At 44.1% G+C, this 46,140-nt stretch carries 44 protein-coding genes and 1 pseudogene (1 of these 45 running past the window's edge); 32 read left to right on the top strand and 13 right to left on the bottom strand.

Going from position 1 to position 46,140, the window contains the following annotated elements:
- Positions 1 to 243 (top strand): annotated as a pseudogene (locus CLV98_RS23790) (hypothetical protein); the annotation flags it as partial.
- A gap of 155 nt (positions 244 to 398) precedes the next feature.
- Here the strand turns inward: CLV98_RS23790 and CLV98_RS19000 are convergent.
- The 7 genes from CLV98_RS19000 to mnmE form a co-directional block, all read right to left on the bottom strand.
- Positions 399 to 1,013, bottom strand: coding sequence for a hypothetical protein (locus tag CLV98_RS19000; RefSeq protein ID WP_109676909.1), 615 nt, complete (start codon positions 1,011 to 1,013; stop codon positions 399 to 401).
- Between the two features lie 83 nt (positions 1,014 to 1,096).
- Positions 1,097 to 1,273, bottom strand: coding sequence for a hypothetical protein (locus CLV98_RS23485; protein ID WP_158281291.1), 177 nt, complete (start codon positions 1,271 to 1,273; stop codon positions 1,097 to 1,099).
- 128 nt (positions 1,274 to 1,401) lie between these two features.
- On the bottom strand, positions 1,402 to 3,132 hold the full coding sequence (locus CLV98_RS18990; protein WP_109676905.1) for a hypothetical protein: 1,731 nt from the start codon (positions 3,130 to 3,132) through the stop codon (positions 1,402 to 1,404).
- A 10-nt stretch (positions 3,133 to 3,142) separates the two neighbouring features.
- A complete protein-coding gene (locus CLV98_RS18985; protein ID WP_229203462.1) occupies positions 3,143 to 3,973 on the bottom strand; it encodes a tyrosine-type recombinase/integrase in 831 nt (276 codons plus the stop codon).
- Between the two features lie 122 nt (positions 3,974 to 4,095).
- Positions 4,096 to 4,236, bottom strand: coding sequence for an Arm DNA-binding domain-containing protein (locus CLV98_RS23960; RefSeq protein WP_229203461.1), 141 nt, complete (start codon positions 4,234 to 4,236; stop codon positions 4,096 to 4,098).
- Positions 4,233 to 4,619: a helix-turn-helix domain-containing protein gene (locus tag CLV98_RS18980; RefSeq protein ID WP_229203460.1), complete on the bottom strand. Its 387-nt coding sequence runs from the start codon at positions 4,617 to 4,619 to the stop codon at positions 4,233 to 4,235. Before CLV98_RS18980 ends, CLV98_RS23960 begins: the two co-directional genes overlap by 4 nt.
- Before the next feature lie 209 nt (positions 4,620 to 4,828).
- Positions 4,829 to 6,346 (bottom strand): tRNA uridine-5-carboxymethylaminomethyl(34) synthesis GTPase MnmE, encoded by a 1,518-nt coding sequence (mnmE, locus tag CLV98_RS18975; protein WP_109676901.1) that lies wholly within the window; start codon positions 6,344 to 6,346, stop codon positions 4,829 to 4,831.
- Between the two features lie 175 nt (positions 6,347 to 6,521).
- Between mnmE and CLV98_RS18970 the strand changes: the two genes are divergently transcribed.
- The 9 genes from CLV98_RS18970 (at position 6,522) to msrB (ending at position 14,889) form a co-directional block, all read left to right on the top strand.
- Positions 6,522 to 6,977, top strand: a complete 456-nt coding sequence (locus tag CLV98_RS18970; RefSeq protein ID WP_109676899.1) for an acyltransferase family protein — start codon at positions 6,522 to 6,524, stop codon at positions 6,975 to 6,977.
- Between the two features lie 24 nt (positions 6,978 to 7,001).
- A complete protein-coding gene (locus CLV98_RS18965) occupies positions 7,002 to 7,634 on the top strand; it encodes an acyltransferase (RefSeq protein ID WP_158281290.1) in 633 nt (210 codons plus the stop codon).
- A gap of 9 nt (positions 7,635 to 7,643) precedes the next feature.
- Positions 7,644 to 8,630 (top strand): SGNH/GDSL hydrolase family protein, encoded by a 987-nt coding sequence (locus tag CLV98_RS18960; protein WP_109676895.1) that lies wholly within the window; start codon positions 7,644 to 7,646, stop codon positions 8,628 to 8,630.
- A 122-nt stretch (positions 8,631 to 8,752) separates the two neighbouring features.
- A complete protein-coding gene (locus tag CLV98_RS18955) occupies positions 8,753 to 9,334 on the top strand; it encodes a 7-carboxy-7-deazaguanine synthase QueE (RefSeq protein ID WP_109676893.1) in 582 nt (193 codons plus the stop codon).
- Positions 9,334 to 11,229: an OmpA family protein gene (locus CLV98_RS18950; RefSeq protein WP_109676891.1), complete on the top strand. Its 1,896-nt coding sequence runs from the start codon at positions 9,334 to 9,336 to the stop codon at positions 11,227 to 11,229. The genes CLV98_RS18955 and CLV98_RS18950 overlap by 1 nt, the downstream gene beginning before the upstream one ends.
- 154 nt (positions 11,230 to 11,383) lie before the next feature.
- Entirely contained in the window at positions 11,384 to 12,343 is a 960-nt protein-coding gene (gene trxB, locus CLV98_RS18945) for a thioredoxin-disulfide reductase (RefSeq protein WP_109676888.1), read from the top strand.
- Positions 12,344 to 12,416: 73 nt separating this feature from the next.
- Entirely contained in the window at positions 12,417 to 13,490 is a 1,074-nt protein-coding gene (locus CLV98_RS18940) for a M23 family metallopeptidase (protein ID WP_109676886.1), read from the top strand.
- A 27-nt stretch (positions 13,491 to 13,517) separates the two neighbouring features.
- A complete protein-coding gene (bshB1, locus tag CLV98_RS18935) occupies positions 13,518 to 14,249 on the top strand; it encodes a bacillithiol biosynthesis deacetylase BshB1 (protein ID WP_109676885.1) in 732 nt (243 codons plus the stop codon).
- 115 nt (positions 14,250 to 14,364) lie between these two features.
- Positions 14,365 to 14,889, top strand: a complete 525-nt coding sequence (gene msrB / locus CLV98_RS18930) for a peptide-methionine (R)-S-oxide reductase MsrB (RefSeq protein ID WP_109676883.1) — start codon at positions 14,365 to 14,367, stop codon at positions 14,887 to 14,889.
- 52 nt (positions 14,890 to 14,941) lie between these two features.
- On the opposite strand, the gene CLV98_RS18925 is transcribed toward msrB, so the two are convergent.
- The gene (locus CLV98_RS18925) at positions 14,942 to 15,640 is read right to left on the bottom strand and encodes a DUF3575 domain-containing protein (protein ID WP_109676881.1); all 699 of its coding nucleotides are present in this window, start codon (positions 15,638 to 15,640) and stop codon (positions 14,942 to 14,944) included.
- Between the two features lie 164 nt (positions 15,641 to 15,804).
- Between CLV98_RS18925 and CLV98_RS18920 the strand changes: the two genes are divergently transcribed.
- A complete protein-coding gene (locus CLV98_RS18920; RefSeq protein ID WP_109676879.1) occupies positions 15,805 to 16,779 on the top strand; it encodes a c-type cytochrome in 975 nt (324 codons plus the stop codon).
- On the opposite strand, the gene CLV98_RS18915 is transcribed toward CLV98_RS18920, so the two are convergent.
- From CLV98_RS18915 to CLV98_RS18900, 4 genes are all read right to left on the bottom strand, one after another.
- Positions 16,774 to 17,481 (bottom strand): pseudouridine synthase, encoded by a 708-nt coding sequence (locus tag CLV98_RS18915; protein WP_109676877.1) that lies wholly within the window; start codon positions 17,479 to 17,481, stop codon positions 16,774 to 16,776. The genes CLV98_RS18920 and CLV98_RS18915 overlap by 6 nt on opposite strands.
- A 20-nt stretch (positions 17,482 to 17,501) precedes the next feature.
- On the bottom strand, positions 17,502 to 18,236 hold the full coding sequence (locus CLV98_RS18910; RefSeq protein WP_109676875.1) for a DUF1361 domain-containing protein: 735 nt from the start codon (positions 18,234 to 18,236) through the stop codon (positions 17,502 to 17,504).
- A 116-nt stretch (positions 18,237 to 18,352) separates the two neighbouring features.
- Positions 18,353 to 19,618 (bottom strand): DEAD/DEAH box helicase, encoded by a 1,266-nt coding sequence (locus CLV98_RS18905; RefSeq protein WP_170120689.1) that lies wholly within the window; start codon positions 19,616 to 19,618, stop codon positions 18,353 to 18,355.
- Between the two features lie 235 nt (positions 19,619 to 19,853).
- Positions 19,854 to 20,489 carry a 3-keto-disaccharide hydrolase gene (locus CLV98_RS18900; RefSeq protein ID WP_109676871.1) on the bottom strand — a complete coding sequence of 212 codons (636 nt, stop codon included), beginning with the start codon at positions 20,487 to 20,489 and terminating at the stop codon, positions 19,854 to 19,856.
- Positions 20,490 to 21,060: 571 nt separating this feature from the next.
- On the opposite strand from CLV98_RS18900, the gene CLV98_RS18895 reads away from it, so the two are divergent.
- From CLV98_RS18895 to CLV98_RS18875, 5 genes are all read left to right on the top strand, one after another.
- Positions 21,061 to 21,798, top strand: coding sequence for a tyrosine-protein phosphatase (locus CLV98_RS18895; RefSeq protein WP_109676869.1), 738 nt, complete (start codon positions 21,061 to 21,063; stop codon positions 21,796 to 21,798).
- A gap of 197 nt (positions 21,799 to 21,995) precedes the next feature.
- Positions 21,996 to 22,823, top strand: coding sequence for a polysaccharide biosynthesis/export family protein (locus CLV98_RS18890; protein ID WP_109676926.1), 828 nt, complete (start codon positions 21,996 to 21,998; stop codon positions 22,821 to 22,823).
- A gap of 32 nt (positions 22,824 to 22,855) precedes the next feature.
- Entirely contained in the window at positions 22,856 to 25,246 is a 2,391-nt protein-coding gene (locus CLV98_RS18885; protein WP_109676867.1) for a GumC family protein, read from the top strand.
- A 477-nt stretch (positions 25,247 to 25,723) separates the two neighbouring features.
- Positions 25,724 to 27,034 (top strand): UDP-glucose dehydrogenase family protein, encoded by a 1,311-nt coding sequence (locus CLV98_RS18880; protein WP_109676865.1) that lies wholly within the window; start codon positions 25,724 to 25,726, stop codon positions 27,032 to 27,034.
- Between the two features lie 567 nt (positions 27,035 to 27,601).
- Complete coding sequence (locus CLV98_RS18875) at positions 27,602 to 28,606, top strand: mannose-1-phosphate guanylyltransferase (protein WP_109676863.1); 1,005 nt, start codon at positions 27,602 to 27,604, stop codon at positions 28,604 to 28,606.
- 95 nt (positions 28,607 to 28,701) lie between these two features.
- On the opposite strand, the gene CLV98_RS18870 is transcribed toward CLV98_RS18875, so the two are convergent.
- Positions 28,702 to 29,148 (bottom strand): hypothetical protein, encoded by a 447-nt coding sequence (locus tag CLV98_RS18870; protein ID WP_146202308.1) that lies wholly within the window; start codon positions 29,146 to 29,148, stop codon positions 28,702 to 28,704.
- 127 nt (positions 29,149 to 29,275) lie between these two features.
- On the opposite strand from CLV98_RS18870, the gene fcl reads away from it, so the two are divergent.
- The 16 genes from fcl to CLV98_RS18790 form a co-directional block, all read left to right on the top strand.
- Positions 29,276 to 30,217, top strand: a complete 942-nt coding sequence (gene fcl / locus CLV98_RS18865; protein WP_109676859.1) for a GDP-L-fucose synthase — start codon at positions 29,276 to 29,278, stop codon at positions 30,215 to 30,217.
- 46 nt (positions 30,218 to 30,263) lie between these two features.
- Positions 30,264 to 31,409 carry a GDP-mannose 4,6-dehydratase gene (gene gmd / locus CLV98_RS18860; protein WP_109676857.1) on the top strand — a complete coding sequence of 382 codons (1,146 nt, stop codon included), beginning with the start codon at positions 30,264 to 30,266 and terminating at the stop codon, positions 31,407 to 31,409.
- 77 nt (positions 31,410 to 31,486) lie between these two features.
- Positions 31,487 to 32,875 carry a lipopolysaccharide biosynthesis protein gene (locus CLV98_RS18855; RefSeq protein ID WP_109676855.1) on the top strand — a complete coding sequence of 463 codons (1,389 nt, stop codon included), beginning with the start codon at positions 31,487 to 31,489 and terminating at the stop codon, positions 32,873 to 32,875.
- Positions 32,865 to 33,773 carry a polysaccharide pyruvyl transferase family protein gene (locus tag CLV98_RS18850; protein ID WP_109676853.1) on the top strand — a complete coding sequence of 303 codons (909 nt, stop codon included), beginning with the start codon at positions 32,865 to 32,867 and terminating at the stop codon, positions 33,771 to 33,773. The genes CLV98_RS18855 and CLV98_RS18850 overlap by 11 nt, the downstream gene beginning before the upstream one ends.
- A 50-nt stretch (positions 33,774 to 33,823) precedes the next feature.
- On the top strand, positions 33,824 to 34,867 hold the full coding sequence (locus CLV98_RS18845; RefSeq protein WP_109676851.1) for a CgeB family protein: 1,044 nt from the start codon (positions 33,824 to 33,826) through the stop codon (positions 34,865 to 34,867).
- Complete coding sequence (locus tag CLV98_RS18840) at positions 34,857 to 36,434, top strand: hypothetical protein (RefSeq protein WP_109676849.1); 1,578 nt, start codon at positions 34,857 to 34,859, stop codon at positions 36,432 to 36,434. The genes CLV98_RS18845 and CLV98_RS18840 overlap by 11 nt, the downstream gene beginning before the upstream one ends.
- 199 nt (positions 36,435 to 36,633) lie before the next feature.
- Positions 36,634 to 37,803: a glycosyltransferase gene (locus tag CLV98_RS18835; RefSeq protein WP_109676847.1), complete on the top strand. Its 1,170-nt coding sequence runs from the start codon at positions 36,634 to 36,636 to the stop codon at positions 37,801 to 37,803.
- Positions 37,803 to 38,972: a glycosyltransferase gene (locus CLV98_RS18830; RefSeq protein ID WP_109676845.1), complete on the top strand. Its 1,170-nt coding sequence runs from the start codon at positions 37,803 to 37,805 to the stop codon at positions 38,970 to 38,972. The genes CLV98_RS18835 and CLV98_RS18830 overlap by 1 nt, the downstream gene beginning before the upstream one ends.
- Positions 38,972 to 39,520: a WcaF family extracellular polysaccharide biosynthesis acetyltransferase gene (locus CLV98_RS18825; protein ID WP_109676843.1), complete on the top strand. Its 549-nt coding sequence runs from the start codon at positions 38,972 to 38,974 to the stop codon at positions 39,518 to 39,520. Before CLV98_RS18830 ends, CLV98_RS18825 begins: the two co-directional genes overlap by 1 nt.
- On the top strand, positions 39,517 to 40,479 hold the full coding sequence (locus tag CLV98_RS18820) for an NAD-dependent epimerase/dehydratase family protein (protein ID WP_109676841.1): 963 nt from the start codon (positions 39,517 to 39,519) through the stop codon (positions 40,477 to 40,479). Before CLV98_RS18825 ends, CLV98_RS18820 begins: the two co-directional genes overlap by 4 nt.
- Positions 40,480 to 40,526: 47 nt before the next feature.
- Entirely contained in the window at positions 40,527 to 40,898 is a 372-nt protein-coding gene (locus CLV98_RS18815) for a hypothetical protein (RefSeq protein ID WP_109676924.1), read from the top strand.
- Between the two features lie 21 nt (positions 40,899 to 40,919).
- Positions 40,920 to 42,158 carry a WcaI family glycosyltransferase gene (locus tag CLV98_RS18810; RefSeq protein WP_109676839.1) on the top strand — a complete coding sequence of 413 codons (1,239 nt, stop codon included), beginning with the start codon at positions 40,920 to 40,922 and terminating at the stop codon, positions 42,156 to 42,158.
- Positions 42,159 to 42,458: 300 nt separating this feature from the next.
- Positions 42,459 to 43,826, top strand: a complete 1,368-nt coding sequence (locus CLV98_RS18805) for an exopolysaccharide biosynthesis polyprenyl glycosylphosphotransferase (RefSeq protein ID WP_109676837.1) — start codon at positions 42,459 to 42,461, stop codon at positions 43,824 to 43,826.
- A 132-nt stretch (positions 43,827 to 43,958) separates the two neighbouring features.
- Positions 43,959 to 44,990 carry a hypothetical protein gene (locus CLV98_RS18800; protein WP_109676835.1) on the top strand — a complete coding sequence of 344 codons (1,032 nt, stop codon included), beginning with the start codon at positions 43,959 to 43,961 and terminating at the stop codon, positions 44,988 to 44,990.
- The gene (locus CLV98_RS18795; protein WP_109676833.1) at positions 44,956 to 45,828 is read left to right on the top strand and encodes a YjbH domain-containing protein; all 873 of its coding nucleotides are present in this window, start codon (positions 44,956 to 44,958) and stop codon (positions 45,826 to 45,828) included. Before CLV98_RS18800 ends, CLV98_RS18795 begins: the two co-directional genes overlap by 35 nt.
- Positions 45,815 to 46,140, top strand: the start of a protein-coding gene (locus CLV98_RS18790) for a YjbH domain-containing protein (protein WP_109676831.1). Its footprint extends 805 nt past the window's final position; 326 of the gene's 1,131 nt are visible here — the first part of the coding sequence; it begins with the start codon at positions 45,815 to 45,817; the stop codon falls past the right edge of the window. The genes CLV98_RS18795 and CLV98_RS18790 overlap by 14 nt, the downstream gene beginning before the upstream one ends.

The raw sequence follows: 46,140 nt of genomic DNA, 5'->3' as shown, positions 1-46,140 counted from the left end.
TGTACTTTTGCCCATGTCTTTAATTTTTTGTCTTGCAACTCAAAATTAGACTGGGGCGGGTGGTTATCAAAAATAATCACTCGCTTTATTTTTTTACCGGACACTAGTGGAAATTATTCTAAATCTTTAGATGGGCTACTGTTAAGAGTGGTTGCCAAAGTTAATGCCGTAGCAGTACTTCAATTCCTAAATTTTAAAAATAATAGGCCCATTAATTTGTTGAAAACTGCCTTGTTCATTTAAACCGCACAACGGGTAGCCTTTCTTTATCAGTTGATGGTAAATGGCTGCCAACTCGTTTTTCATTCCATGCTTATCAACAAACTTGTATTCTTCATCTATGTACCCATTTTGGAAAAGGGATTCTTCGAAGCTGGCAAACAGTGAAGGGCTTTTGACTATGGTATTATAAGTAAGAATGCCTTTTGGAGCATCCTTGTAGTCACCAGTAAGTGCTTTAAGGACTTTATGGATTGGGGAGTGATTCTTGGATTTGATGGGCTTGCAATTTTGATTTGAACTGCTTCTGAAATGTGCGATGGGTTGGGTGCAATGTGATTGAAGTAAGTAAGGTAAATATCATCTTCAGTGAGTGGTTCTTCCTTTAGCTGCTCGGGGTATGAGTCCTGGATTTCCAAATACAGTCTTACAAGCTGATGTTTCAAATAGAAAAGAATGTAAGCACCATCCGCTGTGGAGGTATTGGTTGGTAGAACTCCAAACTTGGGGTCGTATTGATCTGGTGAATATTCCTGCTCCTGATTTGCCTGTGCTGTTTCACGTAGCTTTTCATTTAGAGGCCGGGTTAATGCCATGTGAACATGGTATTTCTTGGCGTTTGCATTGATGCTTTCATTCACTTGCCTATGGACGTAATTGAGGTACTCAATGGCTTCCGCATCTATCAGCGATAGGAAGTATTTCCGTTTGTTGGTTAGTGCTTTGGGGAACAATACTTCATACAGCGGTTGCACCTGATAGAATGCCTTTTTAAGGTCTTGCAAATCTTGCATGAACTTCAATTCTGAAAAACCCGACAACAACCACGGGCGGAGGTCGAGGAACAGAATCCGGTTGTATGTTTAGAAAAGTGTACTCATAGTTCTAAATCCGAAAATAATTGCCTAATCAGTTTCCATAATTTTTCTAAAATGAGCATAAATGAAAGAACTGATTTCGCTTCGATCATCTTGCCTTTTTTTTCTTTGGTCAGGGCATTGACTTTGTTTTCAAGTTCAATAATCCTGCATTCTAAGCTACTGTTTGCCTTCATAATTCCTATTGTTTTGAATTTCTTTAGGCAAATTTGACTCATCAACAGGAGGTCAAAAGGAACATGAATGGGTCATTTTACCACATCTTTGTTCCTGTTGATAGCCAGTCACTTGCAAATAGAATGAGTTAAGTTTCTGGCGAAAGATTATGCCACTCTTTAACCTGTTCAACCACAGCTCTATCATCCAAATATTTCTGATAGAATACCCAGGTTTCTTTGAAGAGCAAGCCAATAATTTCATAGTATTGTTGCCCTGGCAGTATTTCACCTTCTTCAATACCCGAATGGTCCTTCAGAAAGTTATAAAGCGAATGCACCAAACGGACCAAGTGTCTTTCGTGTGGTAGATTGATTCGTGGCTCTTTATCAATCCTGATACTGCCGTCTTTATTTTTCTTGTAAGTAGTTGGAACTATATCACAATCAAACTCCACACGGTAACCTTCATAGTATTCCTTCAGTGCTTTCTCAATCAGAAATAGTGGTAAGCGTGAAGAAATTTCATGTTCTGTTTCATCACCTTCTAACTTAAATTTCAAGGACGTGACCTTACTTTTATCCTTGATTCCATTCATGAGCTTGCGAAATGCTTCTATTTCAGGAATATGGGGTTCATTCATCCTACTATTTGAAGTCATCTGGTGTCCAACAAGCCAATTAGTCTCTATAATACAAGTAGCAACGTGGATGAGGTCTGGTAATAAATCAGGAATGTCAAAGCGCTGGCAAACGAAAAAAGCTGTTGAAATAGCATCAGCTCGTTTAGTGGCATTTGCCATTTCAAGGAAGTTGAGTTCAAAGTACTGCCCGAGCTTTTCAATATCCGCAGGAACATCAGCAAAAGTGAGTTTTGGCTCAAGGTCATTCCTTTTCAACCAATTTCGAATGTGCCTTATTTTGACATCATCTGTTTCATTCCAATCACCTACAGGAATAAGAGAAAATTCAATGAGTTTGGCAATGCAAAGCATTAGCCGATTTGGGTAGGGGGTCTTTTTGGTAACTTCAAAAAATTTAGCATTTGAAAATAGGTTATAGTACGACTTGGCTAAACGGTATTTGAATTTTGATTTGTGTGCGTTCTCTTCAAATCGGTTGGGATAACGTGCAAGGTCTTTCTTCCAATCCTTATAATGCATGTCTTCATAAGCACGTTTCATATTTTCGATAAACTCTCTGGCTAACCATTCATGCTCCAACTTGATGGTACCAGTATTGAATACAAAATTGATATGGTCTAAATGCGGCCTGATTTTGCCTTCGAACTGCCGCCAAGACTTCATGTCAACGCCAGACTGCTCAATGACTTGAATCGCTTTTTTGGTTTCTTTTTCCGCAGTAGTTATCAACTTTTGATTTTCCGGTTTTTCCCAGAAAGCCACTTCTCGGATATAGGTGTCCTGTGCTGTTGCTATTACTTCCAAAAGCAGATCCCGAATGCGAAGAAGTTCAAAATCGTTAATTACGTTGAGAATCTCATGATGGATTTTTTGTGGAATTACCAGCCTAACGTATTTGTGTTGGGGTTGATATCCTTCAACAAAAGCCCGTTCATCAAATACTTCTTTAAAAAAATCTACCCTTAATCCAAGTTGCCAATTGCTGTAGTGAATATAAAAGTCATACGGGGGCTTTTCTGGTGATTTATATAATTCTACTTCAACACAATCAATCTTTTCTTCCCCATGTAAAATAGCGCCATCTTGGTACAGCATGTCTTCACTATATTCAAAATAGTGTTGGTGCTTCTCAGAATAGAATTGCCAATCATATGTAAATCTGTCTCTCTGGAATTTGGCCCAATCGAATTTGGGCAAACCATCCTTTGATTTTTCATTTTCTTTGACTTCACTCATAAAATAGGTATTAAAAATCCAACTTGATTTTTGTCGCAGCTTCCTTCTTCTTGTCATCAATTATTTTGGCATATACCTGAGTAGTTTTAAGCTCCCTGTGGCCTAATAGTTTTGATACGGTGTAAATATCTGTACCCATAGTAAGCTGCAATGTTGCATAGGTATGACGGGCACAATGGAAGGTGATGGTTTTAGTTACACCGGCACGCCTTACCCATTGCTGCAATTTCAGGTTGTGCCAGGCAGAATACTTCAATCCTACAAATACTCTTGCGTCTTTGTCCCGGCGTTCCCCCAATAGATTAATTGCTTGCTCGGAGATAGGGAGTGTTTCTGCTCCTTTGGTTTTCTTCTGTCTGAATTGAATGTAGTAGGCCATTTCATTGGAGTGCTGCACTTCGGACCATAACAGCTTTTGAATATCTGACCACCGTAATCCGGTAAGGCATGAAAATATGAATGCCGTTTTGAGTTGTGGAATATCGCATTCTGCTTTTACGCAAGCTTGCAATTCATCCAAAGTAAGAAACTCTCTTTCCGGCTCTCCTTGTTTGAAAGCTTCAACACCTTCCGCAGGATTGTGCGGAATGATACCGTCTTTCACTGCTTGCTTTAAAGCTGCTCTCAGCTTGTTAAAGTAGGAGTATTTGGAGTTTTGTGATAGTCGTTGGCTGCCATGTGCAATGGCTTTCTTGTCCAGGTATTCTTTGAAGTCCTGCACAAACTGGCAGTTCACAAACTCAAAGGAAATATCCTGCGGAATAAAAGCCTTCAGGTGCTTGATCATGCTGTCCCAATTTCCATAATTGCCGGCACTATCTTGCCGCTTGCTGGCAAGCAATTGCAGGTAAGAAGTAAAGCTGCCTTTTAGCTTTTCATTGTCACGGAAACCGAAGGTTCCGTTTTGAATTTTTATCTGCCTTTGGGCACGGATAGTTTCAGCAAGCTGTTGAGTTTTCTTGTTTACGTCCTTTTCTCTTTGGTTTTAGGATTGGGCTCCAGGTAGAGGTTGAGGTACTCGGTTTTCCTTTTCCCTTTGTGGTAGTAATCGAGATACAAGCTCGTTTTACCACCCTGATTTCTTTGTCTGAGTGTTACTTTCATGCCTGAAACAGTTTATCGATTTCGGTTCTCTTGATGATGGTGCGTCTGCCTATTTTTCCCGCTCGGATAGTGCCTTTCTTGATTTGGCGGTAAAGGGTCATACGGCTTGCACCTAAAAGCTTGCAGGTTTCTTCGATACTTAGAAAATCCTTCTCAGCAACTTGTTGCTGATTGAAGTTGTGCTTTTGGATTACTACCGGGGCAATCTCCTGAACCTTGGCATCCCTGTTGCGCTTTTTGTAGGCTCGTTTAGCACAGCCATCACCACAGAATTGTGTGACCGTAGTTTTAGCGATAAACTCGGTCCCGCAGTGCTGACAGATTTTAGGTACTCGAATATTGCTGCTCATTGTGCTTCCTTTTTGGGCTTGATTCTGTATCAAAGAGTAACTGGATGTATCAGTTTGTAACTCTATGTAACATCATCTCACCGTTGCCCTAAAAATCTGTTGCTACCAACAAGCTTGTTTCTGATAGCAACTTATTAGCAACAAATATAAGAAAAAAAAGGGAAGAATAACAACAAGAAAAGGAAGCAAAAACAGCCTAAGTTATAGAATAAGAATGAGTTAGAGTATCAAAGTAAGTGTAATTACTTTCCAATACAAAACTTCGAAAAGATATTATCGAGCAGGTCGTCGGTGACGATGGTGCCGGTGATCTCCCCTAAGTGGTGTAGCGACAGGCGTATGTCTTGAGCGAGGAAGTCGCCGGTGATGCCCGTGTCCAGACCCATAATGACCTCCTCTAGTGCCGCTTTGGTCTTGAGAAGGTGTTCGTAGTGACGGGAGTTGCTCACAACGGTATCGCTGGCAGCCTGGCTTTTTACCATCCCGATCAGCGTAAATTTGAGGTTTTCAAGTCCAAGTTGCGTTTTGGCAGAGATGCTTAGCTGAACCGCACCATGCATTACTTCACCGCGTATCACCTCACCCCTACCCCCTGTCCTTGGAGGATAGGGGGACTCCTCCTGCTGATTGCCTTCCGTAAAGGTAGTTGGATCAACCTCCCCCTCTCCTGTCAGGAGAGGGGGCTGGGGGGTGAGGTGATTTTCTCGGGGCTCAGAGGCGGTCTGTCGCACGGTGAGGTTATCCACCTTATTCTTAACCCAAATCCTCTTTTTACCCGGTTCCAAGGCGTCAGAAAGGGGCTGAAGGTCCTGATAGGTTTCGGGACTGTCGTATAAGAAAATAACGATATCCGCCTTTTCCATGGCCTGTTTGGACCGACCGATGCCGATGGTCTCCACCTCGTCGGTGGTGTCGCGTATGCCGGCCGTATCTATAAATCGGAACTTTAGCCCTCCCAATACCATGGTATCTTCGATGACGTCGCGGGTGGTACCGGCAATGCTGGTCACGATGGCTTTCTCCTCATTGAGCAGGGCATTGAGCAGGGTCGACTTGCCAACGTTGGGCGAGCCTATGATGGCCACCGGAAAGCCTTCCTTGATGGCATTGCCAAAGTCGAAGGAGTCGATCAAGGGGTTTATAGTCCCTAGGAGGGAGTTGATCAGCCGACGGAGGTCGTCGCGTTCGGCAAATTCTACGTCTTCCTCTCCAAAGTCGAGCTCCAGCTCTATCATAGAGGCAAAATGGATCAGTTCGGTACGGAGCCCTCCGAGTTTCTTAGAGAACCCACCCCGAAGCTGGTTGAGGGCCGTCTTATGGCTGGCTTCTGAGTCGGCGGCGATCAGGTCGGCTACGGCCTCGGCCTGCACCAAGTCAAACTGCCCATTCAAAAAGGCCCGCTGGGTAAACTCCCCCGGCCGGGCGATCCGTGCGCCCTGTTGAATCAGTAATTTCAAAATCTGCCTGACGATATAATCGGAACCATGGCAGCCTATTTCGATGGCATCCTCCTTGGTAAAAGACCGGGGAGTCCTAAAGACGCTCACCAGCACCTCATCGATCAGGCTATCCCCGTTGCGCAGGGTCCCAAAATGAACGGTATGCGAAGCGGCTTGCTCGAGGTCCGCCCCTTTAAAAACACTGTTAACCAAGGCAATAGACCCTTTTCCAGAGAGCCTGATCACGGCTATAGCTCCTACCCCTGACGCCGTTGCCAGGGCACATATCATATCTTGTTGTTGTATCTGTCCTTCTTTCATTTTGCAAAGATGCGACAGATTAAATAAAAAATCTAAAAGAGACAGGGCCATAGCGCGGATCCGTCAACCTATTTCACCAATTTATTTAACGGTATATAACCCGTAATACATTTACCATATATTAGCAATAACTATCTGTTTAAGAGTCAATATTCTCAGAAAAATTAATCATACTATGCACCATAACAACTTTCACCTGATCCGATTCATAGCCGCCGTCTTAGTGATTTATGGACATACCTATCCACTTATGGGACTGGGAAACCTAGATCATATTCAACTTTGGAGTGGAGGCCTCTTCCCTACGGCCCATATGGGCGTCTGCATCTTTTTTTCTATTAGTGGATACCTCATCGCCCAGTCGCTTCTAGGTTCCAGTACCCTGGTCCAATACAGTTGGAAACGATTCCTGCGCATCATGCCAGGCCTGATTGTGCTCGCCTTGTTTACAATCCTGCTAATAGGCCCCCTGGTTACTACCTTGTCGACCTCTGGCTATTTCCATAATCCAGACACCTACGCCTATATCCGCATCATCAAGTTATTCCCTGCCTATCCCGATCAGCTACCTGGTGTTTTCAAGGAGCTACCGCTTTCCTTAGTCAATGGCTCTTTATGGACCCTTGCCTAAGAAGTAACCTGTTATATACTGATTATGATTCTAATGGCGCTATTTAGGAAGTATATCGCCTATGCCGTTCTGGCTATATTTTTAGCCGCATGGGGAAGTTATTTACTATGGCACGAGTACCTCCTCAACAATCCTTCCCCTCTACGTTTCATACATTTGAATACTTTCGATATACTTAATTTCGGCCTTTATTTTTTGGTGGGGTCTTTACTTTACTTTTTCCGTAAACACCTGCCTCTAAAGGGCTCCATTGCCTTGCTATTATTCGGCGCCTTTATGATAAGCTATGGGTTGTCCTCTGGGCTGGGTTGGGTCCCCCTGATGGCCATCGGGTGGGTACGGTACATTTTTCTTCCCTATCTCATTATTTACCTAGGCATGCAGCCCAGTATTTGGAAAAGTTTTGATAAATTAGGAGACCTTTCCTACGGCTTGTATATTTATGCCTTCCCAGTACAGCAGGTATTGATAACATTCTTTTTGGCAAAGGGACTATCGGTAATGAGCATGTTTGGCCTGGCTTTGGCTTTGTTGTTACCTCTGGCCTGGTTGTCGTGGACTTTTATAGAAAAACCCAGTTTAAAACTAAAAAACAAGAAACTGTCTCTGAGTATGTTCTTACCTGCAAGCAAATCGATAAGAACACCCTTGCACTAAATATCTCTTATGAAAGTCGCTATTGAAGCAGCTGTTTACGTTTTACTCTTGTGCTTAGTCCTGCTAGGGTGCCGATCGGCCCCACCCGACTTCGAACCCATTATCAAGCCTGGCGGCGACGGTCAAGACACTTGTTTCTGCCAGAGTCAGATCGATTCGGTCACTTTTGTCAATATTCCGGTCAAATCCTTACCGAAACCCCAGTTTTCAGACACCTTAAGTGGCCAGGTGTATGCCACCAAAATTTCCCTTTTAGCCGATTCCTTACCCACCGAAACAAAGTTTGAACTGAGTATAGATCAGGGGAAAAATTGGACGGAATCCAACTGTTTTATCGTCAAAGACACGATGGAAGTCTGGGGCAGGCTGAAGTGCAAAGATATCGTTTCCCCTGTTAGCAAGGTAAGGGTCCATACCTTCTACGAACGGGTGTTTGTGGTGGGCAATAGCATTACGGGGCATGGAGTAGCCCCGGAGCTGGGCTGGTACGGGGACTGGGGTATGGCGGCATCGGCCAAAGAAATGGATTACCTCTCTCTGCTTACCAAACGCCTGAAGCTATTGAACCCAAAGGTAGAAATCCGCGTGAGCTACGATATAGGCTTCGAACGATCCTATAACAATTACGACTTTACCAAGCTCGATGACATCGCCGCCTGGAAGCCCGATTTACTCATTATGCGCATTGGAGAAAATACCAATATGAGCTACCTCAATCAATTCCAGGACAAATATGACCAATATATCCTGAAGGTGATCTCCCAGTCCGAGACCAAGGTCGTTTGTTCCACCACGTTCTGGCGCTCTACCATGGAGGCGACCTACCGAATCCGTAATATTGCGGGACTCAGGGTATATAAGGTAGCCGAGCTCGAACCATTGATGAACGATACACTCTATACGGCCAGGGGGTTGTTTAAGAACCAAGCCGTAGCCGACCACCCCGGCGACAAGGGCATGAGGGCCATCGCCGACATCATTATTGGGCAACTCTAAGCATACTGGTAAACTTTCGATCGCCGAATCTTGTTAGTGCCTATATCATTACCACATCTTTAACATTAAGAACTAAGTCATTGGAATTAGCAGAAATCGAAACACGAACGTCTTTACCCGTCATGGAGGCTTTTTATACCCTACAGGGCGAAGGACAACACAGCGGCAAAGCGGCCTATTTTATTCGTTTGGGTGGCTGTGATGTGGGTTGCCACTGGTGTGACGTCAAAGAATCGTGGGAGGCCGACAAGCACCCCTACACCAGCTTAGAAACCATCGTAAGCGGGGCAAAGCAATATCCTGGCCGCCTGGCGGTGGTTACGGGAGGAGAACCCCTGATGTACAACCTCGACGCCCTCACTGAAAAGCTACAGCAAGCAGGATTCCAAACCAATATAGAGACTTCGGGGGTATACCCCCTAACGGGCCATTGGGACTGGATCTGTTTTTCGCCCAAGAAATTCAAAGAGCCACATCCCGATATTTACCCAGCGGCCCATGAGCTAAAAGCCATTATTTATAACAAGAGCGACTTTGCCTTTGCCGAGGAACATGCCGCCAAAGTAGGCGCTCATTGCAGTCTTTTACTACAACCGGAGTGGAGCCGACAAGAAATGATGCTTCCGCTTATAATTGACTATATCAAAGACAATCCGAAATGGAAAATGTCGTTACAAACGCATAAGTACATGAATATACCCTGATGATTCGACTCGTATTCTGTTTGGCCATCTTTTTTTTAGCAAGCATGAGCGGGGGTTCTGCCCAGGAACTCCCGGGCAATAAGCGGGCTAGAGACCACTACCAAAAGGCACAAAAGGCCCTGCAGGCCCGACAGCTTCCTCTGGCGCGCGAACTATTCGAAAAGGTGCTCGAGCAGGAGCCCACGCATTACGACAGCCATCTACGCCTGGCGCAGATAGCCGAGCTGCAACGAAATGGGGTGCAAACAGAGCGTTATTATAGGGCCATGGTCAGGTTGCAACCCGACAACCCGCAGTCGGGGCCTGCGCTTCATTGGCTGGGACGAAATAAGTTTCAAAAGGAGGCTTACGACTCGGCACAATACTTCTTCGAAAAATCGAAAATTTTACTTCCAGAGAAGTCCAACTTATTGCTCGTAACCGACTTATATATTCAATCCTGCACCTTTGCCAGGCAGGCCTTGGCCCATCCACTAGCCATTGACAAAGTATCCCTTGGTGATACAGTCAACTTTCTGGAAACGCAATATTTCCCCGTACTCACGGGCGACAGTGAAACCCTGCTCTTTACGGGTCAAACCCGAGAAAGGGACGAAAACATATACCTCTCCAACCGCATCAACGGGCGCTGGCAACTCCCTCAACCCATTTCGGAGGCCATCAATTCCGCACAGAATGAGGGCACCTGCAGTATTTCGGCCGATGGCCGGACTCTCGTGTTTACAGCCTGCAACCGCCCCGACGGCTATGGCAGCTGCGACTTGTATATCAGTCATAAGAAAGGAGCCGCCTGGTCGACGCCCGTCAACCTCGGCGATATTATTAATAGCCGCTCTTGGGAGTCGCAGCCCTCCCTATCGGCCGACGGCCGTACCCTGTACTTCTCCTCGGACCGTAAAGAAGGGCAAGGCAAAAAAGATATCTGGTACACCGCCAGGGACGAGTCAGGATCGTGGACAGCACCTCGAAACGCCGGCTCTAGCATCAATACCATTATGGATGATGTTGCCCCTTTTATCCATGCCAACGGGCGCTCTCTATTTTTCTCTTCCGACGGCTATCCCGGGATGGGGGGCTTCGACTTGTACCAGTCCACACTTACAGACTCCCTCTGGTCCCAGCCGCTGAACTTGGGCTACCCCATCAACACCATCGGCGACCAGGTGGGCTTCTTCCTGAGCTCCGACGGCCTCCAGGCCTATTATACCGACGACGTAGCCGACCCCGGGAAATCCAAACTCTATACCTTCGCCCTTCCCGCCAATTTGCGAAATAAAATAACCCCTACCCGTTACGTAAAGGGAAAGCTACTCAACAAGAGCACCCAGGGTCCTATCGCTGCGGATATCACGCTATTCGACCTGAGTCGTCAAACGAAAGTAGGGGAATACCACTCTGACACACAAAACGGCCAGTTTTTGGCCGTTCTCAACCGCGACAGTGAATATGCCATGCACATCGAAAAGCCTGGTTTCCTATTTAAAAGCCTCACCTTCACCGTACAGGACTCGGTGTCGGTTATCAATCTAGAGATTCCACTGGAGCCCGTTGAAAAAGACAAAAAAGAGGTCCTCAATAATATATTCTTCAACTCAGGGTCGGTAGAACTCGGACAGCGTTCCAGAATAGAATTGCGAAGACTCACCCAATTCCTGACCGACAACCCTAAGTTACAAATAGAGATTTCGGGCCATACCGACAACACGGGTAACGATGCCACCAATAAGGCCCTGTCGCTGGAAAGGGCCAAGGCAGTTGTAGAATACCTAAAACAATCGGGAATAGCGCCTCAAAGGCTTTTTACCAAAGGTTATGGAAGCAGCAAACCTATTGCAGCAAATGATACGGAAGAAAATCGACAAAAAAATAGACGTATAGAATGGAGGATCCTGTAACGTACTTGCATAAAGTAGCTAAAAATTGCACTTTTGCATCGCAACTGACGTTCATTGAACTATACTCAGCGGAAAAACATAAATAAAACACCACTATGGTAGAAATTTTCCACAATTAAAATATCATTTCAAAGAACGAGACTATTGAATTATCATGGAAATCGAAAAAATTGATTGCTTGATCATCGGATCAGGACCAGCCGGATATACGGCCGCTATTTATGCTTCCAGGGCAGGACTTAACCCAGTAATGTACCAGGGAATCCAACCTGGAGGACAATTGACCATTACTACAGAAGTTGACAATTACCCCGGCTATCCCGACGGAATTACCGGTCCCGAAATGATGCAAAATTTCGAGGCACAGGCCAAGCGTTTCGGAACCGATGTACGCTACGGCATGGTAACCTCAGTCGACTTTACTGGCTTTCCGCATAAGGTGGTGGTAGATGGTCAAAAAGAAATTGAAGCCAAAACGGTGATCGTCTCCACGGGTGCCTCCGCCAAATGGCTCGGCCTGGAGTCCGAACAACGCCTCAATGGCAAAGGAGTTTCTGCCTGTGCCGTTTGCGATGGTTTTTTCTTCCGTAACCAAGATGTGGTGATTGTAGGAGCGGGCGACACCGCCGCCGAAGAAGCCAGCTACCTCGCCAAGCTTTGCCGCAAGGTATATTTGCTAGTGCGCCGCGACGAAATGCGTGCCTCTAAGATCATGCAAAAACGCGTGGAAACCTTGCCTAATATAGAAATATTATGGAACACCGAAACGGTGGAAGTCCTTGGCGAGGAGGCCGTAGAAGGTGTAAAAGTACGTAATAACGTTTCGGGTGAAGAAACTGTCCTAGAAGCTACAGGATTCTTCGTAGCCATAGGCCATAAGCCCAACACCGACATTTTTAGTGGATACCTCGATATGGATGCCACCGGGTATATCCAGACCGTAAAAGGAACCTCCCTTACGAACGTCAAAGGAGTGTTTGCCTGCGGAGATGCCCAGGATAATATCTACCGCCAGGCCGTCACTGCCGCCGGGTCAGGATGTATGGCTGCTTTGGATGCCGAGCGCTTTTTGGCAGCTCTTGAAGTAGAACATGAAATTATTCAAACCGCTTAAACCGGGTTACTCACGATAAAAAACTTAAACCTATCCCTTTTCACGAACAAACGGGGATAGGTTTCCCTATTTTATGAAAAAAACGATTTTCGTAGGGGTATTGACCTTATCGAGCTTACTATGCTGGAACCTACAGGCCCAGGAAAGAGGCAAGTTTAAGAACAACCCTAAAATAAACCAAACTGGTAGCAACCAGCAGGAAGGACCTACTACCAAAGCGGTACCGCAGGTAGAAGATGAATACAAAACAGTAACCTCTGGCTTACGTTTTCAGAATCAGTTTGAACCCATCAAGCCTCTAAACCCAGTGGTAAGTGAAGATACCGTTACCTTGGACGAAGGAGAACCCGAGGTGGTAGAGATGGTGGACTCCCTACTCGTAGCCGACGACTGGGTGAAGGCGGCAGAATACTATGCCATTTGGGATCCAAGGGTCATCAACCCTTATGGCCTGAGCCCCTTGGATTTCGATGAGCCTGTAGAGCTAACCCTCTATAATGAATCCATTAATCAGCTGTGGAGTACTCCCATGGAGAGGACCCCTACTACCTCACAATTTGGCTACCGATGGGGACGCTGGCATAATGGCACCGACCTGGACCTTGACACAGGCGACTCCGTGCGCTCTACCTACGACGGCATGGTGCGCATCGTGGCGTATGATGGAAGTGGATACGGAAGGTTTATTTTAGTCCGGCATTATAACGGACTAGAAACCCTGTACGGTCACCTCTCCCGCCAACTGGTGGAGTCGGGACAGACCGTAAAGGCTGGGGAGGTAATCGGGCTGGGTGGTAGCACGGGTAGAAGTACCGGCTCCCACCTGCATTATGAAAACCGCTATGAAGGCAATCCCTTCGACCCCCGGAATCTCTTCGACTGGCCTAACCGTCAGATTCGTTCCGACCATTTTACGTTGACACCCGAAGTATGGAACCACCTCAGGGGGAAATCCAGCAAAAGCGAGTTTGAATCGGGTGATGCTCCCGCCGCTTACAACCGTTCTATCCTTTACCGGGTACGGTCTGGAGACACCCTGTCGTCTATTGCTAGCAAATATGGCACTACGGCATCGGCTTTGGCCAGGAAAAACCGTATTTCTACCCGGTCTACGTTGAGAATCGGACAAAAATTGAGGGTTAAATAACTTCCCTACCCACATTTGTAAACGACTATGAAATTAGACATATTGGCCATTATGGCTCACCCCGACGACGTGGAACTATGCTGCGCGGGCACCCTCTTGAACCAACTGGCCTTGGGCAAAAAAGTAGGGATCGTAGACCTTACCAGAGGAGAACTGGGAACCAGAGGCACGCCCGAAGGACGCCTGGAAGAAGGGCGCCAAGCGGCTAAAATTCTCAATGTTTCGGTACGGAAAAACGTAGGCCTACGCGATGGCTTCTTTGCCAATACCGAGGAGCAACAGAAAAAAATTATCCCCTACATCCGTAAATACCAGCCCGATATCATTATTACCAATGCCATCGACGACCGCCACCCCGACCACGGCCGTGGAGGGCGAATAGTGGCCGATAGCGCATTTTATTCGGGACTGCGGATGGTCGAGACTTTCGATGAGAACGGCCTGCCCCAATCGGCCTGGCGCCCTCGCAATGTGTTTCATGCCATCCAGGACCGACACATTAAGCCCGACTTCGTCATCGATATTACGGCGGTTCATGACCAAAAGCTAGCGGCAATCCGTGCCTTTAAAAGCCAATTTTTCGACCCCAACTACGACGCCAGCAGCAATGAGCCTCAAAGTTATATTTCCTCTCCGGAATTTCTAGAGTTTATCATTGCCCGCGCCAAAGAAATGGGCCATGCCATCGGCGTGCCATACGGAGAAGGCTTTACCTCCGCGAGGATGCTAGGCCTTCAGGACATCAGCCTGTTTCAATAGAAGTGAAGTCGTTGCAAATTGCGAAAGCACAGGCAACGACTTCACTTTTTTTTAGGAACCTCAAAACCTTTTAGCCCGTTTATCCGTATAGATTATAACATCAACTTGATATGCTATGAAGGGAATGATAAAAACGGGTCTGCTCGTGCTAGGAACATTGATAGTCCAGCTAGGCTATGGCCAGGTCGTCAACAAAACAGAATCTTATAAAAAAACGAATGCGGAGTGGAGTAAAATTCTCTCCCCTGAAGTGTATGAAGTAGCCCGACTTAAAGGTACCGAAAGACCAGGGTCCAGCGCCTTTGAGCACTCCAAGGAAGTGGGCACTTATTATTGCGCAGTATGTGGCAATGCCCTATTCAAAAGCGACACCAAGTTCGATAGCGGATGCGGATGGCCTAGTTTCTATGAGCCTTTAAGCAAAAAGTCCATTGTATACCATACCGATAAAAGTCATGGAATGGTACGAACAGAGGTAGTTTGTGGCCGCTGCGACTCCCATTTGGGGCATGTGTTTAAGGACGGCCCACCTCCCACTGGCCTACGGTATTGCATCAACGGCGTGGTGCTCGATTTTGCCAAAGCCCAAACGGCCGAAAAGAAATACAACAAACAACAAACTGCCAAATCGGGTAGTTAGTCATTCAAGGGTCGCTGTAATAGCGGCCCTTTTTTATTCTGACCGGCTCCGGTCAAGGTGACGGGAGTTTCCCGAGCAGTATCCCTATCTGAACGCCAAAGGCCAGGCTAGGGTCTACCGTGACTTCACCCTCAGAGCCACCCGAGGTCCACCACCAGTCGCCAAAGGCATAGCGGGGATCGACCGTCACACCCGGTGTGAGGACCCGATACTTCGGTGAACGAAGCCCAAAGCCCGTGGTAAGGTCCAGGGTCGTTCGGTTTTTAAAATAGAACTGCCACCCCAGTTTTACATGCAAGGCCGTCACGTTCTTCTGAAAATGCACATTCTGCTGCACCACAGGGTAACAGTTCCCATAAGTACAGGGCGACACCTCCCTCAGTTCCCACTTCCTAACATTTTTGAACATATATTCTCCTGCCAAATACATCCGAGCTATTGGTTTGGAGATGAGGTAAAATCGAAGTTGACTACGGAACTTCCAGGTTTGCTTATTGGACAGGAAATCGTCGCCTTGAGACCAAATATTAAACCGACCGTGACCATACCCTACCTCCTGCTGAAAGGACATCCGGTTAGTGGTTTTAGATAAGGGTACTTCTATTCCTAGTTGTAAGGTATTATCATAATCGAAAAGTGAAAGCGGCGCCACCTTTATAATGGCCCGCCTTTGGGCTAGGGTAGCATAGTCCTGACCTACCGCTAGCTGGGCGATTAACAATAGGCTGAAAACATTTTTTAGTAGGTTCATCACGTAATAATATTAAGTACATGTTAAGAAATCATTAAGTTTTCTTCGCATTCGCCACCTGCCTATACCATTCAATAAGTTTTGCTATAACTTTCTGACCGCCACTCATCATTTACTTAAATTTAACCATAATTTAGGGATAAATAACATATACTCTTCGTAAAATGAAAAAGCCCTTCAAAATTATTTTGTCGTTTTTTGGCTTCGTGCTCCTAGCTATCCTCGGAGCCTTGGCCTACGTCACTTGGCTGCTCCCCAATACCGGCCCCGCACCAGAGCTTACCATAGAACTCACCCCCAAGCGGATACAAAGAGGCGCCTATTTGGCTAATCATGTTACCGTATGTGTGGATTGCCACAGCACCCGTGACTGGTCCCGCTTTGCCGGCCCTATCGTCCCCGGATCTATTGGCGGCGGAGGAGAAAAGTTTGGAACGGAGATGGGTTTCCCAGGCGATTTTTATTCGAAAAATATCACCCCGCATGCCCTTTTCAAATGGACAGATGGAGAGCTATACCGAGCCATTACTACTGGAGTAAGTAAAGATGGCTCGGCTTTGTTTCCGGTAATGCCCTATCAAAGTTATGGGCAAATGGATCCTGAAGACATTTATTCCATTATCGCCTATCTCCGACAGCTTCCATCCTCTACCAACGTACCTCCCGCTTCCAAGCCCGCATTTCCGGTTAATATACTCATTAACACCATGCCGGTTAGGTCTCAGGCGCAGATGCTCCCCGTAGCAGACGACGAGCTAGCCTATGGACAATACCTGATCAACGCCGCTAGTTGTGTAGATTGCCACAGCCAGGTAGACAAAGGAACTCCTATTCCTGGAACGGAGTACGGCGGAGGTATGGCCTTCCCTATGCCAGGTGGCATCGTGCGTTCCGCAAACCTTACCCCCGACGTCGAAACGGGACTTGGCCAATGGACCGAAGCCATGTTCGTCAATCGTTTTAAGATGTATGCCGATAGTGCCTATTCGCCGCCCAAAGTGGCTCCCGGCGACTTAAACACCCCCATGCCCTGGAATATGTACGCAGGCATGACCGATACCGACCTCAAGGCCATCTATGCCTACCTACGCTCCTTGAAACCCATACATCATAAGGTGGACAAATACACAAAACTATAAGACCCCTGACACACCCTGTGCATGTAGCCCTAAGGCGTCGAGCATGCGTTGAAACTCTGGCTGAACATCGGTGGTGATCCTGATCGCCTCCGATGTACCAGGGGGTGTCAGCTCCAAACTTTGGGCATGAAGCAGCATGGTATTCATTTGAAAATACTCCAGAAAGAAACGATTTTGCTTGTTGCAGCCATGGGGTCTATCGCCTATTATCGGGTGAAAAATATGGGCCATATGCTTGCGCAATTGATGCATGCGGCCAGTAGTGGGGCATAAGGCTACCAACGAATACCTGGAGGTGGCATGCTTACCCTGGGCTATCGGCAGCTCGGCCCTCGATAAGGTATGTAGCACCGTAAAGGCATCTTGCAGGGGACCGTCTTCTTTTTTTAGGGGATAATCTATTTCCAGATAGTCGGGAGTATAGCCTCGTACAATGGCCAAATAGCGCTTACTCACCGCTCCTTGTGCAAAGAGCTGCTGCACCTGGCTATTGGTCGTGGCATCGAGGGCGAAAAGTAAAACCCCGGCGGTCTTCCGATCGAGACGATGAACGGGAAACACCCGTCGGTCGAGTTGCTCCCTGAGTAGCTGTACGGCAAATTCCTGGGCATCGGCCGCTATCGGACTGCGGTGTACGAGCAAGCCATGGGGCTTATTGATGGCCACTAAACGGTGGTCCTGGTAACAGATTTCAAGCTTCATCGAAATTATATACTCCTTTCTTATTTCTCTATACTCGCCTTAAAACGAATTCTAAATCTGATTATAGACCATAGTACCAAATATAACACGGCCAATAGGGCGCCAATCTCCAGACTAAGCAACAAGGCCGTCCGGTCCATCAGACTATCGACAAGGCTTTGCATGATCTTATGAGGATCATGTAGGATGTCCCAGCTGTTCATACGCCTTACCCGACCCAAATATACCCCATATCCCGCCAGAGGGAAGCTCCCTAGCAACAGAAGCCAGCTGACCCGGCTGTGATACACCCTTTTCCATGAACTATGTATCCAATATAAGGATACCAATCCATTAAATAGGCTCACCTCAGCATAGGTAAACAACATGATATTGTCGTGCCAAGTGAGGTCGCGCTGAAAATCGACGACCAGATGCGACAAATCGGTGATCATATAGGGCGCATTCGGAAAAAATGCCAACCAAAAAACGCTTAATACGGCCAATAACAACCGGCCCTGTCGAAAATGAATGGAAATATTATTGGCCAAAAAAGCAACAATAAGGGGAATCCAACTCAGGAATAAGTTCCAGTCCATGGAAAAATCCACAGGGGCGTTGTACAGGATACGCACCAAATGAAAACAAACGGCCACCAGACTTAAGCCTAGTAATAACAAGAGCGTATAGATACCCTCTAAGGAAATAATAGGTGGTTCCGAAACACTTAACCGGTAATTTCGGAACCACTTAAAAATATTTTCTATTGGATTCATTGATATTCTTCAGAAACGTTGAAAATGAAAGACTAAAGCGTACTGGAATAATCCTATTCCTCGCACGACTCTACCCTTCTCTCCTACGGCTCTTGCAAATACCGTTCCAGTTCAATTTAGGAAGCCGAATTGGTCGGGGTTGACGACGGAGCCTTCGCGGCGCTCTTCGACCTAGGCTTTTTCCTACGGAAAGGCTTTTTGGAGCCTGCATTTCCTTGTCCTTCTGCGGAAGGTCCCTTCCTAGGCCCCCGATCCCGGTGGCCTCCTCCCCCCGAGCTACGGCGGGCATTGAAGACTGGGGAGCTACCCAATCCCAATTCCTCGGGGATGGTGCGTTTCTCCACTTCCTTTTCGAAAAGTCGTTCTATTTTCAGGACATATTTCTGATCCGCCTCATTGATAAAAGTAATAGCGGTTCCTTTAGACGCTGCCCTGGCCGTACGCCCGATCCGGTGTACGTAATCCTCTGGGTCGCGGGGTACGTCATAATTGACCACATGGCTCAAATTATCGATATCGATACCCCGGGATAGCACATCGGTGGCTACCAACACAGGGAATTCCCGGTTTTTAAACGATCGCAACACCTGTTCGCGTTCGCCTTGGTCCGAATCCGACGAGATTCCATTGGCTTTAAGGCCCAGTTTTCGCAATGCCCTTACAATAGGTTCTACGGTATTCTTCCTGGAGGTGAACAATACCATACTCGTATCGGACACTTGGGTGAGTAAATGCGACAATAACGGCAATTTTTGGTTATCGCCTGCCATATAAAACTGCTGGTCGATACGCTCTGCCGGCCTCGACACGGCCAGCCTCACCTCCTGGGGGTCATTCAAAATTCGCTTAGCCAGATCGCCTATTTTATGCGGCATGGTGGCCGAAAACATCAGCGTTTGCTTTGGCGAGGGCAAGAAGCTCATGATTTTCATGATATCGCCCAAAAATCCCATGTCCAGCATCCGATCCGCCTCATCCAACACCAGGTGTTTGATCTGATCGAACTTGACGTATCCTAACTGCAAATGGGCGATAAGCCTGCCCGGTGTGGCAATAATAATGTCGGCCCCCTGCGACAGGGCCTTCTTTTGCTGGTCCCATTCGGGCCCTTTATTCCCTCCATATACGGCAATACTGGTGGCGCCTACAAAATACCCTAGCCCCTGAATCTGCTGGTCGATCTGAACGGCCAATTCGCGGGTAGGCACCAATATAAGCGCAGCCGTATGTTGATGAGGCTCATGGGCCACCTTGTCCAAAATAGGAATTAGATAGGCGGCAGTCTTTCCCGTGCCGGTTTGGGCACAGGCCAATAGGTCTCCTCCTTTAAGTATGATAGGAATGGCTTGCTCCTGAATAGGGGTCGCCGCTTGGTAGTTCATAGAATCCACGGCGTTAAGCACGTCTTCGTGGAGTTCAAATTCATTAAAATTCAAAATTCAGCTTTTTTTATTCAAAGTACCCGTATCACAGGCCTTTGACGATGATTAAACAAACAGCTGACTTTGATGTCCTAGTCAGCAAACCGCTCGATTTACCTCAAAGATAATAGGTAGAAGCTTAGAAAAAAAGGTCGCCTTATCGGATGAACCAGTGACAACGCCATTACCAGCTCCTTTACAAGAGCCTCACTTTAATGTCTTTGAAGTAGACAATGCTTTTGGGATCGTGGGCCTGTAAAGCGAAAGTCCCGCTCTTTATCACACGATGGATGGTATCTTCAGGGCGCTTGTCTACGTCCTTCTCCTCATAGTCTACCACCGTCACTCCGTTAATCTTGACGATAATATGCGTGCCCTCCACGCGGATATACTCGGTGTACCACTCGTTGTCGCGGGCATAGTTCTCCTTTATATCCACCACATTATAGAGGCTTCCCGTACGTTTCCAGTCGGTATGCGAATTGTTGACCTGCACCTCATAACCTAGCTGAGGCCAGCTAGCCTCCTGATAAGTGGTATGAAAATAGATCCCCGAATTGGAACCCGGCAAGGTCATGACGGTGGCTTGAAACTCAAAATTTTCGAAATTATGAGTTTCTATTTCACCCATATAAAAAAGATGGGCTTTAGGACCCGCTACTTTGATACGGCCATCCGACACCGAGAAGGAAGCGGCGTTCTCGCCCACTTGCCAACCCGAAAGATCTTTACCGTTAAATAAATATTTCCAACCATCTTGTGCCTGTACCTTATATTCAACCCCAAATAGAAGCAAGGCACCTAAACTGATTAAACATATGAGTTGTTTCATTAAATTTTAGGTTTAAACGATGATTAATTTTCAATAATCAGAAGGGACATCATACGTTATTCCTACTCTTATTAAAAACATATATTGCAAGTTCAACTAAAAAAAACACCATAATGGCTCATTATCCCCCTCCAGCTGACATGGCTCTTCCACCTGCACAGGCCATCAAATAAGCTCGATTCGTCATTTAATCAAAATTTAATAAGTAATCCGTAGCCCAATGTAAACATACTTCCGTATTCGGTAATAAAGCTGATAACATTTATAAGATATCGCCCTATATTTAAAGGAAGTAACTATAGAAATATATCGAGACAAAAGATAGAATATTTAACGATATGTTAAAGTTTAATTCACTTGACTGTTATACAAAAAACCATATATTGAATTTGTTCATTCTACTAGTAAAATAATTCAACTTATTTTTAATATTTTTTTTTAAGAAACAATATTTGGTTTGATCTGTAATATTTTATCCTAAATTTGCAAAAACCACTAAAATTCCAAATTTCGGAGTAAATTCAATTACTGTTTCACCCTCAACAGAGAATTTCTAAATCCGAGAATAATTATGTTTAACTGGATATACAAAAAATCGAAAGAAACACAATTAGACCTGAGCCATATCGGAATAGACCTTCACTCCCATCTAATACCTGGGATAGATGATGGTGTAGAAACAATAGAAGAAGCTCTAGAAATGATTAGGTTTTTTCAAAGTCTTGGATACCAAGAACTGTACACGACACCTCATATTATATGGGACTGTTACCGTAATACTCCTGAAATTATTCGATCGGGACTGGAAGAAGTTCGTTCGGCTGCTAGGGCCGAAGACCTCCAGATACGCATAAATGCAGCCGCCGAATATTTCATCGATGAGCACTTTATGGATCTGTTGCTGACGGGACAAGAAATGCTCACCCTCCCCGGCAACCGACTCCTTGTAGAGCTGCCCTACTCCACCCCACTACTCAATACCGCCCAAACCCTTTTTACCATCATAGAAAAAGGCTACAAACCCGTTTTAGCCCACCCTGAAAGGTATACGTATTATTATTCTGACCCCAGCATTTACCAACAATTATGCGCCCAAGGTTGCGAATTACAAGTAAACGCCCTTTCACTAGGACCCTATTATGGTGAAAATGTTCAAAAAATGGCCACCTGGTTACTTAAAAACAATCTTATCACTTTTTTGGGGTCTGACGCGCACAAGATCCAACATTTACAACAAATAGGCCTGAAAAACAAGCAGAAATGGTTAAGGGAATATCCGTTCAAAAATGAAAAACTTCTGCATGTTTAAGTGTTAAATATAGAATATCTGCTACATTTGTACCGTAAGATCAACAGATAATTTTCTATTGTAAATATATAAATAGTTACCAAGGTCTATTCGAAAGAGATAGACAAAAGGCTAAAAACCACTAGATTTCACGAATTATTGGCAATAATAACGATTTCACTATTGTACCACCTTACTACCGCAGCGCATACATGCATATGATTACGAAAACCAAAGGGAAGAAACATTTGATACTCCTAGTACTTCCCATCCTGATCGGAATGGCCGGATCCTTTACTTCCTGTGTATCCCCTAAGTCGATTGTATATTTCCAAGGTGACACCCTGAAGTATAAGGTCGATTCCATTACTCAGGCCTATGTACCTACCATCCAACCCAACGATATCCTGACCATCGTGGTGGGGAGCCTAAGCCCCGAATCGAATGAGATGTTTAATGCCGCCGCCGGTATCACCACCCCCATTGCCAATTATTCGACTACGGGAGGAGGAGCAAGATTACAACCCCTGGGCTATCTGGTTCATGCCGACGGAAGTATAGAAATGCCCCTTTTAGGCAAAATATATATCCAGGGACTAAAAACGGAACAGGCTTCCGAACTGATCCGCACCAAGCTCAAGGACTACCTTAAAGAGCCCTCGGTCATCGTTCGGAACGTCAACTTTAAAGTATCGGTGCTGGGAGAAGTAAAATCGCCCTCCATTCATGTGATTCCCGAAGAGAAAATCACCCTGCCTCAAGTACTTAGCTTAGCGGGCGATTTGACCATTTATGGGAACCGGACCAACGTCTTGGTAATAAGGGAAGAAAACGGCACCCGCGAATATGCGCGCCTGGACCTTACCAGCCGTGAAGTCTTTAATTCCCCCTATTATTACCTTCATAAAAACGATATCGTCTATGTGGAACCAGTAGAGGCCAAAATGCTGGAATCGGATTACCGAGCCCGCCGATTGCCCCTATTCGCCAGTGTGGTGGCGGCCGTCAGCACCCTCACCATTTTGGTCCTTAATTTCGTAAAATAATCCCTATTAAGCCGCTCATTTACTCAACGGATATGAAAGATTACAATAACCATATGCTTCAGAATGACTTTGTAGAGGAAGAGGAGCAGGAATTTAACCTGCAACAATATATCCGCCGCTACTTTAGATACTGGTACCTGTTCCCCATTTTTGTGGCCCTTACCCTTACAGCCGCTTTTTTCTATTTAAAAACTACGCAACCCGTCTATAGCACGAAGACTACCATGCTGATCAAGGACGAGCAAAAGGGGATTAGTGGGGCTCAAGGGGATATGCTATCGGAACTCAGCAATCAGTTTGGTGGAAATAAACTGGTAGAAAATGAAATAGAGATCCTCAAATCTCAGAACTTGATGGAGCAGGTAATTAAGGAACTTGCCCTCGACGTATCCTATACCACCAAACAAGGTCTTCGGACGGTCAATATATATGGGGACAGCCCTGTAATAGTCACCCCAGAGGTGATCACCGAATATGGCTATGAAGAAGATATGACTATAGAGTTAGCCGACAGCAGCCATTTCCGACTCAACGGCTCCGACGAACTTTATCCATTCGGCAAAAGATTGACCAACGCCTGGGGGGCCTTTATCGTCAAAAGAGGAGAGCCTACCTCCAATCAAGAGGCTACCATCCATTTTGCTCAAGCCAAAAGTGTTGCTGAAAGTATGCTCTCTAGGTTAAGCGTTCAGCAACCTAATGTAAAAAGTACGGTGGTGGAACTTACCTATGAAGATGTAAACGTGCAACGCGGAAGGGACGTGCTCAATAAGCTCCTAGACGTATACGTAAGGTCCGCTTTGGCCGACAAAAATAGCGAGGCCAGCAACACCCTCAAGTTTATTGAGACTCGACTGGGGCTGATCACTGGCGAATTGGGTGACGTAGAAAAGGATGTCGAAACCTATAAAACCAGCAAGGGCCTTACCGACATCAGCGCCGAATCGGAGCTTTTCCTTGAAAATATCAAGGAAAACGACGCCAAGCTCAACGAGGTCAATACCCAGATCAACATCCTTCAAAGTGTAGATAACTATATCAAAAATGCCGGAGCCGGAGCCGTAGCCCCGGCCACCTATATGATCAACGACCCGGTACTGGTATCCTTGCTCACCAAATTCAATGAACTGGAGCTACAAAGGGAACAATATGCCCGGACTACCACCGCCAACAACCCCTTCCTCGAGACCATCAACACCCAGCTGGCTAGCGTGCGCCAGTCGATCCGCGAGAACGTACAAAACCTGCGCCGGGGTATGGACGTTACCAAGCAGAACTTGGAGTCGATCAATAGCCGTTTCTCCGCAGGCCTGCGCAGCATCCCCCAAAAGGAAAGGGAATATGTGGGCATCAAACGCCAACAAACTATTAAAGAAAACCTTTACTTGTATCTGTTGCAAAAGAGGGAGGAAACGGCCCTAGCCTATGCCTCCACGGTTACTGATAGCCGGCTTATCGACGCGCCCATTTCAAGCTACAAGCCAATAAAACCAAAGAAATCAATGATTTGGCTTGGGGGACTAGTAGCTGGATTCGCCATTCCCCTGCTCATCATCAATCTAATCTTCCTTATCAATAATACCGTTCAGGATCGTGAGGACATAGAAAAACGAACCCATGCCTCTATCCTAGGGGAGATCGGCCTGATGAAGACTGGCAAAGACGGCCCAGCGGCCGACTCCATTATCAAGATGACCAGCCGCAGCGCCGTAGCCGAACAGTTTAGAGCCCTACGGACCAACCTGCAGTACCTGGGTGATGGCAGCTGCCGCACCATCATGTTTACCTCCTCGGTAGGAGGTGAAGGAAAAAGCTTTGTCAGTATCAACCTGGCCGCTAGTTTGGCCTTCTCCGACAAAAGAGTCGTTCTCCTAGGGCTCGACTTGCGGAAACCTTCCCTTCAGGATCGCCTGGAGGTAGGCAATACCAAGGGGATCTCCAACTATCTGATTGGACAGAGTAACCTATCGTCGCTTATCCAGTCGACCAATGTGCACCCTAAGTTCGATGTAATCACCAGCGGCCCCCTGCCTCCTAACCCTTCGGAGCTACTGACCAACGGGCGATTGCCTAAAATGATCGCCGAGCTTCAGGAACAATACGATTATGTGCTGATCGACTCCCCTCCATACGGTCTGGTGACCGACGCCGCCCTGATTGGCGAGTTCGTCGATGCCTCCCTGTATGTGGTACGTTTTAATTATACCCTACTCGACCACCTCAAGCGAATTGGACAATTGTACAAAACCAAAAGGTTTAAAAACATGAGCATCGTCTATAATGGGGTCAATTATGGCGCCGGTTATGGGTACGGTTATGGTTATGGGGGCTATGGGTACGGTTATTATACCGAAGACCAGGTGGCGGCCAAGACCAACCCCTTTAATATGAATAGAATAAAAAAATTGATTGGGAAGGGCTGATAATCAAGGATATAAACTATACGAAATTGTTTTTTATATAGTACTATACAAATACCTTTGAAGACTTTGCAAATAAATTAAGCCAATAAGTAGAAATACATAATTTTTTAACTCGATAAAATTTGTAGAGTAATAAAAATATCCTAAATTCGAGCTTGTATTTTGAACTATAACAAGAATTTGACATTAGCTAAGCGAATCCTGACATTCAGGATTCAAGATAAATTAAGGATGTTCGATTTTACTCAACGTTATTACTAAAATAGCCCAGGCTATTCGCAGAACAAAAAAAGGTTTTAAAGATCTTTACGATTTTACTCAACGTTATGAAGAAACATTTTTTAAGCCATCCATTCGTTTTTCGAGTCCAGCCTTGGGGTATTTTAGCCTTCCCTTATTAAGGAGGCGAACTCCTCAGTAGGTTTAAACTTCAGCGCTTGCTGAAAGGGTCAGTTCCGATCACTTAAAATAAAACGAATGAAAATTGCAGTAGTAGGAACCGGATACGTAGGACTCGTAACCGGAACATGTTTTGCCGAAACCGGAAACCAGGTTACCTGTGTAGACATTGACGAAAAGAAAGTCGCACGTTTACAACAGGGAGAGATTCCGATTTATGAACCAGGGCTTGACGTACTTTTCGACCGGAACATTGCCGAAGGACGCCTGAACTTCACCACCAGCTTGGTAGAGGGGATCCAAGGTGCGGAGGTTATTTTCCTAGCACTGCCCACCCCTCCTGGAGAAGACGGATCGGCCGACCTCAAATACATTTTGGGGGTGGCTAAGGACCTAGGACCTATCCTAAGCCAATATGCGGTAATCATCGACAAGAGCACCGTCCCGGTAGGTACCGCCGAGAAGGTACGGGAGGCCATTGCCGCCGCGGCACAAGTAGACTTCGACGTGGTTTCCAACCCCGAATTCCTACGAGAGGGCGTCGCAGTAGAAGACTTTATGAAGCCCGACCGGGTGGTAGTGGGTACTCAGTCAGAAAAAGCCAAAAAAGTAATGGAGAAGCTTTATGCTCCTTTGGTTCGCCAGGGTAACCCCGTTATTTTTATGGACGAGCGCTCCGCGGAGATGACCAAATATGCGGCCAACTCCTTTTTAGCACTTAAAATTACCTTTATGAACGAAATCGCCAACCTTTGCGAAAAGGTAGGCGCCAACGTCGACGATATACGCCGGGGCATTGGGACAGACAGCCGCATTGGCAAGCGCTTCCTCTTCGCCGGTATTGGCTACGGGGGTAGCTGTTTCCCCAAGGATGTACAGGCCTTGGCCAAAACCTCTATCGATTACGGCTACGACTTCCGTACCCTTACTTCGGTAATGGCCGTCAACCAGGATCAGAAAAAAAGATTGATTCCTTTGGTTGAGTCGTATTTCGAGGGCAACCTTCAGGGCAAGACCATCGCCGTATGGGGATTGGCCTTTAAGCCTTATACCGACGATATCCGGGAAGCTCCTGCCTTAGAAAACATCAAGGCCCTACTAGAAGCGGGTGCCACCGTGACCGTCTACGATCCCGAGGCCATGGACAATGTGAAGCGACTCCTCCCCGACCTTACCTATTGTCATACGGCCTATGCCGCTCTCGACGATGCCGATGCACTCATGATCTTTACCGAATGGCCACAGTTCCGCACCCCCGACTTCGACAAAATGGGCAAATTGCTTAAAAACAAAGTCGTTTTCGATGGCCGGAACCTATACGAATTGCCAACCATGAAAGAACAAGGATTTACCTATTATAGCATCGGAAGGGAAACAGTGGAAAGTTGATAGGAATTAGGCTGTTAGGCGGTTAGGTTATTAGGTCTTAGGTTATTAGGTCTTGGGTCTTGGGTTAAAGGTCTAAGGTTAAAGGTTAAAGGTCAAAGGTTAAAGGTCAAAGCGGCGAGTCGCATAGGTAAGCTGACAGACTGATCACGCAGAGCGTGACAGGTCTCGCCGAAGCCTGTCACCCTGAGCCAGTCGAAGGGCAGCCGAAGCCTGTCACCCTGAGCCTGTCGAAGGGCAGCCGAAGCCTGTCACCCTGAGCTGCTGGCTGATCACGCAGAGCGTGACAGGTCTCGTCGAAGCCTGGTAGGCTCGTAGGCTGAGCGGAGTCGAAGCCGAAGGCTGTCACCCTGAGCCTGTCGAAGGGCTGTCGAAGGGTAGCCGAAGCCTGTCACCCTGAGCTGCTGGCTGATCACGCAGAGCGTGACAGGTCTCGTCGAAGCCTGTCACCCTGAGCCTGTCGAAGGGCTGTCGAAGGGCAGTCGAAGCCTGCCAATCGATTTATACGATAATAAAGCTATAAGCTTAAAGCCTATGGCCTAAAACATAAACAATAAAGCATATAAAAAAATGTCCAAAACCATCCATGTAATACTTTCTGGAGGAGTTGGCAGTCGGCTATGGCCGGTGTCGCGCAAGTCGATGCCCAAACAGTACATCCCTATGTTCGGGGATAAGTCCCTGTTTCAACTCACTGCCGAACGCAACAGAACCCTGGCCGATCGTACTTTGGTGGTGGGCAATAAGGACAATTATCTACTATCGCAGTCCGACCTTATGCGGGCGGGAATCGGTGAGTATACCGAAATAGTAGAAGCGGCCCCTCGCAATACCGCGGCCGCCATTGCCTTTGCCGCCTTAGCCGCAGCTCCAGACGACCTGTTGCTGGTGACGCCCTCCGACCATATCATCACCAACGAAGCCGCCTATGCTGCCTCCATTGCCGAGGCCCTGCAATTGGCCTCCGATGGATATCTGGTAACCTTTGGCATCGCCCCCACCAAGCCCGAAACAGGCTATGGGTATATAGAGAGCCAGGGCCATGAGGTTTTAGGGTTTAGGGAAAAACCAGACCTGGCCACGGCACAGTTGTTTCTGGAACAGGGCAACTTCCTCTGGAATAGTGGAATGTTCTGCTTTCAGGCCCAAACTTTTTTGGACGAGCTCGCAAAGTTTGAACCCGACATCCTGGCCAAATCCCGAGTATGCTATGCCGCTGGCGTCGATGGCCTCCTGCCCGAAAGCCAGACCATGGAAATTCCTTCCAAGAGTATCGATTACGCCGTAATGGAGCGGTCTAAAAAAATAAAAGTAGTTAAAACCAGCTTTGGCTGGTCCGACCTGGGTTCCTTTGAGTCGATCTGGGAACATTGGGAAAATAACGGGGAGAAACAACATTTTGTCAGCAACAACTGTGTGGTGGGCTCCAAAAAACACGTGGAGTTTATAGGAGTGGAAAACCTGGTGCTCGTAGAAACCGACGACGCCATCCTAGTCCTCTCCAAAAACGACTCCCAAGAAGTTAAAAAGGTGTTTGAAAGACTAGAAAAAGAAAAACCGGAATTGGTTAATTAGGGGTTAGGTTTTAGGGGTTGGGTTTTAGGGATTAGGGCGTTAATTGTTAAATGTTAAATGTTAAATGTTAAATGTTAAAAAGGTCCGTCGCACGATTAAGCTGTTAGGCTGTCACCCTGAGCCTGTCGAAGGGTAGTCAATGTACAGTCGAAACCTGGTAGGCTGTCACCCTGAGCCTGTCGAAGGGTAGTCAATGTACAGTCGAAGCCTGGTAGGCTGTCACCCTGAGCCTGTCGAAGGGTAGTCAACCTACAGTCGAAGCCTGTTAGGCTGTCACCCTGAGCCTGTCGAAGGGTAGTCAATGTACAGTCGAAGCCTGTTAGGCTGTCACCCTGAGCTGCTGGCTGAGCGGAGTCGAAGCCCTGTCGAAGGGTAGTCAATGTACAGTCGAAGCCTGATAGGCTGTCACCCTGAGCCTGTCGAAGGGTAGTCAACCTACAGTCGAAGCCTGATAGGCTGTCACCCTGAGCCTGTCGAAGGGTAGTCAACCTACAGTCGAAACCTGATAGGCTGTCACCCTGAGCCTGTCGAAGGGTAGTCAACGTACAGTCGAAGGGTAGCCTAATTACCTAAAAATAAAACGATTATAACTTAAATCCAACGCAATCCTAACACCAAACACCTAACACCTAACACCTAGTACCTCCCGTAAAAAAAACGCATATAAAAATGAAAAAGGACTCGAAAATATACATAGCAGGACACCGAGGCATGGTGGGATCGGCCATCAGGCGGGCCTTGGAGCAACGGGGCTATACCCACCTCGTCTTTAGGAGCTCCTCCGAACTCGACCTACGCAACCAACAGGCTGTGGCCGACTTTTTTGCTAGCGAACGGCCCGACTATGTATTCCTGGCCGCTGCCAAAGTGGGAGGCATCGTAGCCAATAACACCTATAGGGCCGACTTTATCTATGAAAACTTGATGATAGAGGCCAATATCATTCATCAGGCTTATGTTACGGGCGTCACCAAACTGATGTTTCTAGGCTCGTCCTGCATCTATCCTAAGTTGGCTCCCCAGCCCTTGCAAGAGACCTCCCTGCTTACCGGCCCCTTAGAGCCTACCAATGAGCCCTATGCTATCGCCAAGATTGCCGGCATCAAACTTTGTGAGGCCTACCGCGACCAATATAACTGTAACTTTATCAGCGTAATGCCCACCAACCTCTATGGTTATGGGGACAATTACGACCTCAACAACTCCCATGTCCTCCCCGCCCTGATCCGCAAGTTTCACGAGGCCAAGGAAAGCAATAGCCCCAGCGTGCAAGCCTGGGGAACGGGGTCGCCCAAAAGAGAGTTTCTCTTCGCCGACGATCTCGCCGAGGCCTGCCTTTTCTTAATGGAAAATTATAACGGTCGTGAGCTAATCAATATAGGAACAGGAGAAGACCTGTCCATTAAGGAGCTCACCGAACTAGTGGCCGAGACGGTAGGCTTTACGGGCACCATTGACTGGGATACCAGTAAGCCCGACGGCACCCCTCGCAAACTGATGGACGTAGCCAACCTGCACGGCCTGGGATGGAGCCACCGCATCGAGTTAAAAGAAGGAGTGGCCCTAGCCTATCAGGACTTTTTAAAACACCAGACCGAATACTCGGCATAAACCCAACCCTAATAACGAAATCAGAACTTTACTTAACGATACGAATATGAGCAATAAAGTAGCATTAATCACCGGAGTAACGGGCCAGGATGGCGCCTATTTGAGTGAATTACTATTGAGCAAGGGCTATACCGTCCACGGGATCAAACGAAGAAGCTCCTTGTTTAACACCGACCGCATCGATCACCTTTATGAAGATCCCCATGTCGACAACGCCAAGTTTATCCTACATTATGGGGATTTGACCGACTCGATGAACTTAACCCGGATCATCCAGGAAGTTCAACCCGACGAGATCTATAACCTGGCCGCCATGAGCCATGTTCAGGTAAGTTTCGAAATGCCCGAATATACCGCCAATGCCGATGGAATAGGCACCTTACGTATATTAGAAGCGGTACGTCTCCTAGGCCTTACCAAAAAAACCAAAATATACCAAGCATCTACTTCGGAGCTATATGGCTTGGTACAGGCCGTACCTCAGTCTGAAACCACGCCATTTTACCCACGCTCTCCCTATGCAGTAGCCAAAATGTACGCCTATTGGATTACCGTCAACTACCGTGAAGCCTATAACATGTTCGCTTCCAACGGTATTCTCTTTAACCATGAGTCTCCCCTTCGTGGTGAAACCTTTGTAACCCGGAAAATCACCCGTGCTGCGGCCAAAATAGCCCTGGGATTACAAGATTGCTTGTATATGGGAAATATCGACGCCCAACGCGACTGGGGCCATGCCAAAGATTATGTAGAGGCCATGTACTTGATCCTTCAGCAGGAAAAGTCCGAAGACTTTGTGATCGCCACCGGTGTGACCACCCGCGTACGGGAGTTTATCCGCATGACCTTCGCTTTCCTGGGAATAGAGCTTGCCTTTAGCGGAACGGAAGCCGACGAAATAGCGACCATCGCCACCATAGATACCGAACGGATGGCCGAACTGGGAATTAAGGATACCTCCCACCTTAAAATTGGGGCTACCGTTCTTAAAATCGATCCCCGCTACTACCGCCCTACCGAAGTAGAACTGCTTATTGGCGACCCTACCAAGTCACAAGAAAAACTAGGCTGGAAACCTAAATATACCCTCCAGACCCTAATCGAAGATATGGCCTCCTCCGACCTCCGCCTATTCCAAAAAGATCGGCTATTGCTTAAAGAAGGTTTTGGAGTGCTGAATTATTTTGAATAGAAAAAAACAATTAACTCATAGATGATCAGTTAATCATCTATTCGTCATTGTTATAAGTATGACAAATTTTGAGTAGTATGTCAGTATATAAAACAATTGCTAAAAACTTTGCAGCCAATTCGTTTGGTATGGGAGTGAACTTCCTAAACCAAATTGCGATGGTACCCTTATTTATACTTAATTGGGGAGTTGAAAAATATGCTGACTGGATACTAATCACGGCGTTTTCGGCATTTTTTGCAATGACGGATTTAGGGCTTAATAGGGCTAGTAACAATGACTTTGTAATAAAATACCAACAAAAAGATTATGCTAGCTGTAAAAGGTTGCAAGCCAACGCATTTATATTTGTCCTATTCATATTTGTTATTTTTATATCCTCTTCAATTTTAATATCGCAAATATGGGGATTCAATAGTATACTAAGTATTAATTCCTTTTCTGAAACTGAGACATCCTTTGCCTTTATGGTTTTATTAAGTGAGGTATTCTTTAATATGTATGGTCGAGTTTATCATGGCATCTTTAGAGCTACTTCCCACACTCATATTGCCATAATAATAGACAATATTGTCAGACTTGGAGTTTTACTTATATTATTCATTGGTGTAACATTTCATCTGGATATTAACTTAATGTTATGCATCTATATAATTCCAACAATAGGAGGGATTATTTGTAAACATCATTATTCGAATAAAATATTTAAAATTAAATTTTCATTTCAAAATTTCAACTTCCCCATTCTAAAATCATTAATAGGTCCATCTTTGGCATTTATGATGTTTCCCCTGGGTCAGGCTGTTTCTAGTCAGGGTATTGTTCTTGTTGTAAATACCCTTCTGGGACCTACAATTTTGGTGGCCTTCACAACCACTAGAACATTTGTAAATTTCCTACGCCAAGTAATGAATATGCTTTCAACTTCCATCAATCCTGAAATTTGCGCAGCTTTTGGAAGACACGACATAAAAACCATTAAAAACATCTATTATAGATCCCTAGTTATAACTTTCATCATAACAACATTCAGTATTATACTCATGTTATTAGCTGGAGAGCATATATATACCGCATGGACCAAACATACTATCGCATTCAATCAATTATTTTTTGCCTGCATGTTGCTATCAATGTTGGTTTCATGTTTATGGGGAATATCAAGTGTTATTCCATTATCAACCAATACTCATGGCCCTTTTACTATTGCGTTTCTGATTACTCAATTTTTCACCGTAATTATAACTTACTTGCTATTAACTATTTACCCCAATTTAGAAATTATCCCAATAACTATTCTTAGTACTGAAATACTATTGTTTGTCTTTACATTAAAACAAAATAATAAATTCTTAAACATTAATTTTTGGGAAATGCTAACTGAAATTAGTCATCAAATCAAGTTCCTATTAAATAAGGGAAAATTGCTTAATCCTATTGTAATTTTAAAAAAATATGGCAACTAAAGTATTTCAAAAAATATACAGAAATCTAATAAATAAATATACTCTATTTACAAGATTTCAAATATGGAGAACAAAGAGCAAATACCCTGTAAAAATCATTCGAAACACGTCAACCTTAAATCATCCTTCCATACATTTTATACACAGATACTGTACTAATAATACCGGAGATATTGCATGCGGTTATTATCAATATATTAACAGGATATTCGCCGAGTATGCATGTCTTGTCCACGACATTAATAGTGTCAAATTTTCTTTAATCAAGAAAAATGACATAATTGTCATTGGTGGGGGTGGACTGTTGAATGCTAGTACATTATGGAACTACAATATTAAGAAATCAGCAAAATTGGCTAGTAAATCAATAATATGGACTGCAGGATTTAACTCTAGTATTAATAATGAGTCTGTTGTGAAACTGGAGTGGGAAGATTTTGACCTAATTTCAGTAAGAGATTACGAATATCAAAATTTCCGGTTTGTACCATGTGCAACTTGTATGCTTCACGAACTAGAACTGGAATACCCCTCTATTAGAAAGATAGGTGTAATAGCACATAAGGATGTTTTAAATCATCTTCCAGATGATTTAAAACATTTCGACTTTATAACAAATAACGCACCTTTGTCTAAAATGATTGAATTTATTGGCACCTCTGATATTATTGTGACTAATAGCTATCATGCAGTATACTGGAGCACATTAATGCAAAAGAAATGTATCCTATTCGCGCCTAGATCAGAGAAATACAATTATTTTAAATATCCACCTGTATTATATTCAGGTGATTTAGAATTTGATATTTCACAAGCGCAGATATATCCTAATTCACTTGATATATGTAGAAAATTAAATATGGAGTACATAAATGATATGAAAGATTTGATAAGTTAACCTAATATAGAAATGAGCATCATTTATTTGAATACTAATTTTTATCTTTTATGAAAATCTTATCAGTAGGAAACATGAACGGAACTTCTAATACATGTCTCCATCGTCATTGGGCTCTCACAAAACTCACAACAAAAATTGATGTGGTTAATACCCGTGACAAAAAATTCACTATTTGGTACAAACTAGCAAATCGTCTATTTCAATACGGATTTCCTATACGTTTACCTGATAGCCCTAAGGCCAATAAGCAAATATTAAAACTAATTAATGCTACTGGAAACGACTATTATGATATTATTTGGATAGATAAGGGTATAACGATTAATCCAGAAACCTTGCGTTGTATTAAACGCCTTTGTCCCTCAACTAAAATTGTAAGCTATTCTCCTGATAATATGGCATTAAGGCATAATCAAAGTCAAAACTACCTAAAATGCATTCCACTTTATGATATTCACTTCACAACAAAATCCTATATATTGGATAAAATGAAATCTTTAGGGGCCAAACGTATTGAGTTTACAAATAAACATTATGAAAGTTCATTTCACTATCCTAGAACCTTAACAATAGAAGAGACAGAGCGTTTAGGTGGCGATGTCGGCTTTATCGGAGCTTGGGAAAAAGAACGTTGCGATAGTATCCTCTTTTTAGCAGAAAATGGTGTAAAGGTGAAAGTTTTCGGCGATGGTAGGTGGAATAACTATAGAAATATTAAAAATTTAGAGGTTCTACCAGGAATATTCACTGATGAATATTCGAAGGCGTTGCGAGCGTTTAAAATATCTTTGTGTTTTTTAAGAAAAATCAATCATGATTTGCAAACCTCACGGAGTATGGAAATACCTGCATGTGGTGGATTTATGTTGGCAGAAAGGACCATAGAGCACTTGTCATTGTTTGAAGAGGGAAAAGAAGCTGATTACTTCTCTTCTAATGAAGAATTACTAAATAAATGTCAATATTATTTAGAAAATGATGATATACGCCAGACTATAATATTAGAAGGGTTGAAAAGATGTAAACTTTCAGGATATTCCAACGAAGACTCAATGAACCGAATGATAAACAGCGTACTGAATGATGACTAATTCCATTCAACCAAATAATAAGGGTGATGTTGTATACCTACTAAAAAAATGGTTTGCCATCGTATTATATACCTCTATAGTTGGTGAGATCATATTTTTCCTTTCCTGGGAAAATATGATGGGATGTTTAATGGAATTAATCGTTTGGCACATATTTAATGGTTTTTTTCTGAAGCGAAAGATCATTCTAGAACATCCGTTTTCATTTTTAACATTTCTATCTATGTTCTTGGCTAGATATTTACCCCTTCCTGCGACGTTATTAGAAGGGAAACCAATAACTTATGGATTTGAAATGCCATTCGACACATTCTTTTGGGAAACGGTAATGTTTTGCGTAGCCTCAATGGCCTTTTATACTAGTATTCATTATCATAGTAAGAAAACAAACAAAATTCAAAAATGGCTTTTTAAAATAGGTTTTTTTAAAACGGATCCAATCACATTATGGATACTTGGATTAATTGGAATAGCAGTCCGAATCCAACAATTAATAGTGGCTGGCGAAGTGGAATTTGGAGATGTAAATAATAAGTTTTTAGCTGGATTGCTTTATTTGCAATATACTCCTATTATAATGTTGTTTCCAACATTATGCGGGATATCAAAAAGTAAAAGCCGTAATCTACTTGTATGGCTTTATATTGCTGTGCTATTCATTACCAGCTTCGCAACGAATAGCCGACAATCAATGATATTCCCAATTTTTACATTGATTTTGCTTTATTTTATTTATGTTTTAATTGAGAACATCAGCGTTTTTAAATTACTATCTCCAAAAAAAATCATAATACTTGGCTTTTTTGTTTTCGTTGGATTAAACTTTATTTCAGACATATCCCTTGCCATGCTGGCGACAAGAAAAGTTCGAAGTGATATTAGTAGAGCCGAACTATTTGAAAAAACAGTGCAAACCCTTCAAAATGATGGCCTCATGGAACAACTTAGAAACACCTCCATTGAGGAAAGGGGTCAGTTGATCTCCTACAGTAATGGTTGGGATGAGAGATATATCAATAATTTTATGTTGAACAGATTTGGAAATCTTAGGGTTTCCGATGAAACTATCTATTATGCTCACAAAATAGGATTCTCCAACCCAAAGATGCAAGATAGCTTTGAATCAAAGGCATTAGCAATATTCCCATTGCCGTTATTGGCTATATTTAATGTCAAATTAGACAAAAATCAACTTCTATATTCACCCGGTGATATGCTATTTATGACTGGCGGAGGGGCCAATGCCTTAGGCGGTTATCGAGTAACCAGTTTAGTCGCAGATGGACTAGCAACATTTGGATTATGGTCATTCCCTTTGATATTCATACTACTCTTTTTTTCATTTAAACTTCTTGACTGTTTTGTTATTTTCCGAAACAACCAAGTCATGTTTTCGACAATAGGTTTAATAAACATTTTCGGGTTTCTAGGAATGTATAGAAACTCGATTGGATTAACTGTTCCTCTAGCCTATATTCTTAGAGGGTTTTGGCAGTTGTGTTTTACCTATTGGTTAGTTGTGTTTATAATACAATTACTACCATATGCCAGAGGAAGAAAAAATTAGTACATCTGTATTTGTATTTAGGGTTAGACGAAAGGACTCAACTTCCATGTATTCAGAAATGATATTTAGAGAAAAAGCCACTGAAAAATACATTTAACAACATAGAAAACTTTTTTGCAGAAGTAACAAATTGGGTAAGCTCTTCTTAATTAAAAGGCCATAGGTCAATGCCTAAAACAACAAAGACTTTAAAATTCTCATGAAAATCATCATATTCTCACATCCAAATTTTTTGCCCTCCCAAAGCATGCCTAAGTATACTAAATGGCTATCTGATGGAATGAGAGAAAGAGGGCACGATGTTACAGTTTGGAAACCATTCCCATTCTTTTATAAATTACCAGGAAATGCTTTTACTAAGAAGTGGATGGGGTATATTGATCAATATATATTTTTCCCAATCTTAATAAAATTAAGATTATTAATGCAGACCCAAAAGTGTCTATTTGTTTTCTCTGATCAGGCATTAGGTCCATGGGTGAAATATGTTAAAAATTATCCTAATGTAGTTCATTGCCATGATTTTTTAGCTCAACAAAGTGCATTTGGCATGATAAAAGAAAATCCTACTTCCAAATCCGGTAAAATCTACCAAACATTTATTCGAGACGGGTATCGTCACAGTAACAACTTTATATCCGTTTCTAGGAAGACAGAGTCCGATTTACTAAAAACATTACTAATACAACCTCAAATCACCAAGGTTGTATATAACGGGTTAACTCAAACCTTTCTACCTGCACCAAAGCAGGAGATAATTGCGGAGTTAACGAATCACACCAAATTAGATATTTCAAAAGGATATATTTTACACGTAGGCGGAAATCAGTGGTATAAAAATCGAATTGGAGTAATCGAAATTTATGATCAATGGCGCAAAATTAATAATGAATTGAGACTTCCTTTAATAATGGTTGGCGCTGCGCCTAACAAAAGGATATTGAAATCTTATGAAGAGTCAGGGTATAAGATGGAAATAGAGTTCTTAATTAATAAACCCGATGACATTGTCAAAAAATTTTATCAAGGAGCCAATGTCTTTTTGTTCCCCTCAATAGCAGAGGGATTTGGATGGCCAATTGCTGAGGCCATGGCTTGTGGTACAATAGTGATAACTACCAATGAAGCACCTATGAATGAGGTAGGTGGTGAAGCAGCTATCTATATAAACAAAAGACCAACAGAAAATCACAAACTAGAAACTTGGTTGGTTGAATCCGCATTAATTTTGGACCAAGTGCTAAACTTAGATTATGATCAAAAATCAGAAACTAAGTTGAAAGGATTTCAAAATATCAAACGCTTTAGCAGCAATCATGCTCTGGATCAGATTAGCCAAATATATCAATCAATTGAAAGTATACAATAATGAAAATACTTCGAGTTATTCCAAGTATGGATCCACTACAAGGAGGTCCGTGTCAAGGTGTTCGAAATTCAATACCTGAATTAGAGAAACTGAACGTCACCAACGAGGTTGTTTGCTTTGATGAGCCATCTAGTTCCTTCATTAAGGAAGACAACTTTAAAATATATGCATTAGGTGCATATCAAACTTCTTGGAAGTTTAATTCTAATTTTGCTAGATGGTTCGAGTATAATTTTAATAAATATGATGTGATTATAATTCACGGTCTCTGGAACTATCATAGTTATTTAGTTAATAAAATTGTCTCCAATCAATTAAAAAGAGCTAAAACATCCACTGTAAAGGTATTCGTAATGCCTCATGGAATGCTCGATCCATGGTTTCAAAAAGCTTCAAATCGCAAACTTAAAGCAATTCGAAATACACTCTATTGGCACTTGATTGAAAAACATGTCATAAATAATGCAGATGGTGTACTATTTACAACAAACGAAGAATTACTTCTTGCCAGAACAACATTTTCCGGTTACAAACCGAAAAAAGAATTGAATGTAGGGTATGGCATCCAACCACCTCCATTATTCGACACCAAAATGAAGGATTGCCTAACTAAGTTTAACATAAGCAATGATCCGTATATTTTATTCATGAGTAGGATCGATATAAAAAAAGGGGTCGAACTCCTAATAAGGGCCTATATTAAACTAAAAGAGCATTACCATAATATTCCTAAACTAATTATAGCGGGGCCTGGCTTAGAGAGCCCATACGGCACTAAAATGGTAGAACTTGCTAATAATATTCCAGAAATTATATTTACAGGTATGCTTACGGGGGACCAAAAGTGGTCAGTACTATATGGATGTGAGGTTTTCATTTTACCTAGTCATCAAGAAAATTTTGGCATTGTTTTAGCCGAAGCCATGGCATGCGGCAAGGCTGTTTTAACAACTAATAAGGTTAATATTCAAAAAGAGATTATTAACCATTCCGCTGGAATAATAACTGACGATACAGAAAGTGGAATATATGACAGTTTAAAAAGTTGGTGTGATAAAAATCAAAATAATAAGTTGGAAATGCAGGAGAATGCTAACAATTTATTTAAAAACAACTACTCTATAGAAAGTGCAGCCAAATCATTTTTAAATAGTATTCGCCAATATTAATGAAACAATATCAAGATTTAGAAAATTTTAAAGTACCAATTCACTTCAGAGGCCGATCGGCAATAGTTGTTCAACTTTGGTGGATTATTCAGTCGACTTTGTTTGCTTGGTCACCTCAGTTTCTTTATCCCTGGCGCAGATTCTTGCTAAGGCTATTTGGAGCACATATTGGAAAAGGAGTCTTAATCCGTTCGTCGGCAAAGTTTACTTATCCATGGAATATTTCTATTGGTGATTATTGCTGGATAGGTGAGGATAATGTTTTTTATAGCTTAGGGAAAATCCAGTTAGGAAATCATGTGGCATTAGCTCATAAAGTATATTTAAACACCGGTGGACATGAATATGACAAAGTTACCTTCGACATATTTGCGAAACCGGTAATAATTGAAGACGAATGTTGGTTAACCAATGATGTTTACATCGCTCCAGGTGTTGTTATAGGCAAAGGCACAATTGTAGCAGCAAGGAGCTCGGTACTTCATTCATTGCCTAGTGGCAAAATCTGTGTAGGTACTCCAGCTAAACCCATAAAAAATAGAATATGAAAAGATACTTATTAACAGGTGGTTCAGGATTTATAGGCACTCACCTTATGAAAAGTTTGCTATCTCAAGGGCATCAAGTTATAAATTTAGATTATAAACCACCCAAGTTAAAAGAACAACAAGATTTATGGATAGAACTAGATTTATGTGATAATGATTCCATGCATAAAACGATAATAGAATACAATCCAGAATATGTAATTCATCTCGCTGCTAGAACCGATTTAAATGGAAAATCACTTGAGGAATATCAAGTAAACACAGATGGTGTTACTACCCTTCTTAACTGCCTGGAGAAGTGTAAAAATTTGAAACAGGTTATATTCACCTCCTCCATGTACGTATGCCAGCCGGGGTATACTCCACGCGACTATGATGACTATTTACCACATACAATATATGGGAGAAGTAAGGTAATTACAGAGAAGTTAATAAAAAAACGAAACCCAAATTATATTTGGAGTATAATACGTCCAACCTCCATTTGGGGCCCGTACTTTGGCGAACCGTATAATCAATTTTTTAATATTGTACTTAGTAAAAGTTATTTTCACATGGGTTCTAAGGCCTGCAAAAAAACTTATGGTTATATAGAAAATACGATTTATCAAATAGAATCATTATTGGATAAATCAGCACAGGAAGTGCATTCTAAGGTATTTTATTTAGGTGATTATGAACCTTATAAAATTGAAGAGTGGGCCAATGAAATAGCAGCAATCGAGAATATAAAAATACCAAATATACCTTTTTTCATCTTTAAATTAGCTGGCTACTTTGGAGATGCTCTAAAAATAATTGGCGTCACTTTCCCAATGACAAGCTTTCGGTTACAAAATATGACAACGGATAATGTCTTCGATTTATCTCAAATTCAGAGGTTAGCTCCAAACCTACCCATTTCTCGAGAAGTTGGTAACAAGAAAACGATAGAATGGATAAAAAGCCAAGAAATATAAATCTTTTCAAATTAATCCAAAGATACTTAATAGGAATTGTGGGACTTATGTTAATGATTTTCGTTCTGATCTTCAGCTGGCTCCCCAATCCCGATATAGGGTTACTACCCATATTTCCACATTGGCTGGGGGAATGGACCAATAAAAATAAGAATCTAAGAACGGCCGTACCCTTCGTATTTTTAGGATTTATAGGGCCTTTTTTGCCTCTGTTCTCCAATAAATCGATATGGACAAGAGCTATGCTCGTCCTGGTATCCTTATTGTTTTTGGTCAGCATGGCGGAGGTGGGACAATTATTACTTCCTCGACGACATTTTGACTGGGGCGACATTGGCTGGGGCATGGCGGGAACCCTGCTGGGGATGCTCCCCGCTTTGGCTATACAGCAATTGGTACTAAAAAAGAAAACCCTCTAAACGTTAAACAACCAACCCATCATGCGCATTTTAATCTACGGCATCAATTATGCACCCGAACTTACCGGTATTGGAAAATACACCGGAGAAATGGGTGCCTGGCTTGGAGAGCAAGGCCATGACGTAACCGTGGTCACTACCATGCCTTATTACCCCGAATGGGAGGTGCACCCCGAATATCGAGGGCGCGGTTCCTTTATAGAACGACGGGGCAACGTGCAGATTCACCGCTATCCCATTTATGTTCCCCAAGAGGTAAGCTCTATAAAAAGAATTCTACATGAATTTTCATTTTTGGCACGCACCTCCACCTTCTGGTTAAAATCCATATTCACCAAAAAATACGATCTTGTTTTTTGCGTAGCGCCCCCCTTCCATATTGCCATATTGCCCTTAATTTATAAGTTTATAAAAGGGGGTAAATTGATCGCCCATATTCAAGACCTTCAGGTGGATGCCGCCAAAGAATTGGGTATGATCAAAAATAACTTCTTCCTGAATAGCATGTTCGGCTTTGAACGTTTCTTACTCAAAAATAGCAGTAAGGTATCGACCATTAGCGAGGGAATGAAAAGAAAAATTCTTGGCAAAGGGGTTTCCGAAAACAATATTTTGATGTTCCCTAACTGGGTCGACCAAAACACCATTACACCCGTTCCCATAACCGATTCCCTAAGACAGGCGTGGGGATTAGGCCTTCAAGACTTTGTGGTGCTTTATTCGGGTAATTTGGGCGAGAAACAGGGACTAGAAGTCATTATAGAGGTAGCGGAATTGACTAAGGACCTTCCCCACCTAAAATTTGTAATCGTAGGGTCGGGTGGAGCCAAAGCTAAATTAGAAGCCTTGGTGGCCCAATCCAACCTCCAAAATATAATTTTCAAACCTTTGCAGCCCTACGAACTACTTCCCAAAATGCTGGGGATAGCCAATGTACACCTGGTTTTACAAAAAAAATCGGCAGCTGACCTGGTTATGCCCTCTAAGCTCACCACCATACTATCGGCTGGCGGCTGCGCGATCGTAACGGCAGACGCTGGAACTAGCTTATACGACTTGATACAGAACCATCAGGTAGGATTAATCTGCCCTCCAGAATCGGCCCCTGCCCTGGCCGCCACCATTCGCCAAGCCAGCCAACAGGATTTGACTGTCATTCAAGCCAATGCCCGGAATTATGTGCTACACAACCTGACCAAGGAAGCCATTTTGTCTTCGTTCGAAATAAGTATTCAACATATACTTCATCAGAAAAACTAACGTCTCTTTACCGTTTAATAAATTCATGGGACTAGATATAGTACAATTTAGAGATACATTTGCAATTTCTCTATGAATTGGATTTTATTGTAAAAATGCACCTTTATTTCTATTGTTTATTTGGTATATTCGTACGTAGTTTCAAATGTTTTGTAGATTGATTTCTAATAATCTATTCTTAGAAATAGAATTTACACTATAACGACTCTATCAAGAATACTAAAAATACCTAAAGTTCAGCATGCCAGCCAGCATAACTGGTTGTAAGGAATAATTTACTCAACGTTATACTAAAACATCATGAAAAATCGACTCACTGGCCTTCTGCCGAAGGTGCATCTCTGGACGGATCTTGTCCTATTGAATGTATCCTTTTTTCTCGCCTACGCCCTCCGTTTTGAAACATTACCGCATTTAATCGGGGATCCTTATGTCAATATGTTATTGGTAGCCAACCTGCTATGGATTCTTTGCAGCAACTGGGCCAAGACCTACCATTTTACCCGCTTATCCTATCATTTTAATATTCAGATCACCAGCCTACTCAAAACGGCTGTCGTGCATGCTGGCTTACTCATGGCCTTTATGTATTTGGCCCAGGTAGGAGAGCTCTATTCCCGTTCCCAGGTATCTCTTACCTATGGCCTATTTATATTGGTAGCGGCCATAGCCCGTGCCTTTACGGTGAGTGGTCTTAAGCTTTACCGCCAGGCCGGCTACAACTACAACCGCTACATTATCATAGGCAATGGAGAACTTTCGTCTATGATCCGTGGCTTTTATAATAAAAATAGGGAGCTGGGATACCGCTTTTATGGGGCCTTTCCTTTTAGCAACGATGGGGAACAGATAGCCCGCATCGAGCAGATGATTAAGGAGCAAAAATTAGATTATGTATACTGCTGCATGTCCGACCTGACCGACGACCAGGTAAGCGACCTGATCCGCTTGGGAGAGCGGCATCGTACTCAAATCAGGCTCGTTCCGGACTTCCGGGGTTTTGTAGACAAAATGGCCAATATCGAGTACCACGACCTGTACCCCGTCATTCAGGTCAATACCAAGCCCTTCTCCAATGTACAGGAGCAGAGTATCAAAAGGGTATTTGACCTGGCCTTTTCGGGTGTAGTCATGATCCTGGGTGCTCCCTTGTTCTTATTATTAATGTTGGTGGTTAAACTTTCCTCACCAGGACCTATATTTTTCCGTCAAAAGCGCTCAGGCCGTTGGGGGGAGATTTTCGAGATCTACAAATTCAGAAGCATGTATGTAGATGCCGACAAAATGGGCCTACAACATTCCCAAGGTGACGACGATCCGCGCATCACACCGGTGGGCAAGATCTTGCGCAAGACCCGACTCGACGAACTTCCACAATTTTTCAATGTACTCAAAGGCGATATGTCCGTTGTAGGACCTCGGCCCCTATACAAATATGATGTGGATATGCTCATGGAAGCCGAGCCACACGACTTCCAGAGGTTGTTGACCGTAAAGCCCGGAATTACCTCTATCGGACAGATCAACGTAGGATATGCCGATACCGTGGCTAAAAACGTAGAACGTCTCAGATACGATGTTCAATATCTGAAATCATATAGCCTATTAGACGACATCAAATTGATCTTTAAAACCGTTCAGGTGATGGTTTTAGGCCGGGGACAATAAACCCGTGATGGTGGTATTCGTACCTAAGAAATTTGTACCTGTTGTGGCTGCAGGTGCGATAGGCCCCTTCTCACCTCTTTTAATTAACAGCACAATTCGTACCATTACTTATTTATTAATCAATCGATCAAAATGAAAAAACGTACACTCAAGATCTTAACCCTTTCGTTGCTCATCACCGGAGTGATGTACAACTGTAAGAAGAAGGACGAACCGTTCCCTACCGAGCCCGATACCGAGTTGGTAGATGAAATTAACGGCATTGAAGTGGAAGAGGTAGCCGTAAGCACCCCTGAAGCGGTGACTTCTACCGAATCTTCCATTGCTGTTTCGGCCAAAACTACCGAAACGGCCACCGCCATAAGTGCCATTACCCCGACCAACATTCCTGCAGCCGCTACATCGGCCGCTGCCGAGGTATCCGGAGCACTGAGCACAGAAGAGGTAAACACGCTAAATTCTGTTACTCCTGAGGTGATCGCTGCCGTTTCGGCTGGTGGAGCCTTGCCTGCCAACCTAAAGGCCGTAATGGATAAGGTAGCTGCCGACCCAACCCTAAAGGCTTATTTGCCGACTCTTACCCTTCCAACCGTTGGAGGAACTGCCATATCGGGGACCCGTACGGCTATTATCGAAGGAGTTGAGGCCGTTAATGGAGTCTTGGTAGAAGACGCTTGTATTACTGCGGCAAATGCCACCTATGCCACCGTAAAAACGAAGTTGGATGCTACCAAAGCGAGCGAAGCCGCTAAAATTGCCGCTGCTTATGCCGCAAACATTGCTCCTTTGGCCGCTGCAGAAACGGCTTGTCAGGCGGCTATACCCGCCAAATATGCTGCCTTGCGTACCCAGGCAGAAGCGCTTTCCACTTCGGCTATCACCACCCTCGACGCTGCAAAAGAGGCTTTGGGAGCAAATTATGCATTACTTGCAGCGCTTAGCAAGATTCAATTATTGGGCTATCTAAGCTCTTTAAATGAGCTACAAGCCGCCGATATTAAAGCATGTACGGCAAAAACTACAGCTGCTACCACCAATGCCGCTGCTGCCAGAGATAAAGACTTGGCCACTGCCAATGCCAATTATGCTGCGGCCCTAGCCAAAGCAGAGGCTTCTAAAGTCAAATTAATTGAAAGCTGCCACAACCAAGGAGGTGGAAATTAAGCAAAATAGGACTATTTTTAAGAGGAAGGGCGGCCTGGTGCTGTCCTTCCTTTTGTTGTTTTGCATGGGGGCTGTTCAGGCCCAAGTCAACCTATCGGGCAAGCCCGGACTCATCTTTACCCCTAATGCCGTGGCCGTCGAAGATGGGCAATTTAGCTTTGGCTACAACTATAACCCCATACGCTATGGCTTACGGCGTCGAGGTACTAATCCCGAGCAAATCCTGTTTGCCAACGTCACCTTTCTTAAAAGATTCGAAGTCAACGTCAACTTTTTACAGTTAAGGAGTACCGATACCCATCAGGTACGGGAGGCACTGGGCGACCGACAGCTCGACCTACGTTATCTTATTCTGAAGGAGAAGCCCAAGCGCCCCTCTTTGGCCTTGGTGCTCACCACCCCCTTTACCATCGACGGCGCCATGCTCACCCATGCCCTGGTGGCCACCAAAAACTGGACCATTCAAAAGGACCTCAAACTGGAAGTGAGCGCCGGATATGGCAGCCCGTACTATTTGTGGAGAGACGAAAGCAACTTAAAAAACTCCAGTATCCTGTCCAATTTTGCCTGGCAAAAAAAGAGTGAAGACCGATACAAAAATCATTATCTACAAGGGCCTTTTGGGGGAGCTATTTTACATTATAAGTCTGTTGGTGGCCTGATGGCCGAGTTCGATTCCCAGCATATCAATATGGGAGCATACGTGAAGCTATGGGATCGCTGGACGATACAAGGTGCCCTGCTCAACTTCGACCAGGTGTCCTTTGGCACTTCCTTCGCTCTTTCCTTGCTCAAGCCCTCCAAACGCCTAAAATTGCAATCTCATGAGCGCGAATAATACCCTTTGGCTATACCTGCTTTGCGCACCACTGTTTCCGGCGTGGGCACAAACGGACCGGTTTAGCCCCGAAAAACTGGTAAACGACTATGAGCATATCACCCATACGGAGGAGGCGGTCCAGTACGAACAACGCATGTACCGGAACCCTTTCATCGGACTATTCGAAATGCAGCGCATCATGGCCGACAGTGGGGTTCAGCACTACAGCCCCCTTTTTCAAGGGATGCCGGTAGGAGTGTATTCCAAGGGACAGTCCTGGAATTACCGCCCGATGGAACCAAATGAAAGAAAGGAATACTACAGCCATAG

Origin of the sequence: Dyadobacter jejuensis (assembly GCF_003149085.1) — a bacterium.
GTDB lineage: Bacteria > Bacteroidota > Bacteroidia > Cytophagales > Spirosomataceae > Dyadobacter > Dyadobacter jejuensis.
Note: the sequence above shows the minus strand (reverse complement) of the source record. Positions and strands in the feature narration are given on the sequence as shown.

What these genes read in the sequence shown, in the direction of transcription:
- CLV98_RS18960 (WP_109676895.1), top strand. Translation starts at nt 7,644, where the DNA reads ATGAAAGTCGCTATTGAAGCAGCTGTTTACGTTTTACTCTTGTGCTTA.
- CLV98_RS18845 (WP_109676851.1), top strand. Translation starts at nt 33,824, where the DNA reads ATGAAAATCTTATCAGTAGGAAACATGAACGGAACTTCTAATACATGT.
- CLV98_RS18950 (WP_109676891.1), top strand. Translation starts at nt 9,334, where the DNA reads ATGATTCGACTCGTATTCTGTTTGGCCATCTTTTTTTTAGCAAGCATG.
- bshB1 (WP_109676885.1), top strand. Translation starts at nt 13,518, where the DNA reads ATGAAATTAGACATATTGGCCATTATGGCTCACCCCGACGACGTGGAA.
- CLV98_RS18940 (WP_109676886.1), top strand. Translation starts at nt 12,417, where the DNA reads ATGAAAAAAACGATTTTCGTAGGGGTATTGACCTTATCGAGCTTACTA.
- CLV98_RS18920 (WP_109676879.1), top strand. Translation starts at nt 15,805, where the DNA reads ATGAAAAAGCCCTTCAAAATTATTTTGTCGTTTTTTGGCTTCGTGCTC.
- CLV98_RS18990 (WP_109676905.1), bottom strand. Translation starts at nt 3,132, where the DNA reads ATGAGTGAAGTCAAAGAAAATGAAAAATCAAAGGATGGTTTGCCCAAA.
- mnmE (WP_109676901.1), bottom strand. Translation starts at nt 6,346, where the DNA reads ATGAAAGAAGGACAGATACAACAACAAGATATGATATGTGCCCTGGCA.
- CLV98_RS23960 (WP_229203461.1), bottom strand. Translation starts at nt 4,236, where the DNA reads ATGAAAGTAACACTCAGACAAAGAAATCAGGGTGGTAAAACGAGCTTG.
- CLV98_RS18915 (WP_109676877.1), bottom strand. Translation starts at nt 17,481, where the DNA reads ATGAAGCTTGAAATCTGTTACCAGGACCACCGTTTAGTGGCCATCAAT.
- trxB (WP_109676888.1), top strand. Translation starts at nt 11,384, where the DNA reads ATGGAAATCGAAAAAATTGATTGCTTGATCATCGGATCAGGACCAGCC.
- CLV98_RS18850 (WP_109676853.1), top strand. Translation starts at nt 32,865, where the DNA reads ATGGCAACTAAAGTATTTCAAAAAATATACAGAAATCTAATAAATAAA.
- CLV98_RS19000 (WP_109676909.1), bottom strand. Translation starts at nt 1,013, where the DNA reads ATGCAAGATTTGCAAGACCTTAAAAAGGCATTCTATCAGGTGCAACCG.
- CLV98_RS18900 (WP_109676871.1), bottom strand. Translation starts at nt 20,489, where the DNA reads ATGAAACAACTCATATGTTTAATCAGTTTAGGTGCCTTGCTTCTATTT.
- CLV98_RS18835 (WP_109676847.1), top strand. Translation starts at nt 36,634, where the DNA reads ATGAAAATCATCATATTCTCACATCCAAATTTTTTGCCCTCCCAAAGC.
- CLV98_RS18880 (WP_109676865.1), top strand. Translation starts at nt 25,724, where the DNA reads ATGAAAATTGCAGTAGTAGGAACCGGATACGTAGGACTCGTAACCGGA.
- fcl (WP_109676859.1), top strand. Translation starts at nt 29,276, where the DNA reads ATGAAAAAGGACTCGAAAATATACATAGCAGGACACCGAGGCATGGTG.
- CLV98_RS18955 (WP_109676893.1), top strand. Translation starts at nt 8,753, where the DNA reads ATGGAGGCTTTTTATACCCTACAGGGCGAAGGACAACACAGCGGCAAA.
- CLV98_RS18805 (WP_109676837.1), top strand. Translation starts at nt 42,459, where the DNA reads ATGAAAAATCGACTCACTGGCCTTCTGCCGAAGGTGCATCTCTGGACG.
- msrB (WP_109676883.1), top strand. Translation starts at nt 14,365, where the DNA reads ATGAAGGGAATGATAAAAACGGGTCTGCTCGTGCTAGGAACATTGATA.
- CLV98_RS23485 (WP_158281291.1), bottom strand. Translation starts at nt 1,273, where the DNA reads ATGAAGGCAAACAGTAGCTTAGAATGCAGGATTATTGAACTTGAAAAC.
- CLV98_RS18875 (WP_109676863.1), top strand. Translation starts at nt 27,602, where the DNA reads ATGTCCAAAACCATCCATGTAATACTTTCTGGAGGAGTTGGCAGTCGG.
- CLV98_RS18800 (WP_109676835.1), top strand. Translation starts at nt 43,959, where the DNA reads ATGAAAAAACGTACACTCAAGATCTTAACCCTTTCGTTGCTCATCACC.
- CLV98_RS18855 (WP_109676855.1), top strand. Translation starts at nt 31,487, where the DNA reads ATGTCAGTATATAAAACAATTGCTAAAAACTTTGCAGCCAATTCGTTT.
- CLV98_RS18885 (WP_109676867.1), top strand. Translation starts at nt 22,856, where the DNA reads ATGAAAGATTACAATAACCATATGCTTCAGAATGACTTTGTAGAGGAA.
- CLV98_RS18830 (WP_109676845.1), top strand. Translation starts at nt 37,803, where the DNA reads ATGAAAATACTTCGAGTTATTCCAAGTATGGATCCACTACAAGGAGGT.
- gmd (WP_109676857.1), top strand. Translation starts at nt 30,264, where the DNA reads ATGAGCAATAAAGTAGCATTAATCACCGGAGTAACGGGCCAGGATGGC.
- CLV98_RS18820 (WP_109676841.1), top strand. Translation starts at nt 39,517, where the DNA reads ATGAAAAGATACTTATTAACAGGTGGTTCAGGATTTATAGGCACTCAC.
- CLV98_RS18840 (WP_109676849.1), top strand. Translation starts at nt 34,857, where the DNA reads ATGATGACTAATTCCATTCAACCAAATAATAAGGGTGATGTTGTATAC.
- CLV98_RS18815 (WP_109676924.1), top strand. Translation starts at nt 40,527, where the DNA reads ATGTTAATGATTTTCGTTCTGATCTTCAGCTGGCTCCCCAATCCCGAT.
- CLV98_RS18825 (WP_109676843.1), top strand. Translation starts at nt 38,972, where the DNA reads ATGAAACAATATCAAGATTTAGAAAATTTTAAAGTACCAATTCACTTC.
- CLV98_RS18970 (WP_109676899.1), top strand. Translation starts at nt 6,522, where the DNA reads ATGCACCATAACAACTTTCACCTGATCCGATTCATAGCCGCCGTCTTA.
- CLV98_RS18965 (WP_158281290.1), top strand. Translation starts at nt 7,002, where the DNA reads ATGATTCTAATGGCGCTATTTAGGAAGTATATCGCCTATGCCGTTCTG.
- CLV98_RS18925 (WP_109676881.1), bottom strand. Translation starts at nt 15,640, where the DNA reads ATGAACCTACTAAAAAATGTTTTCAGCCTATTGTTAATCGCCCAGCTA.
- CLV98_RS18895 (WP_109676869.1), top strand. Translation starts at nt 21,061, where the DNA reads ATGTTTAACTGGATATACAAAAAATCGAAAGAAACACAATTAGACCTG.
- CLV98_RS18810 (WP_109676839.1), top strand. Translation starts at nt 40,920, where the DNA reads ATGCGCATTTTAATCTACGGCATCAATTATGCACCCGAACTTACCGGT.
- CLV98_RS18910 (WP_109676875.1), bottom strand. Translation starts at nt 18,236, where the DNA reads ATGAATCCAATAGAAAATATTTTTAAGTGGTTCCGAAATTACCGGTTA.
- CLV98_RS18905 (WP_170120689.1), bottom strand. Translation starts at nt 19,618, where the DNA reads ATGAACTACCAAGCGGCGACCCCTATTCAGGAGCAAGCCATTCCTATC.
- CLV98_RS18890 (WP_109676926.1), top strand. Translation starts at nt 21,996, where the DNA reads ATGATTACGAAAACCAAAGGGAAGAAACATTTGATACTCCTAGTACTT.